39 protein-coding genes and 1 tRNA gene (1 of these 40 running past the window's edge) are annotated in these 42,961 nt (G+C 62.2%); 10 read left to right on the forward strand and 30 right to left on the reverse strand.

The genetic code is table 11. The annotated features are described in order from the left end of the window. The 4 genes in view from trbF to ACK4FH_RS14350 are tightly spaced (each overlapping or abutting the next) and all read left to right on the forward strand, a layout consistent with a single transcriptional unit that may run on beyond the window. Positions 1 to 579, forward strand: the 3' portion of a protein-coding gene (trbF, locus tag ACK4FH_RS14335; protein ID WP_409814951.1) for a conjugal transfer protein TrbF. Its footprint begins 111 nt before the window's first position; the window shows 579 of its 690 coding nt (coding positions 112-690); the start codon falls outside the window, past its left edge; its stop codon occupies positions 577 to 579. After that, positions 576 to 1,556 carry a P-type conjugative transfer protein TrbG gene (trbG, locus tag ACK4FH_RS14340; protein ID WP_409814954.1) on the forward strand — a complete coding sequence of 327 codons (981 nt, stop codon included), beginning with the start codon at positions 576 to 578 and terminating at the stop codon, positions 1,554 to 1,556. Before trbF ends, trbG begins: the two co-directional genes overlap by 4 nt. Further along, positions 1,553 to 2,752, forward strand: a complete 1,200-nt coding sequence (locus ACK4FH_RS14345; RefSeq protein ID WP_409814956.1) for a TrbI/VirB10 family protein — start codon at positions 1,553 to 1,555, stop codon at positions 2,750 to 2,752. The genes trbG and ACK4FH_RS14345 overlap by 4 nt, the downstream gene beginning before the upstream one ends. Next, positions 2,752 to 3,006 (forward strand): DUF2274 domain-containing protein, encoded by a 255-nt coding sequence (locus tag ACK4FH_RS14350; protein WP_409814959.1) that lies wholly within the window; start codon positions 2,752 to 2,754, stop codon positions 3,004 to 3,006. The genes ACK4FH_RS14345 and ACK4FH_RS14350 overlap by 1 nt, the downstream gene beginning before the upstream one ends. Here the strand turns inward: ACK4FH_RS14350 and ACK4FH_RS14355 are convergent. Next, positions 2,924 to 3,922, reverse strand: coding sequence for a LysR substrate-binding domain-containing protein (locus ACK4FH_RS14355; protein ID WP_409814961.1), 999 nt, complete (start codon positions 3,920 to 3,922; stop codon positions 2,924 to 2,926). The two genes, ACK4FH_RS14350 and ACK4FH_RS14355, sit on opposite strands and share 83 nt — an antisense overlap. A gap of 412 nt (positions 3,923 to 4,334) precedes the next feature. Here ACK4FH_RS14355 and ACK4FH_RS14360 point away from each other — a divergent pair, with 412 nt between their 5' ends. Beyond that, entirely contained in the window at positions 4,335 to 4,610 is a 276-nt protein-coding gene (locus tag ACK4FH_RS14360) for a helix-turn-helix transcriptional regulator (RefSeq protein ID WP_409814964.1), read from the forward strand. Here ACK4FH_RS14360 and ACK4FH_RS14365 read toward each other — a convergent pair. From ACK4FH_RS14365 to ACK4FH_RS14395, 7 genes are all read right to left on the reverse strand, one after another. Next, positions 4,585 to 5,841, reverse strand: a complete 1,257-nt coding sequence (locus ACK4FH_RS14365) for a tyrosine-type recombinase/integrase (protein WP_409814966.1) — start codon at positions 5,839 to 5,841, stop codon at positions 4,585 to 4,587. The genes ACK4FH_RS14360 and ACK4FH_RS14365 overlap by 26 nt on opposite strands. Positions 5,842 to 6,135: 294 nt before the next feature. Continuing rightward, positions 6,136 to 7,686, reverse strand: coding sequence for a glutamine-hydrolyzing GMP synthase (gene guaA, locus ACK4FH_RS14370; RefSeq protein ID WP_409814968.1), 1,551 nt, complete (start codon positions 7,684 to 7,686; stop codon positions 6,136 to 6,138). A 7-nt stretch (positions 7,687 to 7,693) separates the two neighbouring features. Beyond that, a complete protein-coding gene (locus ACK4FH_RS14375; RefSeq protein WP_409814971.1) occupies positions 7,694 to 8,194 on the reverse strand; it encodes a tetratricopeptide repeat protein in 501 nt (166 codons plus the stop codon). Between the two features lie 77 nt (positions 8,195 to 8,271). Further along, the gene (locus ACK4FH_RS14380) at positions 8,272 to 9,573 is read right to left on the reverse strand and encodes an RsmB/NOP family class I SAM-dependent RNA methyltransferase (protein WP_409814974.1); all 1,302 of its coding nucleotides are present in this window, start codon (positions 9,571 to 9,573) and stop codon (positions 8,272 to 8,274) included. A 28-nt stretch (positions 9,574 to 9,601) separates the two neighbouring features. Further along, positions 9,602 to 11,065 (reverse strand): IMP dehydrogenase, encoded by a 1,464-nt coding sequence (gene guaB, locus ACK4FH_RS14385; RefSeq protein ID WP_409814975.1) that lies wholly within the window; start codon positions 11,063 to 11,065, stop codon positions 9,602 to 9,604. 112 nt (positions 11,066 to 11,177) lie between these two features. Then, positions 11,178 to 11,936: an RlmE family RNA methyltransferase gene (locus ACK4FH_RS14390; RefSeq protein WP_409814977.1), complete on the reverse strand. Its 759-nt coding sequence runs from the start codon at positions 11,934 to 11,936 to the stop codon at positions 11,178 to 11,180. Next, positions 11,936 to 13,264, reverse strand: coding sequence for a Ppx/GppA phosphatase family protein (locus tag ACK4FH_RS14395; protein ID WP_409814979.1), 1,329 nt, complete (start codon positions 13,262 to 13,264; stop codon positions 11,936 to 11,938). Before ACK4FH_RS14395 ends, ACK4FH_RS14390 begins: the two co-directional genes overlap by 1 nt. Positions 13,265 to 13,509: 245 nt before the next feature. Between ACK4FH_RS14395 and ACK4FH_RS14400 the strand changes: the two genes are divergently transcribed. After that, positions 13,510 to 13,583, forward strand: a tRNA-Gln gene (locus ACK4FH_RS14400). 99 nt (positions 13,584 to 13,682) lie between these two features. Here ACK4FH_RS14400 and ACK4FH_RS14405 read toward each other — a convergent pair. From ACK4FH_RS14405 to ACK4FH_RS14425, 5 genes are all read right to left on the reverse strand, one after another. Then, a complete protein-coding gene (locus tag ACK4FH_RS14405) occupies positions 13,683 to 15,500 on the reverse strand; it encodes a flavin-containing monooxygenase (protein WP_409814981.1) in 1,818 nt (605 codons plus the stop codon). Positions 15,501 to 15,718: 218 nt separating this feature from the next. After that, entirely contained in the window at positions 15,719 to 16,786 is a 1,068-nt protein-coding gene (locus ACK4FH_RS14410; RefSeq protein ID WP_409814983.1) for a TRAP transporter substrate-binding protein, read from the reverse strand. Between the two features lie 113 nt (positions 16,787 to 16,899). Next, positions 16,900 to 18,225, reverse strand: a complete 1,326-nt coding sequence (locus ACK4FH_RS14415) for a TRAP transporter large permease subunit (protein ID WP_409814985.1) — start codon at positions 18,223 to 18,225, stop codon at positions 16,900 to 16,902. Further along, positions 18,222 to 18,734, reverse strand: coding sequence for a TRAP transporter small permease subunit (locus ACK4FH_RS14420; protein ID WP_409814987.1), 513 nt, complete (start codon positions 18,732 to 18,734; stop codon positions 18,222 to 18,224). The genes ACK4FH_RS14415 and ACK4FH_RS14420 overlap by 4 nt, the downstream gene beginning before the upstream one ends. 243 nt (positions 18,735 to 18,977) lie before the next feature. Continuing rightward, positions 18,978 to 19,418, reverse strand: a complete 441-nt coding sequence (locus tag ACK4FH_RS14425; RefSeq protein WP_409814990.1) for a hypothetical protein — start codon at positions 19,416 to 19,418, stop codon at positions 18,978 to 18,980. Positions 19,419 to 19,500: 82 nt separating this feature from the next. Here ACK4FH_RS14425 and ACK4FH_RS14430 point away from each other — a divergent pair, with 82 nt between their 5' ends. Next, the gene (locus tag ACK4FH_RS14430; protein WP_409814993.1) at positions 19,501 to 20,634 is read left to right on the forward strand and encodes a PQQ-dependent sugar dehydrogenase; all 1,134 of its coding nucleotides are present in this window, start codon (positions 19,501 to 19,503) and stop codon (positions 20,632 to 20,634) included. 6 nt (positions 20,635 to 20,640) lie between these two features. Here the strand turns inward: ACK4FH_RS14430 and ACK4FH_RS14435 are convergent, their stop codons facing one another. The 5 genes from ACK4FH_RS14435 to ACK4FH_RS14455 all read right to left on the reverse strand — a co-directional run bounded on the left by ACK4FH_RS14435 (position 20,641) and on the right by ACK4FH_RS14455 (position 25,016). Next, positions 20,641 to 21,795: a DUF1329 domain-containing protein gene (locus tag ACK4FH_RS14435; protein WP_409814996.1), complete on the reverse strand. Its 1,155-nt coding sequence runs from the start codon at positions 21,793 to 21,795 to the stop codon at positions 20,641 to 20,643. A 362-nt stretch (positions 21,796 to 22,157) separates the two neighbouring features. Then, on the reverse strand, positions 22,158 to 23,030 hold the full coding sequence (locus ACK4FH_RS14440) for a hypothetical protein (RefSeq protein WP_409814999.1): 873 nt from the start codon (positions 23,028 to 23,030) through the stop codon (positions 22,158 to 22,160). A gap of 33 nt (positions 23,031 to 23,063) precedes the next feature. After that, positions 23,064 to 23,774, reverse strand: coding sequence for a zinc-binding dehydrogenase (locus ACK4FH_RS14445; RefSeq protein ID WP_409815002.1), 711 nt, complete (start codon positions 23,772 to 23,774; stop codon positions 23,064 to 23,066). Continuing rightward, complete coding sequence (locus ACK4FH_RS14450) at positions 23,734 to 24,084, reverse strand: hypothetical protein (protein ID WP_409815005.1); 351 nt, start codon at positions 24,082 to 24,084, stop codon at positions 23,734 to 23,736. Before ACK4FH_RS14450 ends, ACK4FH_RS14445 begins: the two co-directional genes overlap by 41 nt. A gap of 182 nt (positions 24,085 to 24,266) precedes the next feature. Further along, on the reverse strand, positions 24,267 to 25,016 hold the full coding sequence (locus tag ACK4FH_RS14455; RefSeq protein ID WP_409815008.1) for an energy transducer TonB: 750 nt from the start codon (positions 25,014 to 25,016) through the stop codon (positions 24,267 to 24,269). 191 nt (positions 25,017 to 25,207) lie between these two features. Here ACK4FH_RS14455 and aguB point away from each other — a divergent pair, with 191 nt between their 5' ends. Next, a complete protein-coding gene (gene aguB / locus ACK4FH_RS14460) occupies positions 25,208 to 26,083 on the forward strand; it encodes an N-carbamoylputrescine amidase (RefSeq protein WP_409815010.1) in 876 nt (291 codons plus the stop codon). Between the two features lie 9 nt (positions 26,084 to 26,092). On the opposite strand, the gene ACK4FH_RS14465 is transcribed toward aguB, so the two are convergent. The 5 genes from ACK4FH_RS14465 to ACK4FH_RS14485 form a co-directional block, all read right to left on the reverse strand. Beyond that, positions 26,093 to 27,064, reverse strand: a complete 972-nt coding sequence (locus ACK4FH_RS14465; RefSeq protein WP_409815012.1) for a formylglycine-generating enzyme family protein — start codon at positions 27,062 to 27,064, stop codon at positions 26,093 to 26,095. A 15-nt stretch (positions 27,065 to 27,079) separates the two neighbouring features. Beyond that, on the reverse strand, positions 27,080 to 28,732 hold the full coding sequence (locus tag ACK4FH_RS14470) for a sulfatase-like hydrolase/transferase (RefSeq protein ID WP_409815014.1): 1,653 nt from the start codon (positions 28,730 to 28,732) through the stop codon (positions 27,080 to 27,082). Positions 28,733 to 28,837: 105 nt separating this feature from the next. Further along, entirely contained in the window at positions 28,838 to 29,731 is an 894-nt protein-coding gene (phaZ, locus tag ACK4FH_RS14475) for a poly(3-hydroxyalkanoate) depolymerase (protein ID WP_409815017.1), read from the reverse strand. A gap of 35 nt (positions 29,732 to 29,766) precedes the next feature. Beyond that, complete coding sequence (locus ACK4FH_RS14480) at positions 29,767 to 31,461, reverse strand: alpha/beta fold hydrolase (protein ID WP_409815019.1); 1,695 nt, start codon at positions 31,459 to 31,461, stop codon at positions 29,767 to 29,769. Between the two features lie 139 nt (positions 31,462 to 31,600). Further along, complete coding sequence (locus ACK4FH_RS14485) at positions 31,601 to 32,026, reverse strand: DUF1330 domain-containing protein (RefSeq protein ID WP_409815022.1); 426 nt, start codon at positions 32,024 to 32,026, stop codon at positions 31,601 to 31,603. A gap of 227 nt (positions 32,027 to 32,253) precedes the next feature. Here ACK4FH_RS14485 and ACK4FH_RS14490 point away from each other — a divergent pair, with 227 nt between their 5' ends. Further along, positions 32,254 to 33,327 (forward strand): DUF2855 family protein, encoded by a 1,074-nt coding sequence (locus tag ACK4FH_RS14490; protein WP_409815024.1) that lies wholly within the window; start codon positions 32,254 to 32,256, stop codon positions 33,325 to 33,327. 27 nt (positions 33,328 to 33,354) lie between these two features. Further along, positions 33,355 to 34,386 (forward strand): glutathione S-transferase N-terminal domain-containing protein, encoded by a 1,032-nt coding sequence (locus ACK4FH_RS14495; protein ID WP_409815025.1) that lies wholly within the window; start codon positions 33,355 to 33,357, stop codon positions 34,384 to 34,386. A gap of 6 nt (positions 34,387 to 34,392) precedes the next feature. Here ACK4FH_RS14495 and ACK4FH_RS14500 read toward each other — a convergent pair whose 3' ends face one another. The 7 genes from ACK4FH_RS14500 to ACK4FH_RS14530 form a co-directional block, all read right to left on the reverse strand. After that, on the reverse strand, positions 34,393 to 34,992 hold the full coding sequence (locus ACK4FH_RS14500) for a TetR/AcrR family transcriptional regulator (RefSeq protein WP_409815027.1): 600 nt from the start codon (positions 34,990 to 34,992) through the stop codon (positions 34,393 to 34,395). 91 nt (positions 34,993 to 35,083) lie between these two features. After that, positions 35,084 to 36,685, reverse strand: a complete 1,602-nt coding sequence (locus ACK4FH_RS14505; protein WP_409815029.1) for an MBL fold metallo-hydrolase RNA specificity domain-containing protein — start codon at positions 36,683 to 36,685, stop codon at positions 35,084 to 35,086. Between the two features lie 7 nt (positions 36,686 to 36,692). After that, a complete protein-coding gene (locus ACK4FH_RS14510) occupies positions 36,693 to 37,586 on the reverse strand; it encodes a ribose-phosphate diphosphokinase (protein WP_409815031.1) in 894 nt (297 codons plus the stop codon). Beyond that, positions 37,583 to 39,100 carry a thymidine phosphorylase family protein gene (locus ACK4FH_RS14515; RefSeq protein WP_409815033.1) on the reverse strand — a complete coding sequence of 506 codons (1,518 nt, stop codon included), beginning with the start codon at positions 39,098 to 39,100 and terminating at the stop codon, positions 37,583 to 37,585. The genes ACK4FH_RS14510 and ACK4FH_RS14515 overlap by 4 nt, the downstream gene beginning before the upstream one ends. Positions 39,101 to 39,115: 15 nt before the next feature. Beyond that, positions 39,116 to 40,996, reverse strand: a complete 1,881-nt coding sequence (locus ACK4FH_RS14520) for an amidohydrolase (protein WP_409815036.1) — start codon at positions 40,994 to 40,996, stop codon at positions 39,116 to 39,118. Between the two features lie 14 nt (positions 40,997 to 41,010). Next, entirely contained in the window at positions 41,011 to 41,817 is an 807-nt protein-coding gene (locus ACK4FH_RS14525; protein ID WP_409815038.1) for an enoyl-CoA hydratase/isomerase family protein, read from the reverse strand. A gap of 150 nt (positions 41,818 to 41,967) precedes the next feature. Then, a partial coding sequence (locus ACK4FH_RS14530; protein WP_409815041.1) for a hypothetical protein occupies positions 41,968 to 42,961 on the reverse strand: 994 nt, incomplete at its 5' end.

A 42,961-nucleotide genomic window follows, 5' to 3' on the forward strand; every position in this document is an offset into this window, starting at 1 on the left:
CAGGCCCGAAACTGGCGTCTCATGGCCTTTGGCTGCCTGATCCTCTCCGCTGGCTTCGCTGCCGCGCTGGTCTGGCAGTCGGCGCGCGGGACCATCGTCCCGTGGGTGGTGCAGGTCGACAGTCTCGGCCAGGCGCAGGCGGTCGCGCCAGCGCAAGCCGACTACCGCCCCACCGACCCGCAGGTGGCATGGCATCTGGCGCGGTTCATCGAGCAGGTCCGCTCGATCCCGGCCGACGCCATCGTCGTGCGGCAGAATTGGCTGCGCGCCTACGAGTTCACGACCGATCGCGGCGCGGCGGCCCTCAATGACTTCGCCCGCGCCAACGATCCGTTCACCCGCGTCGGGAAGCAGCAGGTGTCGGTCGAAGTGTCGAGTGTGATCCGCGCGTCGCCTGACAGCTTCCGCGTTGCCTGGACCGAACGCCAGTACGAGAACAGCCAGCTCTCCACGACACAGCGCTGGACAGCCATCCTGACCATCGTGATCCAACCCCCGCGCGACGCAGAGCGGCTGCGGGCCAATCCGCTTGGGATCTACGTCAACGCCATCAACTGGTCGCGGGAGATGGGGCAATGAGAGATCATCTCCGCCGATCCGCGAGCCGCGGCTTCCGCCTATCCGGCTCTGCGCTTTTGCTGATCTCCGGATTGGCGCTGGCCGGCTGCGCGACCAACCGGCCGCCACAGGTCAGCTACGACGCCGATGTGCCGCCGCTCCCCCCTGTGCCGGCTGCCATCACGGAGGCGCCACCAAGGCCGCTTCACACGCCGCCCGCCTGGACACCCGCGCGCGGTGGCGCTGCCGCAGGGACGCCGGCGGGCCGCGTGGAGAATGCCAACGCCGCCGCGCGCGTCGAACCACGCCGCGAGGGGTATTACAACTCGATCCAGATCTATCCCTGGAGCGAGGGCGCGCTCTATCAGGTCTATGCCGCTCCCGGGCAGATCACCAACATCGCGCTGGAACCAGGCGAGAGCCTGACCGGCGCCGGCCCAATCGCTGCGGGCGACACGGCGCGCTGGATCATCGGCGACACCGAGAGCGGCTCGGGCATCACCCGGCGCGTCCATGTCCTCGTGAAGCCGACACGTCCAGACATCACGACCAATCTGGTCATCACCACCGACCGTCGCATCTACATGATCGAGCTGCGCTCGGGCGAACGCCCCTATATGCCGGCCGTCGCCTGGGCCTATCCGCAGCCGCCCGCCTCGCAGAGACAGGCAGTGCCCGCTACGCCAGTGATCCCGGCCGTTGCGGCACGGAACTATCGCTACGGCCTCACGGGCGACACGCCGCCGTGGCGGCTAATCTCGGTCTACGACGACGGGCGCCGCGTCTATGTCGAGTTCCCGCGTGGGATCGTTCAGGGCGAGATGCCGCCGCTCTTCGTCATCGGCGCAGATGGCGAACCGCAGATCGCCAACAGCCGGATCCACCAAAACATCCTGATCATCGACCGCTTGTTCGGCGCCGCCGAGCTCCGTCTCGGCAGTGGCGAGCGCCAGCAGACGGTCCGGATCGTTCGCACCGATGGGAGGCCCGCGTCATGAGCGAGCGCGACACGCCCAACGAAGCCGACGCACCGCTGGTCGGCACACAGCCCGGCGACGCCGCTGCGCCCATGCGGCTGCGCGCCGAACCGCCCCGGATCACCCGACTGTCGCGAAAGGTGCTGGGCGGTATCAGTCTCGTCGTCGCCCTTGGGGTCGGTGGCGCGCTCATCTATGCGCTTCAGACGCGCAATATCGGCCCTGGCAGTGAGGAGCTTTACTCCACGCAGAACCGGCGAACCGCGGACGGGCTCGCCGGCCTGCCACGCGACTATACCGGTCCGGTGCTTGGGCCTCCGCTGCCCGGGGATCTGGGACGCCCCATCCTCGATGCGCAGAATCGTGGCCAGCTCGTCACGCCGTCGATGGCGGCAGCGCCCACCGTCGATCCGGTTGAGCAGCGCAGGCGCGCGGAAGAAGAAGCTGCCCGAACGAGCCGCGTCTTCTTTCAGACGGAGGCGCGCGTCGCAGCTCCGATTGCGACAGCTGGCGGACCAGGCAGCCCGAGCCTCTCTGGGCTAGGTCTTCCGGGCCAGCCGGGGGCAGCGACGGCGCAGGATCGCCAGCTCGCGTTCCTGAATGCGGGCGTGGACCGCCGCACGGTCTCGCCAGATCGCGTGATGGGTCCGGCGTCGCCCTATGTGCTTCAGACCGGCGCCGTCATCGCCGCGGCCCTCATCACCGGCATCCGATCCGACCTGCCGGGCCAGATCACTGCGCAGGTCACGGAGCATGTCTACGACAGCCCGACCGGGCGCATCCTGCTCGTCCCACAAGGCACGCGGCTGATCGGCGAGTACAGCAACGATGTCGGCTTCGGTCAGCGCCGGGTGCTGCTCGTCTGGAAGCGGCTCATCCTCCCGAATGGCCGTTCGATCGTCCTGGAACGTCAACCCGGAGCCGACGCGCAAGGCTATGCGGGTCTCCAGGATGGCGTCGACTATCACTGGTGGGATCTCGCCAAGGCTGCCGGCCTGTCGACACTGCTGTCGGTCGGCGCCGAACTCGCCGTTGACGATCAGGATCGGCTGCTCCGGGCGATCCGCAACGGCGGGCAGGACACCATCAACGACGCAGGGCAGCAGATCATCCGTCGGCAACTCAATGTCGCGCCGACCCTGACGATCAGACCGGGGTTCCCCGTGCGCGTCATCGTCACCCGCGACCTCGTGCTCGAACCTTATGGAGGGTTGTGATGACCAAGCTGAAGTTCGGCCCGATCATCGACGACAAGCCGGTCAAGGTGACGATTGAACTCCCTGCGCCGCTGCATCGGGACCTCGTCGCCTACGCCGCAGCACTCGGCCGCGAACAAGGCCAGACCATCGGCGACCCGACGAAGCTGATTGTGCCCATGCTCGAGCGCTTCATTGCAACCGATCGGGGGTTCGCCCGCGCGCGCCGCGATGGCAGTCAACGTGCGGCACGCGCCGATGCTCAGGACGGATAAGACGCTGACTAGCGAACCATGCCTGGTCTCTCTCTGACAGGGATTTCGCCAGCGCCAGCAAGCGCTCGAGATCCTTCTGCAGGAAGCCACTCGAATGAACCGCGCCATAGCGGAGCATGGCGTCCTCGATCAGGCGGAAGGTGATGCCGGAATGGCCGCATCGGACATGAGCGCTGCCCGCCAGCGTGACGCCACCGCCTTGAGCAACGATCTGCATCAGCGATTCCCGCGTCACGGATAACTGCTCGATACGCAGAGCGTCACTCGGGGCGCCGAGATGACGCCGAAGGTAATCTCTTGCGAAATGGCCCGTCGGCAAGTCAGTCACCACGAAGTGCCGATGCCCCAAGTCACGCCATCGAACCGTCTTCTGATCCGCTAGCGGGTCTCCCTCCGGCATCGCCAGATAGACATGTTCGTTCCACAGATCCGTCACTTCATAGCCCCTTCCGGGCGATGCTTCGACGACGACACCGACATCAAGTTGCCCGCGCCGCACGGCCGCCACGAGCTCAGGCGAACTTGCCTCGCTGAACCGCAGCCGGGTGCCCGGCCGCGCGCGACGGAAAGTACCGAAGAGCTCCGACAAGAAGCCCATGGTCAGTGGCCCGAAGACGCCGACCCTGAGGTGTCGCCCATTGGCCGCGGTCGTCCTTGCTCTTTCGAGCGCCGAATTGATCTGGTGGGCGCCGGGGCTGGCGTGGTGCAGGAACTGCTTGCCTATCTCCGTAAGGTCGACGCCGGCGCTGTGACGGCGAAACAGTTGGGCGCCGATCTCATCCTCGACATCCCGGATGCGCCGACTGATCGCCGACTGCTCGACGCCCAGGTCCTGTGCCGCGCGCCGGAAACTCCCGCTCTGTGCGGCGGCGATGATGTAACGCACATGGCGCAGCTCGATCTTCGATCTCGGCACGATGGTTCCCCATGATGCAAAGGTCTTTGCAAACGTAGCCCCGTCAGCCCCCGAGAACTGTTCCGATCAAATTATGGGTCTTCTCCGTCTCCTCGCTACCGTCGCCCACGAAATCCTTAAGTGTCACACATTCGACTGTTGCTACGTCGCTTGTGGACTTCCGGATCGCATCTCGCCGGTGCAAGCAGTAAATGGTGCGTGATCTGAACAGCGCAATTGCGGCGCGGAACGCGTGCGGCGAGTCGTGCAGATTCTGTGGGCTGACGGATGTCCGGCCGCGCTGTCAGGACTGAAAATGACCCGCCGATTTCTACGCCAGAGCCCGAAATTGCCGCACGCCTCTCGGGAGGGACTTCCGGCATCGGCACCTATCGTTCTCAATCGCTAGCGACAGCCGCGAAGGAGATTGGGTATGGTCCAAAACGAGCCTTTGGAAATCAGGAAGACCATCCGGCGGCACCAGCTGCGCGAGATGGTGCCTCTGGCCGACAGCACGATTTACGAAATGGAGCAGCGCGGCGAATTTCCACGCCGCTTCGCGCTGTCACCGCGCTGCATCGTCTGGGATCTCGCCGAGGTCCACGCCTGGTTGCTGGCGCGGCGCGCGAAGCCGATCCAGCGCGCACAGCATCCCGACGTCACCAAGCGCAAGTCCCGCCCAGTCAAAGGGCAGGATCGAGCGCGATAGACGGCATGACTGTCGGCAGCAGCGTGGGAACATACTTCCGGCCCTCGACCCAAGCATCGACGGTGTCAGCCCATTCCTGCATCATGTGCCGCCGCTGAACCTCGTATTCGGCCTTGTTGTAGACGCCGCGTGATGAACGCCCGTCCTCGTGCGCCAGGCACTTTTCGATCCAGTCGCGGTTGAAGCCCAGCTCATTGAGCAGCGTCGAGCCCGTGCGGCGTAGGTCATGCACGGTGAACGGCTCCAGCGGCAGCCCCTCCTTCTTGGCCTGTTCGACGACCGCGTAGGTGACCCGGTTGAAGGTCGCCCGCGACATCGGCGCATCCGCATCGTAGCGGGACGGCAGCAGATACCGGGAATTACCGGCGCAGGTCTTGAGCGCGATCATGATGTCGAGGGTCTGCCGGCACAGGTAGACATTGTGCGGCTTCGATCGCTTCATGCGCTCCTTCGGGATCGTCCAGACGGCGTTTTCGAAATCGACCTCATCCCAGACCGCGTCCTGCAGTTCGCTTTTCCGGACCATGGTGAGGAGGTAGAGCTTCATGCCGAGGCGGATCGTCGGCAGCGTCGCGACATGCTCGAGTTGCTTGAGCATGATGCGGATCTCAGTCGGCGAAAGCGCCCGGTCCTTGGGCGTGAATGTGGCGATCGACGCCGGGCCGACGTCATCGGCCGGGTTTGCGACCTTCTCGCCGTGGAGAATGGCGAAGCCGTAGATCTGCTTCAGGATGTCCCGCACACGGATGGCCGTCGCGGGCGCGCCCCGTTCCACGATCTTGGCGCAGTGGGCGCGCAGGTCATCAGGCGTGATCTCGGTCAGCAAACGGTTCCGCCAGACGGGCATGAGTTCGCGCTCGAAGATAGCGCGACGCATGGCGCGCGTGCTGTCCGCCATGGGCGCGCCCGTCAGCCACTTCTCGCCGAACTCGCCGAAGCTCTTGGCCTCCTTGATCCGGCGCTTCTCCCGCTGCTTCTCGATCGCGGGGGACCGCCCCTCGGCAATCATGCGTTTCGCGTCCAGGCAAAGTTCGCGAGCCCGGGCGAGCGAGATACCGTCTCGGGCGTACTTGCCGAGATGGACGGTCTCCCGCCTGCCGTTCAGCCGATAGTCGAGCCTGAACGAGATGCCGCCTGTCGGCGCGACACGCACATACATGCCGTCACGATCGGTCACCTTGTACATTTTGACTTTTGGTTTCAGGCACTTGAGTGCCGCATCCGTCAACATTCTGGGCCTCCTCGCGGAAAAGTACCGTCACGCGGTTTTTGGAGGCTTTTGACGGAAATATCTGTTTATGTTCAGCGTGTTAGGCTGAAAAAAGTACCGTCATTAGCCTCAGTCGCTATGACGGTACTTTCGATTTTCCGGATGATCAACGGGGGCAGGGTCCGTCAGCGGGCACGACAGACGCGTCTGATGCCCACCGATAGCTATCGATAGGTCTCGGCTAAAATATTTTTGTTTTTCAGGTGGTTACGTCGTATTCTGGCGTAGTTTCGGATACCTTCGGATGGGCAAAAATTATTCCCACTCGATGGTTCCCGGCGGTTTCGACGTCACGTCGTAGACGACGCGGTTGATGCCGCGGACTTCGTTGATGATGCGGGTGGAGACGTGGCCCAGGAATTCGTGGGTGAAAGGGTAATAGTCCGCCGTCATGCCGTCGAGCGAGGTGACGGCGCGGAGGGCGCAGACATAATCATATGTACGCTCGTCGCCCATGACGCCGACGGTGCGGACGGGAAGCAGCACCGCGAAGGCCTGCCAGATTTCATCGTAGAGACCGGCGGCGCGGATTTCCTCAAGATAGATCGTGTCTGCCTTGCGGAGAATTTCGAGGCGGTCACGCGTGATCTCGCCCGGCACGCGGATGGCGAGGCCCGGTCCCGGAAAGGGATGACGGCCGACGAATTGCTCCGGCAGGCCAAGCTCGCGGCCAAGGGCGCGGACTTCATCCTTGAAGAGTTCGCGAAGCGGCTCCACGAGCTTCATGTTCATGCGCTCAGGCAGGCCGCCGACATTGTGATGGCTCTTGATGGTGACGGAAGGGCCGCCTGCGAAGGAGACGCTTTCGATGACATCGGGATAGAGTGTGCCCTGGGCGAGGAAGTCGGCGCCGCCGACCTTTTTCGCTTCGGCCTCGAAGACGTCGATGAAGGTCGCGCCGATGATCTTGCGCTTCTGCTCGGGGTCGGTCACGCCATCGAGCTTGCCGAGGAAGAGGTCGCTTGCATCGACCGCCACGAGCGGGATGTTGTAGTGATCGCGGAATAGCGATACGACCTGATCGGCCTCGCCCGCCCGCATCATGCCCGTATCGACGAAGACGCATTGAAGCTGGTCGCCGATCGCCTCATGCAGCAGCACGGCGACGACGGATGAATCGACGCCGCCCGAGAGGCCGCAGATCACCCTGCCCTTGCCCACCTGCGCGCGCACTTTCGCGATTTCGGTTTCGCGGAAGGCGGCCATCGTCCAGTCGCCCTTGCAGCCGCAAATGCGATGCGTGAAGTTCCACAGCATGTCGCGGCCGCGCGGCGTGTGCACCACTTCAGGATGGAACTGGACGCCATAGAAGCGTCGCTCTTCATCGGCGATGACGGCGAAAGGTGCGCCGCGGCTCTGGGCCACGACCTTGAAGCCCGGCGCGATGGCGACGACGCGATCGCCGTGGCTCATCCAGACAGGTTCCGTGCCGCCCTTGCCGACGATACCGTCGAGCAACGGCGTTTCCTCGATCACTTCGATGGAAGCGCGGCCAAATTCGCGCTCGTCGCCGCCTTCCACCTTGCCGCCAAGCTGCAGCGTCATGGTCTGCTGGCCATAGCAGATGCCGAGGACGGGCAGGCCCGCCTCGAAGACATATTGCGGCGCGCGGGGGCTTTTCTCGCGGCTGACGCTTGAGGGGCTGCCGGAAAGGATGACACCCTTTGCGCCGAAGCTCTCCCAGATTTCGTCCACCTTGTTGAAGGGAACGATCTCGCAATAGACGCCGCTTTCGCGGACGCGGCGGGCAATGAGCTGCGTTACCTGGCTGCCGAAATCGATAATGAGGATGCGGTCTTCGGTCATGTTCCGTCTACGGATCGGTTGGAGCTGGAATGGGGTCTTGAAGGCCGAGGCCAAGGGCGCGGGAAAGCTCCTGCGTCTCGCCGCAGGCCGGGCAATGGGCGCGGAGCTTGCGCAAGCCTTCGGTCGCGGCGGCGCGGTTGCCGTCTTTCAGGTCGAGCTGCGCCAGGCGACTCAAGGCGCCAGTGTCCGAAGGCTCTATGGAGAGTGCGCTCTCGTAATATTTGCGGGCGAGCTTCGTCTGACCGCGCGCCTCATGGGCGGTGCCAAGGCCGGTGAAGGCGGCGGCATTGGCGGGGTTTGCCACGACTGCGGTTTCATAGAGGCGCTGTGCGGCGAGGAAATCGCCCCGTTCCATCGCCGCCGCACCCCTGGCCGCGAGCGAGAGAGAGGCGCGCGCCGAGGCGGCATCGACATTCTTGGCGGCGGCGGGCACGGCGAAACCTGCAGCCAGGAGGCCGAAGGCGAGGCACGCAAAAAGACAGATTTTCCGGGAAAGTTCGGCCGCCATCCATCCAGGCCCGTCGGGAGAGGAATGTCCGGTAGACCATCCTTCCCCGGACCCGTCAAGCCTGTTGCCGCAGCGCGTCATGCCTCGCCCTCGCGGCGCAGAATGGCAATGAAAAAGCCGTCGGTTCCGGCAGTTGCAGGGCTCAATCGGAGGCTGCCGCCCGCCGGTGAAGGGAGCGCCGGGAGGCCGTCCGGCCAATGGTCCAGCCAATCCTCCTGCACGAATCCGGGATTCGCGGCGGTGAAGGCGGCGACGCGATCCTCATTTTCGGAGGGGAGCAGCGAACAGGTGACATAGACGAGGCGGCCGCCGGGACGCATGAGGCGCGCACCACGGGCGAGCACTTCGTCCTGCGCGGCGCGGTAGCCGGCGAGCATCTCCGGCGTCATGCGCCAGCGGGCATCGGGGCTGCGGCGCCAGGCGCCGGTGCCGCTGCAGGGCGCATCGACCAGCACGCAATCGGCGCGCGCGTCGAGGTCTGCGAAACTTGCGTCCGCCTCGCCGGGCCTGAAGGGCTCAAGCACACGGGTCTGCAGATTGCGGATGCCGGCGCGTTCGGCGCGGGGGACGAGGCCGCCAAGGCGGCGGCCATCGATGTCGTAGGCATAGATCTGACCGCGATTGCCCATCATGGCGGCAAGCGCGAGCGACTTGCCGCCGCCACCTGCACAAAGATCCACGACCTGTTCGCCCGGCTTAACACCGGAGAGGAGGCAGGCAAGCTGCGAACCCTCATCCTGAATTTCGATGGCGCCATCGCGGAAAAGCGCGAGGCCCGGCAGGTTGGCGCGGGCGAGAAGGCGGATGCCCCAGGGTGAAAGAGCACAGGGCTCCGCCGCGATGCCCGCCTCGGCAAGCGCGGCGAGCGCCTTGTCGCGCGTGGATTTCAGCGTATTGACGCGTAGGTCCGTCGGGGCGCGGTCGAGCATCGCGGCCATTTCCGCCTCGATGCGGGGGCCGAAGGCGCGCTCGAACTCGGCTTGCAGAAATTCGGGATAGTTGAAGCGGATATGCAGCGGCGCATCGGCACCGGGCAGAGAAGCGGCTTCGAGAGCCGCCCTCTCCTCGTCCGTCAGTGGCGCCGGTGCATGACGGGTGCCCTCGGCAAGCGCCTCGACATCGGCGAGCGGCCTTCCTTCGATGAGGTGGAGTGCGGCGAAGGCGAGAAGGCGCGGCGCCTCATCGCCGCAGGCGGCGGCGAGTTCGGCGCGGCGGCGAAGCACGGTGAAAACGATCTCGCTGACGGCCGTGCGGTCCTTGGAGCCCGCATAGCGGCTCGAGCGCGACCATGTGTCGAAGATACGGTCCGCCGGGCGGCCGCTCGCGAAGATATCGCCGAGAATTTCGATGGCGGATTGCAGACGTGCGCCGGGTGTCATGTCACATCACCCGGAACGACAACCGCGATCAGCTTGCACCGCCGGGATAGTTCGGCGCTTCGCGCGTGATCGTCACATCGTGAACATGGCTCTCGCGAAGGCTCGCGGACGAGATGCGGACGAATTCCGCCTTCTCCTGAAATTCCTTCACAGTGGCATTGCCCGTATAGCCCATCGCGGCACGCAGGCCGCCGACAAGCTGGTGGATCACGGTGCCGACCGGGCCCTTGTAAGGCACTTGCCCTTCAATGCCTTCGGGGACGAGCTTCAGCGAATCCTTCACATCCTGCTGGAAGTAGCGATCTGCCGAGCCGACGGCCATCGCGCCGACGGAGCCCATGCCGCGATAGGCCTTGTAGGAGCGGCCCTGGAAGAGGAATACCTCCCCGGGGCTTTCTTCCGTGCCCGCAAAGAGCGAGCCGAGCATGGCGCAATCGGCGCCGGCTGCGATCGCCTTGGCCAGATCGCCCGAGAACTTGATGCCGCCATCGGCGATGACGGGGATGTCGTTCTTCCGCGCGGCTTCGACCACATCCATGATGGCCGTGAGCTGCGGCACGCCGACGCCCGCGACGATGCGCGTGGTGCAGATGGAGCCGGGGCCGATGCCGACCTTGATTGCATCCGCGCCTGCATCGATCAGCGCGCGGGCCGCATCCGCCGTCGCGACATTGCCGGCGACGACCTGCGTTTTGTTGGAGAGCTTCTTGATGCGCTGGACGGCTTCGGAGACGCGCGCCGAATGGCCATGCGCGGTGTCGACCACGACCACGTCTGCACCTGCGGCCATCAACGCCTCGGAGCGGGCGAAGCCTTCATCGCCGACCGTGGTGGCGGCGGCGACGCGGAGGCGCCCCTGCTCGTCTTTCGCGGCATTGGGATGAAGCTGCGCCTTCTCTATATCTTTCACCGTGATAAGACCGATGCAGCGATAGGCGTCGTCAACAACAAGCAGTTTTTCGATGCGGTGGCGGTGAAGCAGGCGCTTCGCCTCGTCCTGACTGACGCCATCGGCGACCGTGATCAGGTTTTCCTTCGTCATCAGATTGCGGACGGGCTCGGACGGATTGATCGCAAAGCGGACGTCGCGGTTCGTCAGGATGCCGGCGAGCTTGTTGGTGCCGGGCTCGACCACGGGGATGCCGGAAATGCCGTGGCGCTGCATTTCGGCGAGCGCGTCGGCAAGCGTTGCATCGGGGCCGATGGTGACGGGGTTCACTACCATGCCGCTTTCGAACTTCTTGACCTGGCGAACCTGCTCGGCCTGCGCCTCGGGCGACATGTTGCGATGGAGGACGCCAATGCCGCCGGCCTGTGCCATTGCAATGGCAAGGCGCGCCTCGGTGACCGTGTCCATGGCTGCAGAAATGATGGGGATGCCGAGGCTGATCGATTTCGTCAGGCGGGTTCTTGTATCTGCCTGACTGGGCAGGACCGTGGAAGCGGCGGGCAACAAAAGGACGTCATCAAACGTCAGCGCTTCGCGGATCATACTGCCAACCTCCTGGGCCGAATGCTTGCGGCCACCCTATCGTGTGTTGGCGCTGGCTTTTAACACCTATATGCGGGAATGCAAAGGGCACGATGACGCGGCCGCAAAATATTCATGCGGACTCTTCGGCATCACTTTCAGGACGCCCTTTAAAGCCTTGAGCCAGCACATACATCTCGGCCGAATCGGCCCGGCTCGCCTCGGGCTTCACATGGCGGACGATGCTGAAGTGCTGCTTGAGGAGCGTGAGCAGCTCATTCTCCGTTCCCCCCCGCAAGACCTTGGCAAGAAAGGAACCGCCCGGCGCCAGCACCTCGATCGCGAACTGCGCCGCAACCTCGCAGAGATGCATGATCCTGAGATGGTCGGTCTGCTTGTGGCCTGTTGTCGGCGCGGCCATGTCTGACAGGACGACATCGGCCTCGCCCGCCAGCGCCTCCTTCACGCGCTCCTCCGCCCCCTCGTCCAGAAAGTCCATCTGCAGGATGGTTGCGCCCGGAACGGATTCCGTTTCCAGGTAGTCGATACCGATGACGACGCCCGCGCGCGGTGAGACCCCATCCGACTTCACGCGCTTGGCCGCCACCTGGCACCAGCCGCCCGGCGCGCAGCCAAGATCGACCACGCGGGCGCCGGGCTTCAGGAGATGGTAGCGGTCGTCGATCTCCATGAGTTTGAAGGCGGCGCGGGACCGGAAGCCCTCGCGCTTTGCGGCATGGACGTAAGGGTCGTTCAATTGCCGCTGGAGCCAGCGGGCAGACGAGTTGCTCCGCTTGCGGGCGGTCTTCACGCGCACCTTCATGGCGCGGGCGCTGCCGGAGATCGAACTTTTGCTCGTACTGCCGCCGGTCTTTTTCGGGCCCTTGGCCATTATGCGTTTGCCTCCGTGCGGGCCGCACCGCGTTTCGATTTATGACGCCGCCGCCGCTTGCGGCGGTTTGCATCCGTATCCATGAGCGACATGAGGATGCCTTCGCGCAGGCCGCGATCCGCAACGCGCAGCCGCTCTGCCGGCCAGGCATCGGCAATCGCCTCGAATATGGCGCAGCCCGCGAGCACGAGATCGGCCCTCTCCTGCCCGACGCATGGGTGGGCGGCGCGCTGCCTGTAGTCCATGTCGAGGAGCGAGCGCGTGACGCGATGCACTTCGGTGGGGGAAATCCAGATGCCGTCGACGCGCGAACGGTCATACCGCTCAAGGCCCAGATGAACGCCCGCTATCGTCGTCACCGTGCCCGATGTGCCGAGAAGATGGAACGGGCGGCGGCTGTCGCGCTCCTCGCGCAAGCGGCCGAGGAACGGGGCGAGATGATCCGCCACTTCCTGCACCATGTTGCCATAGACATTTACCGGCACATCGACGCCGCCATGACGCTCGGCCAGCGTGACGACGCCGCAGGGCAATGAAATCCAGTCGCCGATCACAGGACGGCATTTCCCATTGCCGCTGTTTTCAAGGCGGACCCAGATGAGTTCGGTCGAACCGCCGCCAATATCAAACACCAGGGCGGAGGCGCAATCCGCATCGAGAAGCGGCGCGCAGCCTGCAACGGCGAGACGGGCTTCATCCTCGGTCGAAACGATTTCGAGCGAGAGGCCGGTTTCGCGCTTCACGCGGGCGATGAAGTCGGGGCCATTCGATGCCGTGCGGCAGGCCGCGGTGGCGATGGTGCGGGCGCGGTTCACGCCGCGCCGCTTCATCTTTTCGGCGCAGATATTGAGCGCGTCGATGGCGCGGGCCATGGCGGCTTCTCCGAGCGCGCCAGTGGTGGCAAGCCCCTCGCCGAGGCGGACGATGCGCGAATAGGCATCGACAACCTTGAAGCCCTCCGGTGCGCGGCGCGCGACCAGCAGGCGGCAATTATTGGTGCCGAGATCAAGCGCGGCATAGAGCTTGTCTTCACGCGCGTTTGGGCGCGAGCTTGAGCGGGTGGACGGGCCTGACGCCGGCGGCGGGGCGGTTTCGGCCTTCTCGGCCCTGGCGGCTGCCGGCGCAGCCTTTCCGCGGCCCTTGCCACGACGTCCGCGACGGCGGCGGGATTTGCCGGATTTCTTCTGACCGGTGCCGTCGCCACGCGGCTCCGCGCCTTCCGCCTCGCCGGAAGGGCCGGATTCGGCCTGCGGGCGCAATGATGGCCCCTGATTGGCGGCGGGGGCCCTTTCCGGGCCACCGATGCCGCCGTCACCTTCCTGGTGCACGTAAATCCCATCCGGGAAGCGCAGGGCCCAAATCGGGCCGCGCTCCGCACCGGATTCCCTCGATTTTTCAGTTGTGTGAAGTGTAGCAGGCTGAGCCGCGGGGTAAAGGACGGGGAGCGGTTCGCCGCGGCCCCAAAGAGTTGACGAAGGCGAGCCCTGCGACTAGTTTCGCGCGCAACCAAGGCCCTGAGCACCCGCGAGTCGAGCCGGAATCGGCGGACTATCACGGATTTGCCTCACGCCAATGGGGGATCGTCTAACGGTAGGACAGCGGACTCTGACTCCGCCAGTCTAGGTTCGAATCCTAGTCCCCCAGCCAATTTCCCTTCACGCCATTTCGTTTACCGCAGCGTTGGCGGTACGCCAAAAGCCAGTGGCCGGGACTTGCCCGGCCATGATGCTTGTCACTCCGTTTGCCTCAGTGGAGTTCGAGGCCCGTCAGGTCGCCTTTGGCGCGCCAGTTTTCCAGCACCTTGATGAAGGCGATGGAGCCTGCGCCATAGGCGCCATTGCGGATGGCGCGGGCGGAGGGCTGGCCTTCATTGTTGTAGTAGCCGGGCGTGCATTCCTCGAGATAACGGCGGTTGAAGACGGCGACCTTCATCACCTCTTCGACCCAGGCGTCTTCGGCTTCCTGCGTCGTCTCGACCACGCGGGCCTGACGGCCGATGCATTCCTTGACGATATAGGCGAGGTGTTTCGACTGCTCGTTCAGCATATGCGGGTAGTTGGCGGTGAAGCCGGACTGCGCGTTGGAGACGATGAAGCAATTGGGGAAGCCGCGTGTGTGCATGCCGTGGAGCGAGGAGACGCCCTCCTCCCACTTCTCGGTGAGGGAGAGGCCATCGCGACCATAAATCTCGAAGCCTGCGCGGCGCGTGTAGCCGGTGCCGACCTCGAAGCCCGTCGCATAGATGAGGCAGTCGATCTCGTACTCCTTGCCATTGGCGATGATCGCATTTTCGGTGATGCGCTCGACGCCCTTCCCCGCCGTGTCGATGAGATGCACGTTGGGGCGATTGAAGGTGGCGAGATATTCGTCGTGGAAGCAGGGACGCTTGCAGAACTGGTTGTACCAGGGCTTGAGCGCCTCGGCGGTCGAGGGGTCTTTCACAACGGTTTCGACGCGCTTGCGGATCGATTCCATTTTCTTGAAGTCGGCGAGCTGGACGGTCTCCGCCATTTTTTCAGGCGCGAGCTTGTTCGGGTTCTTCCGCGCCATGACGAGCAGGTTGCCGATGATGTCGGTCCAGCCGTCATTGACGAGGTCTTCTTCCTGATAGCCGCCGGAGACGAGCGTGTTGAAATTGTCCATGCGGAACTGCTGCCAGCCGGGCTTCAGCGTCTTCACCCATTCGCGGTCGGTCGGCCGGTTGTTGCGGACGTCGATCGAGGATGGCGTGCGCTGGAAGACATAAAGCTCTTTCGCCCATTCGCCGAGATGCGGCACACATTGCACGGCGGTGGCGCCCGTGCCGATGATGCTGACGCGCTTGTCCTTCAGTTTTTCAAGGCCGCCATTGCAGTCGCCCCCCGTGTAGCCATAGTCCCAGCGGCTGGTGTGGAAGGAGTGGCCCTTGAAACCTTCGACGCCGGGAATGCCCGGCAGTTTGGGGCGGTGGAGCGGGCCACTCGCCGTGACGATGAAACGGGCGCGAATGGCGTCGCCGCGATTGGTGTGAACGATCCAGCGGGCGGCCTCGTCTTCCCAGCGCATTTCTGTGACTTCGGTCTGGAAGAGCGCGTCGTCATAAAGCTTGAAATGGCGGCCGATGGCGCGGCTGTGTTCGAGAATTTCCGCGGCCTTGGAATATTTCTCGACCGGCATGTAGCCGACTTCCTCGAGCAGCGGCAGATAGATGTAGGATTCAATGTCGCAAGCGGCGCCCGGATAGCGGTTCCAGTACCAGGTGCCACCGAAGTCGCCGCCCTTCTCGATCATGCGGACGCGGCCGACACCGGCCTCGCGCAGACGCGCACCGGCAAGCAGGCCGCCAAAGCCGCCGCCGACCACCACGACATCGACTTCATCCGACAGGGCCGCGCGCGTGAAGCCCGGCTCGACATAGGGGTCTTCAAGGTAATGTGCGAACTGGCCCTTGATCTCCACATATTGCTCATTGCCTTCCTTGCGGAGGCGCTTGTCGCGCTCGGCGCGGTATTTCGCCTTGAGCGCCGCCGGGTCGAAATCCAGATCGTCGATGGCCTGTGCAGTGCCGTTTGCTTCGTTCGCCACGTCTCTTCCTCCAATGCCTGTATGGCCCGCAATCTACCATGCGGGCCGGCGGGTCTCTGCCCGCTGTTTCGTCAAATGATAATGTCGATTTACTAACTGTCAAAGCAAAGCGAAAAAGCCCGGATTTCCTGGCGTCAGATGCCGGGCGGCGCAAACCCCAAACAAGACGGGCCCCGCCTTTCGGCGGAGCCCGGTGATTGCGTCGTGACGATATACGATCAGCCGTAGCGGTAAGGCGCACCGGCCTTGCGCATCGTGTCCGCATATTTCTTCAGGATGTCGACTATCTTCGCATTGCGCGGGCTCTGCTTTGCAACCTCGTCCCAGAACTTGAGCGCCTCGTCCTCCACCGTCTTCCATTCCGTTTCCGGGATGGTGGTGAGTTCGAGCTTTCCGCCCGTGGTGCGGTAATGGGCTTCACCCCACCAGTACCAGTGCTGACGATAGTAGTGCGAGCTGTCCATGCTGAGTTTGAAGAGCGTCTTCAGATGCTCGGGAAGCGCATTCCACTTCTCGGTGTTGGCAATGTAGGAACCGGCCCATGCGCCCGAGATGTTGTTCGTCAGATAGTACTTGGTGATGTCCGCCCAGCCGACGGTGTAGGTCTCGGTCGCGCCGCACCAGGCGACGCCGTCGAGTTCGTTCGTCTGTATGGCGACTTCGATATCTTCCCAGGGCAGCGTGACCGGCACGACTCCGAAACGCTCGAGGAACTTGCCGCCAGTCGGAAAAGTGAAGACGCGCAGGCCTTTCAGGTCATCGAGTTTTCGGATCGGCTTCGTTGTGACGAAGTTGCAAGGATCCCAGGCGCCGGCGCTGAGCCAAGTGACACCGGGCACTTCGGCATAGGCTTCTTCCCAGATTTCGCGCAGGCCATACCATTCCCACAGCACCGGGACGTCGAGGCCGTAGCGCGAGGCGAAGGGGAAGTATGCACCGAAGACCGACACATCGACCGGCGCGGCCATCGAGTCATCGTCGCTCTGCGCGGCGTCGATCGTTCCGTTCTGGACGGCGCGGAACAATTCACCCTGCGGGACAAGCTGGTCGGCGGTGAAAAGCTCGATTACCATTTCGCCGTTGGCGGCCTTGTTGAACTCGTCGATGGACGGCTTGATGACGTGTTCGGCAAGCGATGCACCGGCATAGGTCTGCATGCGCCATTTGATCGGCGCTTGCGCGCGCACGATGTTCGGTGCGGCGATCGTCGATGCGCCGACGGCGGCGGCGCCAAGGCCGGCCTTTTTCAGAAAGTCGCGTTTGTTGATTACGGGACGGTCACTCATCAGGTGGCTCCTTCTTCTCTGGATGGTTTCGGGTCGATCCAGCCCCAATGCCAGACCCGGCCCTCGCACGAAGAAAACAGGTACTGCCTCTCAATTGTCTGCCGCCGCACCCCCTATCGCCCGAAATACCAGTTGGGCAACCAGAGGGTCAGTTGCGGGAAAGCCATCACGATGATGATGGTCAAAATCATGATCCCCACGAACGGTACGATTGAGCGGTAGATATCGACAAGCGTTATCTCGGGTGGCGCCATGGCCCGCATCAGAAACAGATTGTAGCCAAAGGGCGGCGTTATATAGGCGATCTGGCAGGTAATCACATAAAGGATGCCGAACCAGATCGGGTTGAAGCCCAGGCCGATGATCAGAGGGATGTAGAGCGGTGCCACAATGACAAGCATGGCCGTATCGTCGAGGAACATGCCGAGAATGACGAAGGACACCATCATCATGATGAGGATTTCCCAGGGCGTCAGATCCCATGTCTCGAGCAGGAGGATACGAATGGCATTCTTTGCGCCGAGCCCGTCATAGACCGCGCTGAAACAGAGTGCGGCCAGGATGATGAAGAGGAACATGCAGGAGATGGCGAGCGTCTGCCGCACCGTGTTGTCGAGCACCGTGAAGGTGAGGCGCCGCTTCAGTGCAGCCGCGATAATGGCGCCAAGCGCACCGACGGCCGAGCTTTCGACAAGGGTGGTGATGCCTTTCAGGAAGAGCCCCATCATGGTGCCGAAGATCAAGAACGGGATGATGCCCGCGCGCAGGAGGCGGAATTTTTCGGCCCATGTGATTTGCGCCAGTTCTTCCTCGGGAAGTGCGGGGCCGAGTTCCGGGTGGCGGCGGCAGCGGATGTAAATGTAGATCGCAAAGAGAGTCGCCATGATGAGGCCGGGCACCACACCCGCAAGCCAGAGCTGCAGAACGGGCTGGCGCGCAATCATCGCATAAAGCACGAGCACGACGCTTGGCGGAATGAGGATGCCGAGCGAGCTGCCGGCCTGAATGACGCCCGTTACCATGATCTTGTCGTAGCCGCGGCGGAGAAGTTCAGGCAGCGCAACGCTCGCACCTATCGCCATGCCGGCAACGGAGAGGCCGTTCATCGCGGAAATGATGACCATGAGGCCGATTGTGCCAAGCGCAAGACCGCCGCGCACACGGCCCATCCAGACGTGAAACATGCGGTAGAGATCGTTTGCGATCCCCGACTCCGACATCATGTAGCCCATGAAGACGAAGAGCGGCAGAGTGAGCAGCGGAAACCAGTTCAGAACCTGAAAGGTTGCATTGAACGGCATCTCTATGTTTCGGTCGCCCCAGAGCAGCAGCGCCGCGACTGCGGCCACGAAGCCGACGGCACCGAAGACTCGCTGCCCGGTGAGCAACATCACCATCAGGGACGAGAACATGAGCAGCGTGATGAGTTCGTAGCTCATGCGACTTCCTCACCGCGAAAGCGAGCGAGATCCTTGAAGAAGATTGCGATGGCCTGCAGCAGCATGAGAAAGATGCCGAAGGTCATGATCGACTTGATTGGCCAGAGGAGCGGCGCCCAGGAGGTGTAGTTCACCTGCTTGTAGGTGATCGCGTACTCGGTGCTGGAAATGCCGCCGAGCAAAAGCGTCGACAAATAGAAGATCAGGCAGAAGGCCGTGAGCGTATCGGTGAAGGCCATCTTGCGCGGGCTCAAGCGGCTATAAAGCAGATCCATGCGCACATGGGCATTGATCTGCAGGGAGTAGCCGCCGCCGAGCAGATAATAGGCGGCCAGCAGAAACTGGCCCATTTCCATGGCCCAGTTGACCGGCATGCCGATGACCGTGCGGGAGAAGGATGCGTAGAGCAGCACCCCCATCATCACGAAAATCAGGTACATGACGATGCGGCCGACGACTTTGTTCACCGCCTCGACGTACCGGACATAGACTCGCGCTGCTTTCGGCAATTTCCCTCAATCCACCGGTGGATAGACCGCTCCGGGGCGCAGGGCCGGATTGCCGCATTCCGGCAAGCGCACCCCCCAAGCACAACCGGGCAAAAGGCTGCACGGATTGCGGTGTCATAGCAACCGGGAAGCGACAGCATTCAGCCGAAAAATGGCGTAAAGCCGGAGCGGCGGGCCGGACGGCAGCCGGTCGCATCCTGGAAAGGCAAACTGCCCGAAAAGCAGCCTGCCCCTGCCCTGTTTTCAGGCCGTTCGCACACGCGAGATGAGCGCGAAGACATAGCCCCCAAGCGCGCCCGCGGCCATTTGCGCAATGAAGCCTGCCCATGAACGGGCACCCGCAATTGGCGTGATGTTGTAGACCATGCCCATCGCGGAAAGCGCCACGCCAATGGCGACGGCGCCCGCGACGGCATAGACAAGATTGCGCTGCGTGCCCGCGAAGCGATAGACCAGCGCACCTGCGAGGAAAGCAATGAGAAAGCCCCCCGCGATGACCAGGCCGAAAAGCGGAGCCATGCCCCCAATGTCATGCAAGGTGGTCGCAAGGCGGTCGGAGAAGGAAACGGCGATGCCCATATCCGTCAGGCGCCCGATCACGAACTGGGTGTGAAAGACGGCGCCGAGAATCGTCGTCACGATGACCGCCGCGACAAAGGCCAGTACGAGCTTCAAAATCCGCATTTCCGTTCCCCACGATTTCTTTCGGCCGCTTTATACCTATATGATCGCATAAAATATCACCGGAAGGGACGGGAAACAGCGAATGGCGAAACTGGTGCGGAAATTCAGCGCGCTCGCGGGCGCGGCAATCGCGCTTTCACTGCTCGGGGCGGCACATGCCGTTGCCCAGAATGAGGGAGTGGCGGCTTACGAGATCGTTCCGGTGGCAGAAGGGCTTGACCATCCCTGGAGCCTGACCTTCATGCCGGACGGCTCGCTGCTGATTGTGGAATTGTCCGGCCAGATTCGCGTGATGCGGGACGGCTCGCTGGCGGACGAGCCGGTGGCCGGTGTACCGGCGGTCTATTTCGCGGGCCAGGGCGGCTTGTTCGACGTGGTACTCGACCCGGACTTCGCGGAAAACAGCCTCGTCTATCTATCCTATGCGCATGGCACGCCCAAGAGCAATGGAACACGGGTGGCGCGGGCACGTTTCGACGGCGAGGCGCTGACCGATCTCGCGGTAATTTTCGACGCAACGCCCGCGAAGGACACGCCGGTCCACTACGGCGGGCGGATTGCCTTCCTGCCGGACGAGACAATGCTCGTCACCATTGGCGATGGCTTCGACTATCGCGAGGAGGCGCAGAATCTCGGCAGCCATCTCGGCAAGATCCTCCGCATCGGCCGGGACGGAAGGGCGCTCAGCGACAATCCGTTTGTCGGGCGCGAAGGGGCGCTGCCGGAAATCTGGTCCTATGGGCACCGCAACCAGCAGGGGCTCGTCTACGATGCAGCAAGCGGGCGGGTCTATGAACACGAGCATGGCGCACAAGGCGGCGACGAAATCAACGTGATCGAGCCGGGGAAGAATTACGGCTGGCCGGTCATCACGCGCGGCATCGACTATTCTGGTGCACGGATTTCACCGTTCACCGAATATGAGAGCATGGAACAGCCCATCGTGGACTGGACGCCTTCGATCGCGCCGTCGGGCATGACCATCTATCGCGGCGACGCCTTCCCTGAATGGCAGGGCGATATTTTTGTCGGCGCGCTGGCGGCACAGCATGTCCGCCGGGTGAAGATGGAGAATGGCGAGCCGGCGGGCGAGGAAGTGCTGTTTGCGGAACTCGACAAGCGCATCCGCGATGTGCGGTCGGGGCCGGATGGCTATCTCTATCTCGTGACGGATGGCGAAGGCGGCAGCGTGCTGCGCGTCACGCCCGCGCGCTGAGACAGACTAAATCCCAAGACGGCGAAGCGCGTTCATTGTCAGATAGCGGTCATAAGCAGACTGGTCATTGACCATCATGGTATGACCGCCGGTAATGCGCTGCACCTGTTCCAGCCTGGTGATCCTGTTGGTCTGGATATTGTGGGCATGGACATGTGTCCAAGACCAATACGGGTGAGCGCCGTCCATCACCACTTCCCTGCCTTGCTTGTATTGCGAGAATGCGCCGTCGAACGAGCGAAACACCTTGCCGCTGCGGTCGAAAGAAACCATCACTAAGGGCAAGAGGGTTCGGGCGTCGAACCAGACCCACTTCTTGCCGACAGGTGCACGAGGAAAACGGACCGGCTCCGCCTCCACGACCAATGCTTCGGGGACGAGCTGAACCTTGGTATCCCAGAAAGTGACGCCGTTCGGTCCGCCATGTGTGCGGTGCTGCCAGTTCGGGTGACCGGCCTCCCAACCGTCCGACAGCGCGGCGAGCGCCGGGCCCTGATGCACCAGCTTGTAGTTTCCCCATGTATGCAATGGATCGCCCGCCGCCCAGGCATCGGACAGATACATGGTGGAGCCGGCGATCAGCGGCTCGAAACGCTGATTGGTGGGAAAGCGGCGGATGCGCTTGAAGGCCGGAAGGTAGCCATAGAGTTCGGGAAACTCGTTCTGGTCATAGGGCCAGATATTGAGGAAAGAGGTTCCCTTTTCCGAGTTCGGTGATGTGAAAGCCACCGACTGGAAGCGAAACTTGTCGATGAATTGGGGCCAATAGGGTTTCGGATCGACGGCGACGCGGCCGACCGGCGCAAGCTCCGCCCAGACCGATTCATATCTGTAGTCGACAGTGCCGTCGGGTGAGAGGTCTTCCTCGCGCGTCGCATAGACCGAGATGTCGTGGCGGCCCCAGCTCAGTGTCAGGCCTGCGAAAATCTCGAGAGCGCTTTTGGGGTCGGGAAAGGGATTCCCGCCGATCCATGGTTCACCGTCCGCAGTGACGACATTGCCGCTCCTGTCGAAGCGCGCCTTGCCCTTGTTACGAAACGTGGCCTCGAGATATTCCCAGGGGCTCAACGCCATGATGTCTGTCGTCGGCGCGACAACTTCGAGGACACGTCCCATCTCCCTGATCTGGCGATAACGGATCGGATCCAGCAGATCCTTCACGAGATCGACATTGCCGGCGTCGATACGCCCGCCGGTGGAGATCGCACCCCTTGTGTGGGTTCAATTGAGAGAAGTTCGTCAGGATAGGCCCGCGATGCGTCGCCATGCGCGGCAACCGTCTTCCACAAGGGAGCTGTGACACCAAGTGCAACAATCCCTCTGCCGATGCGGCTGAGAAATGTTCGGCGCGAGTAGTCATGTGCGAAACGACGGATATGCACTTTTATCTCCGCCGGTTGTCAAACCCTGTTTGTGAAGGTACCCGCCCGGAGCGCCGGTGCCTGCCTTGGGGTACACGGGCGCCTGCATAAACAAGCTCTATGTCAAGGCACCGGCTCTCCGGGCGGGAACGACGACGGAGATCAGAACTGGTAGGTAATGCGGAATGCCAGTTCGTCGGCCCAGTCAATCGTGTCGATGATGTCGTCATTGCCGCCATCGGAGAGCGTGATGTTGGCAAAGACTTCCGCCGTCCAGGCCGCGCTTGGCTTCCAGCGCAGACTCGGCTGGATCAATGCGCCGCCCTTCAGGTCGTAGAATACTGCCATGTCCGCCCGCCAGATCAGGTTCGGGAAAGGCTGCTGCATGGCGAAAGCATCGGCATTGAAGGAGCTGTTACCTGTGGGCAGACCGCTGTCTCGCTCACCCGTCGCGCCCATGCCGCTCAGGTGACGGCCGAACATGTCGCTTTCGGATTTGTGCAGATATTGCAGCACCATGAAGGTCGCAGGGAATTCCTGCGAGAATCGATGATACTTCTCGAAGACCAGCGAGCCTACATATTCGTCCTTCACAATATGTGTGCGGCTGAGATCGGGGCTCGTGAAGTGCTTGTCCGGTGTCCATGTGAACTCGCTGCGGATCACGAGCTGGTCGAAGAACGAACCTGGGTCGGCATTGACGATATAGTTCGCGCCGAGACCGAAGATATTTTCACGTGGATAGACCCGCGCGATATGATCACGAAGCGGACCGAGAGCCTGGAAGAAGAGATCCAGCTCCGAGGCGACAAGAGGCTGGGTTGGCAATTCCACCGCGCCGAGTGCGCCTGTGGCGGGCTGGAACTCACGAACTGCCGTATTAAACCCCGTGAAGCCGTTGAGCCGTGCCATACCGGCATAGGTGAACCACACGGCCGCAGAATAGACGCCTGTATTGCTTATGGAGAATGGCGTGCCTGCGAGAACCGGATCGTTCGACGCTGTCCAATGGAAGACGCCGTCTGGATTGCGCAAGCCCGCTTGCTACGGGACTTTTTCCCGGATGCCTCAGGCGGCTTCCCGCGCGATGCGTACCATCAGCTTGCCGTTATTGCCGCCAGTGTAGAGCATGCGCAGCGCATCCACGGCGTTCTCCAGACCGTCTTCGATGTGGATGCGATACTTGAGCTTTCCCGTACGCATCCATTCGATGAGTTCCGCGTGGTACTCGGGAAAATGCGCCGCATAGTCGAGAATGACGAAGCCCTGAATGGTCAGGCGCTTCATGATGACATTGCGAAACATGTAAGGCCCCGGCACCGGGTCCGACGAATTATAGGTCGAGATGAGACCGCAGACTACGACGCGGCCGCCCTCATTCATCAAGGTGAGGCCCGCATCGAGCTGGTCTCCGCCGACATTCTCGAATTGCACGTCGATGCCGTTCGGCGCCTCGCGCTTCAGCGCGTCAAGCAGGTTTTCCTTGCGATAGTTGATGGCGGCATCGAAGCCGAGATCGTCTTTCAGCCATTTGCATTTGTCATCGGAGCCCGCAACGCCGACGACGCGGCAGCCATGCAGTTTCGCGATCTGGCCGACAAGCGCGCCGACAGCGCCTGCTGCCGCCGTGACGACGACTGTATCGCCGGGTTTCGGCTTGCCGATTTCAAGCAACCCCACATAGGCCGTGGGGCCGGCGACGGCGAGAATGCCGAAGGCGTCGGATAGCGGAATACCCTCAGGCCGGGGAAAGGGCGCCCAGCCCTCGGCGTCGGTCACGATCCAGTCCGACCAGGTTCCAATGCCGGTCACCAGCGAACCCTTCGGGAAAGCGGGATTTTGCGATTCCGCCACTTCGCCAAAAAATAAATCCGAGCATCCGGGCGCCGAGGGGCAGCGGGTCCATATAGGTGTCCCAGTCGCTCGGCCAGACGCGGTTGGTCACATCGAGCGACATATAGAGGCTGCGAATGAGGATCTGGCCGGGCTCAAGGGCGGGTACGGGGTCTTCGCGCAGAACCAGCGTATCGGCCTCGATGACGTCTTTCGGGCGCTTGTTGAAATACCAGTGACGCGCAATCCTGCCCACTGCCGCTCCTCCCCCTGCTACGGGATCCGAGGATTTTTCCCTTCGAATCCAGTTACTTAACCGTTTCAGCACGCTTTCCTCCCCAGGCAGCGTTACAAGCGTCGCATGCTGAAACAGTTTCTCCCACCCATACCCACCCTAAAGGGTGGGTATGGGCTTTGATACCTGGCCGGGCAAGAAAATCACTGAAAATCGAGAGTAAGCGGAAGGGTCACGACATTGTCAGGGATATGGGCCGGGATCGGTGGCACGGGGAAGGACCGCCTGATTGCATCCAGCATGGCCTGATCGAGTGCAGGCGATCCCGACGGGCGGACGAGCACCAGATTGACGAGCCTGCCGGACCTGTCGAAGGAGACATTAGCATGGGGGGCAACAATGCGCGCGATATCGAGATTGGGCGGCAAGACAAGATTTGCGTTGAGGCGCTGCCTGAGCATCCGGCCATAGGCATCGCCCCGGCCTACCTGCCTGCCGCTATCCGGCGAAGCGGCGCTGTAACTCCGCTCAATGGTCTGAGCCCATTCCGGCAGAGGCGGCGCCTCGGCCCTCTCGCGGGGCGCTGCCCTTTCCGGCGTTTCCTCAAGCGGGCGCGGCACTTCCCGCTCTGCCCGTTCGGTGTCGGCCGGCTCTTCCGGCGCGTCGTCGGAGCCGAATTGGAATGGCGATCTGATTTCCTGTTGCTGCTGCGGTTGAGGTTCTGGCTCTGGCTCCGCCTGAGGTTCTGGCACCGGCTGCGGCCGAGGTTCCTGAACGATCTCGACCTCAATGGCTGCCGGACCTTCCGCCGGTGGTGTCTGCTTCGGGCCGACAAAGAGGAGCGGCAGCAGAACCAGCAGGTTGATCAGGACGGCAAGGCCAAACGCGATCGCCAGTTCGCGCGTCCATGTGTGCGGCCGGGGCGGTGGCGGCGGCGAGACGTGGAACGTCATGCGCGGCGCCTCTGCCTCTCCCCCTGTCTCACTCGCATCTACTGAAACCATTTCCGCCGAAATTCCTGCCGTTCGCGGCGCCAATCCTGTCGGCGCCCACCATATCAGGCGGTCATGCCCATTGGCAGGGTTGGCGAAGCCCGTTCGGCATGGCATTGCTAGCGGATGAGCCAAAAAACGGGAGTCCGGCCATGACAAGCCTTACCGTCGCCGCCACGCAAATGGCCTGCGGCACCGACCGCGAAACGAATATCGCAAAGGCGGAGAAGCTTGTCCGCGAAGCGGCTTCGCGCGGGGCGCGGCTGATCCTGCTGCAGGAGCTTTTCGAGACGCCTTATTTCTGCAAGGACATGAAGCCGGAATATATGGAGCTTGCGCTCCCGGTATCGGAAAATCCGGCGATCCGCGCGATGAGCGCGCTCGCGAAGGAACTCAAGGTCGTTCTGCCCGTGTCGTTCTTCGAGCGGGAGAACAATGCGCTCTACAATTCACTGGTGATGATCGACGCAGACGGGGCCAATCTCGGCCTCTATCGCAAATCGCATATCCCGGACGGGCCGGGCTATAGCGAGAAATATTACTTCAATCCCGGCGATACAGGCTTTCGCGTGTTCGACACGGCGGTCGGCCGTGTGGGCGCGGCGATCTGCTGGGACCAGTGGTTTCCGGAGCCCGCGCGCGCGATGGCGCTGAAAGGCGCAGAAGTGCTGCTCTACCCCACTGCCATCGGCTCGGAGCCGCATGATCCGGAGATCAATTCGCGCGACCACTGGCAGCGCGCGATGCAGGGGCATTCGGCGTCGAACCTCGTGCCCGTCATCGCTTCCAATCGCATCGGGCGCGAGGAAGGCGAAAGTTGCGGCATTACTTTCTACGGCTCGTCCTTCATCACCGATGGCATGGGCGCGAAGATTGCCGAGGCGGACGAGACTAGCGAAACGGTGCTGACCGCGACATTCGATCTAGAGGTGCTGCGGCGGCAGCGACTCAACTGGGGCGTGTTCCGCGACAGGCGGCCGGAACTCTATACCGACCTCTTGACGCTGGACGGCACACCGCGGCGCTGAAGGGCGCGATCAGGACGGCGGCGGCGCCACGAGAATGGTTCGGAAGCCGAGATGGGTCGTCGCTAGGTCTTCTTCCTGCGGCTGGCGCGCACCCGGCCTGTAGCGCAGGCAATAGGACGGCGCGCAGAGCCATGAACCGCCCTTGATGACGCGGCTGCCCGGTGCGCCGGCATAGGGGTCCGCCGTCCATTCCCAGAGATTGCCGATCATGTCGTAAAGACCGAGAGCATTGGGTTTGAAGCACCCCACGGGAGCGATACCGGCGAAGCCGTCTTCGGCGAGGTTGATGACAGGGAAAAGCCCCTGCCAGGTATTCGCTTCCTTTGGCTGGTCGCGGTTGTTTTGCGCGTGTGGATTTGCCTCGCGCGAGGCCCATTCCCATTGCGCTTCGGTGGGAAGCGCCCTGCCCTTCCATTCGGCATAGGCAAGCGCATCCGCATAGGCGATGGCGGTGACGGGGAATTGCTCGCGTCCCTCGATTGAAGTGCCGGGGCCGCCGGGCTGGTGCCAGTTCGCGCCGGGCACATATTGCCACCATTGCGCGATGTTGCCGCTGCCATCGACATTGTTCGGCATGATGAAGACAACGGCACCGGGTTTATGCATGTCCGGCGGCAAGCCCGGATTGCGCATAGTATCGACCGGGCGTTCGGCCACGGTGACATAGCCCGTCGCCGCGACGAAGGAGGCAAACTCGGCATTCGTCACTTCCGTCCGGTCCATCCAGAAGCCATCGACCGCGACTTCGCGCAACGGGCGTTCTTCCGGGTAATAGGTGTCGCCCATGACAAAGCGGCCACCCGGAACCCAGACCATGCCTTCATGGGGCGTGACCGGCGCTTCGGCGAAGTCGCAGCTCAAGGGGCCGGCATCGGCGAGGCGCGCGGCTTGCTGCCCGCCACGAATCCACGCGCCAGCAGCAAGCGCGGACAGCACCAACAATCCGATGACAAGACCGACAACGAGAATTCTCCGGTTCATCCGGCAATCCGGCTCCTAGTTCGCCCACATCACAAATTCGTCGTCCGTTCCACGCGGTGCGCCACCGAGCGGCCGGTCGATCATTACAGGCATTTCGACGAGCGAAGGCCAGATCGGTTCAGCCTGTTCTGCATCTATCATTTCAAGCGCCGCCATCATCTCGGCAAGCTTCTCGGGGTTTTCTTCCGCAAGATTGTACTGCTCGACCGGGTCGTCGGCGAGGTTGAAGAGCCAGGCCTTCGCCGGCCGCGCCAAAACCTGAAGCTTCCAGTCGCCCTTGAAGAGCGTCCTGTAATTGCCAGACCGGAAATAGAGCGGGCGTTCGCTGACGGCCTCGCCGCGCACGTGACGCATCAGGTCGATACCATCATAGACGCGATCTTCGGCCAGCTGCGCACCGGCGGCGGCGGCCGCGGTCGCAAAGATATCGACATGGGCGGCGCGATTTTCGAGCCTTGTGCCAGCGGGAATTTGTGCCGGCCACTTCATGAAGAAAGGCACATGAATGCCACCTTCAAAGAAGCTCGCTTTCCAGCCGCGATAGGGCGTGTTGAGATCCGCGATGCCGACATAGTTCGCACCGCCATTGTCGCTCGAGAAGATCACGATGGTGTTTTCCTCAAGGCCCTGCGCCTCAAGCTCGTCGAGTACCTTTCCGATGCCCCGGTCCAGCGCGACGATCATCGCGGCATATGTGCGTAACGTGTGATCCTCGATGTGGGAGAGTGCATCGTAGTCGGACTTGAGCGCCTGAAGCGGCGTATGCGGCGCATTATAGGCGAGATACATGAAGAATGGCCGGTTGCGATTTGCACGGATCGCTTTCACCGCCTCGTTCGAGAGATAGTCCGTCATATATTCCGACGGCGCGAAATGCTTGCTGCCGTTGTACTGGACAGCGAATGGCAGGTTCGCCCAGAGAAACCTGTCGATCGGATCGAAGTCCTGCATGGAGTTGACGACATCAGGGTGGTTCTTCGGCAGGAAAAGAGCGGCGCCCGGCATGAAACCAAGCGCTTCGTCGAACCCGCGCATTTCGGGACGCGAGGTATCTGTCGCACCAAGATGCCATTTGCCAAGCATCAGAGTGCGGTAGCCCTGCTCCTTCAGCATCTGCGAAATGTAGATCTCGCTGACCGGCACACTCATTTCCTCAACCGGCGGCGTGTCTTTCTCTCGGTCTCCATGATAGATGGCACCAGTATTGGCAAAGGCAGCAATGTTTTTGGCGAAGGCGGGCGGCACCGGCGTGAATTCGAAGCCGAAGCGCGTCGCAAAGCGGCCCGTCATAATTGCCGCGCGGGAGGGCGCGCAGGTCGCATTGCCGGCATACCCATTGGTGAAGATCGCGCCGCCGCTTGCGATGGAATCCATGTTCGGTGTCGGCACTGTTCCGTCAGCAAGCCCACCGCCGCCATAGGTCAGTTCATTGAACCCCATATCGTCCACCAGAATGAAGACGATATTCGGCGCACGTTCCGAGGGCGGCAGCGAGACCTCCGAAGGCCCCTCCTCCCACACGATTTCGCGATTTGGCTTAACAGGGTCGGTGATCGACTGGATGACGCCAGGCAGATAGTACCAGTAGCGGTCGAACAGGATCGCGCCCACGGCAACGATGAGGGCGAATCCGGCACCGACTGCAAGCGCGCGCTTTCCGATCTTCATGGCATCCTGCCCCCGTCGATTTAATGTCTGTCATTAGCGTAGTCGGGAGCAATCTTGGTGGACAAGGTGAATCAACGGGCATTCCGTATTGCGAAACGGACCTGCTCAAACGGCAGGGCGAGGCTTCCCGGCAGCGGTGCGGCGAGTTCCACGGAACCGGCGCTCGCCCGCGAAATCGCTACGTGCGAAAGGGCGGCGGGCGGGTGCCTCGTCCAGAAAATCCCGGATCAGGGGAATGACTTCCTTCGCGCGCGAGACGAGAAAGAGATGCCCGCCGGGCACAACTTCGAGGCGTGCGCCTGGAATGAGCGAGGCGAGGAAGCGGCCGTTGACCTGCGGCACGATCTGGTCGTTTTCGCCCGCGAGTACCAGCGTGTCGGCTTTCAGGAACGGAAGGAAAGGAACGCTGGTCCAGCCCATACCGGCAAGAAGCTGGTAGAAATAACCGCGGAAGCTTGGTGCACGAAGGCGCCGCGCATGCCCATCCGCACCATCCTGCTCGTCGCCATAGAGCATTTCGAAATGCTGCATCATGTAGTCGGGATTCATGTAGCGCTTGGGATGAGCAAGCTTCGCAAGCGCAGCCGGCTTGCCCGGCACCATGAAGAAGCCGGCAGACGTCGCCGCCAGGATAAGGCGATGAACGCGCGAGGCGAACTGGAAGGCGAATTGCTGCGCCATGGCGCCGCCCCATGAGACGCCCATGACATCGACTTCGCTGTAGCCCAGCTCATCGAGAATGCCGGCGGCCATTCGTGCGAATTGCCAGGGTCTGTATGGCAGGGCCGCGGCAGGCGAGCCGCCGACGCCCGGCGCATCGAAGGCGATGATGTCGCGATCGGGCATCGCTTCGGCGAGCGGCGCGATCAGCTCGATATTGGCACCGATGCCGTTGAAGAACAGCAGTGGACGGCCGTGCCCCTTGCCTTCCCACACGGCGGTGCGAAGCACATTCGACCCCACCCTGATGTCGCGATAACGCGGTGTCCGATCATTCATTCCGGGGCCGGCCTTTCGACTCACACAGTGACCACTCAGCCTAATACATAAGTACCCGGAGCGGGATCCATAGGCTGAAATTTGCGTGAGCCAAGCTTTTTCGGAGCCGGAACCATTTCGCCGGACCTCTCGCCGAGCCAGATTCCCCAGCGTTCCCACCAGGAACCCTGCACTTCCGAGGCGCCGGCAGCCCATTCGTCCGCCGCGGCTGGAAGATTCTGGTTAACGAAATATTTTGCCTTCGGATTGCCGGGCGGGTTCAGGATCGCCTGAATATGTCCACTATTTGACAAAACGAATTCGCGCTTGCCAGTCAGCATCTGCGTGGTGCGGTAGCAGGCCTTCCAGGGCGTGATGTGGTCCGTGACGCCGCCGACGATGAAGGCGTCGATATCGACCTGGCCGAGATCGATCGTCTCTCCAAGGATCATTTCCTTGCCGGGATTGGCGAAAGGCTGCGTCTCGTATAGCGAAAGATAATCCGAATGAAGCGCCGCCGTGAGATTGGTGGAGTCGTTGTTCCAGAAGAGAACGTCGAATGCAGGCGGCTTCTGGCCGTGAAGATAATTGTTCACGACATAGTTCCAGATGAGATCGTTCGGTCTCAGCCAGGCAAAGACGCGTGAGAGATCGGAGCCCGCGAGCACGCCTTTCTTGGCTGATCGCTTTCGCGCCATTTCAATGCCGCGTTTGGTGACAAGCACGCCGACATCGCTGTCTTCCATGCGCGGATCGAGAACGCAGACCCAGAAAGTGACGGAATTGACGCGCTTGTCGCCTTTCGCGGCCATGTAGCTGAGGAGCGTTGCCGTGGTTATGCCGCCGGAGCAGCCGCCGGAAATATTGACCTTCTCAGACCCCGTGATCGAGGTCACGACGCCGATGACATCGACCAGCGCCGACACATAGTCGGCCAGACCCCAGTCGCGATGCTCGGGCCCCGGATTGCGCCAGCTGACGACGAAGACCTGGAAGCCTTGATCGACGAGATAGCGCGACATGCTCTTTTCGGGGGTGAGATCGAGCACATAATATTTGTTGATCTGCGGCGGCACGAAGAGCAGCGGCATGGCTCGCACTTCGCCCGTCTTCGGCGTGTATTGCAGGAGTTCCAGCATCTCGTTGCGATAGACGACGGCGCCTTCCGTGGTGGCGAGATTCTCGCCGACCTTGAAGGGCGTCTTGTCGACCTGCGAGGGCATGCCGTGATTGTGGCGCAGATCGTCCAGCGCATGGCGCAGGCCCTGCACCAGCGAGAGGCCGCCGGTATCGACGGCAAGTTTCACCGCCGATGGATTGCCTACAAAACTGTTCGTCGGCGCAACGGCGTCGATCATGATGTCGGCGACGAGCATGGCCCGGCCATGCTCCACCGGATCGAGCTCAAGCGACTTGATGAATTCGTGCATCTCGCTGCGGAAGGCGAGCCAGCCCTGCATCATGCGGCTATAGACCGGACTCAACTGCCAGGCACGGTCCACGAACCGGCGATCCTTGGGCTCGGGCGCGAATTTCTGCTGGCCGCCGATAATGTCCACAACATTTCGGCCGAAGGAGCCGATATGCTGCATGAAGGTGAACGGGTTGCGCGCAGCGCCGCCGACGATCGCCCCGATGGCCGACATGACGTCCTCGCGGCTGATGCCGACGATAGGGCTCAGGACATTCGGCGTTTCAGCCGCTTCCTCACCGATGCCCGCCCCAACGTCTTCCTTGTGCCGCCTCGCCATATTGCCCTCCCCGGCCTCTATCGTTGCGACCTGCCTTCCCTCCCCGGATGGCAGATTCCGGAAGCCATGATGCGCCGGGCCGTTGCCTCTCACAAGAGGCAGGGCAGCCGAAAGGACAATCGGGCGGTATGCGTGGTCTCTATAGCGACAGCAGCGTCTTCGCACCGATATTCAATTGCCCGGCAAGACCGGCATCCCGATGCAGCTCGATCGCGTGATATTCGGGCGAATTGACCATTTCGAGCAGGGCGGCGCGGGAGGGATATTCAACCAGCGCGACCTGGTCCCAGAGCTCTTCGCACTCCCCGATCATCAATCCGTCGACGATGCCGACATAGATCATCCGGCCACCGAGACGTTCGATGATTGCCTTCACGGCCATGCCATAGCGCGTATAGGCCTCGAAGCCGCTGATATGGGCGTCGCTTCCGTCCGGGTAGGCAGCCTTCGCCCGGAATTTCAGCAGATTGACCATGACGACGGGCCCGTCCCGGTCCACGCCTGCAGGTCCAAAGAAGGCTTCCATCTGATCGTCGCCCGGCCGCAATGCATTTTCGACTTTCATCTGCCTTCTCCTGGCCCTCTCTAACGCGATTGACGCGGGAGAGGATGGCACATTATATTGACACTATCCGTGTCATTTTATCGGCATTTTCGCTGCGCCGGTCAAGCGGCAAGAGGCCACGGCACGATGTGCAAATTTCGACGGCCGGGTGAACAGGGATTTCATGCGCAACAGCACCGTAACGTGAGAGGATGGTATGTCGCGGCCGCATCAGGGGAGGAAACCACATGAGCACACAGATCCGGGAGTTCATCGTCAACCGGCAGGATTTTTCCAAGGCCCAATGGGTCGACCGGGCGGCGGAACTGGAAGACGGCCAAGTGGTTGCCGAAATCGAGAAGTTTGCGCTGACCGCGAATAACATCACCTATGCCGTCGCTGGCGACATGCTGAATTATTGGGCGTTCTTTCCGGCGCAGGAAGGTTGGGGAAAAATCCCTGTCTGGGGCTTTGCGCGGATAGTCGCCTCGAAATGTCCGCAGGTTGCGGTGGGCGAGCGCATATTCGGTTATCTGCCGATGGCGAACTATCTCGTCATGCAGCCCGAAAGGATCAGCGCCGGAAGTTTCCTCGATCTTTACAAGCAACGCCGCGACCTGCATCCCGTCTACAACAACTACATGCGCATCACGGGGCCGCGCGCCCATGAAGACCTCGAGCCCATCCTGCGGCCGCTTTTCACGACCTCATTCCTGATCGACGACTGGCTGGCCGATAACAGTTTCTTCGGGGCGAAGCAGGTGATCTCGATCAGCGCTTCATCCAAGACAGGGCTCGGACTGGGCTTCGGATTGAACCGCCGGCGCCCATCGGGGCCTGCCGCTATCGGCCTTACCTCAAAGGGCAACAAGGCTTTCGTCGAAAGTTCGGGCTATTTCGACAAGACCGTCACCTATGAAGATGTTTCAATCCTCGATGCGTCGATCCCGACGGCGGTAGTCGACTTCGCAGGCAATGGGGACGTTCTGTCGGCGGTGCATCATCATTTCCGGGACAATCTGGTGGAAAGCACGACGGTCGGGCTTTCGCACAAGGACGCGCCACGCGCGCCCGCAAATCTGCCCGGTGCCAAGCCGCATCTCTTTTTCGCGCCCGACCAGATGAAAAAGCGGAACGAGGAATGGGGCCATGAGGCCTATGACCGGAAAGTGGGCGAAAGCTGGGACGCCTTTGCCACCTCTGCCGGGAAATGGATGAAGCTCGAGCGGGGCCACGGAGAGGCCGCAATCGCCAGAGTCTATTCGGACATGCTGGCGGGCCGCATCAACCCGGCGGAAGGGCATCTTCTGTCGTTCGGCTGAAAGAAAAAAGAAACAGGGAGAAAATCCATGTCGCTCGAAACACCCTTGCTGCTCAGCGGCGCGCCGGGCTCCCCCTACACGCGCAAGATGCTGGCGCTGCTGCGCTACCGTCACATTCCCTATCGCTTTTTCCTGTCTGGCCACGATACGCCGAAGAAATTGCCCACGCCGAAAGTGCCACTGCTGCCGACCTTCTATCTGAAGGAAAATGGCGGCGACTATCAGGCTGCTGTCGACTCCTCGCCGCTAATCCGGCGATTTGAAAAAGAGTTCAGTGGACGGAGTGCCCTGCCCTCGGACCCGGTCGCCGATTTCATCGACTACCTGATCGAGGATTATGCCGATGAATGGCTGACCAAGGCGATGTTTCACTATCGCTGGTACTACAAGCCCGACATCGCGCGCGCGGCAGCCATCCTGCCGCGCTGGCGGGCCGTTACCGCCTCGGAGGACGACCATCTGAAGATGGGCAAGTTCTTTGCCGAAAGGCAGATTTCGCGGCTCTATGTCGTCGGCTCGAACGACACGACGGCGCCGGTGATCGAGGCGAGCTATCTGCGCTTTCTCGATTGCATGAAGGCCATTCTGGAGAAGCAGCCATTCGTAATGGGAAAACGCCCGGGCAGCAGCGATTTCGGCATTTTCGGGCAGTTGACGCAGCTCACGCATTTCGATCCGACCCCCATGGAAGAAACGCTCAAGCGCGCGCCACGCGTCTTTGCCTGGACCGACATCATGGAAGACTTGTCCGGTCTCGAACCTGTGGAGAGCGACTGGATATCGCGCGATGCCATTGCCGGTGTACTGGGCGGACTGCTCAAGGAAATCGGCCGCGTCTACGCCCCGGCACTCATCGCCAATGCGAAGGCGCTGATGACAGATGCCGAGCGGGTCGAAACCGAGATCGACGGCAAGCCCTGGGTGCAGCAGCCCTTTCCCTATCAGGGAAAATGCCTGCAATGGTTACGCGAGAAGCGCGCGGCGCTTTCGCCGGCAGACCGGGCGGCGGTAGACAAGCTGCTTGCAGGGAGCGGTTGCGAGGCGTTTTTCGAAGGCTAGACCGGTTCAGCGCTTGTTGCGTCCGGGAGCGACAAGAGCGAGGCCCATCGCCTCGATGACACGTTTCGCCTGCGGGATCGAAAGCCGCTGATCGACACGCAGGCGGCGCCACATATCGAAACTGAGCAAGGCGTCCATCGCATCGAGGGTAGTTCGATCCTTGCGAATATTGGATGGCAGGGCATTGCGCAACAGCTCGCGCAGGCCCGCATTCATCCTGTTCTTGTCCTCAATCAGATAGGGCGAGCGATGGGTATTTGCGTCGGCCGCCAGACGGAACGGCATGATGCGCTCGAAAAGGCGCGAGCGGCGCTCAAGCATCTGCTGCAAGCGTTCCTCTACCGTGCCGGTCGGCTCCGACAGATCGAGCAAGGGCTCGGCTTCCATCATCGCAAGGGCGCCGATCTCGCGGTAGAGGCTCTCCATATCGTCAAAATGCCGAAACACGGTGCGCAGACCGACATTGGCGCGTGTCGCAACCTCTTCGGCGCGCGGCGCCACATTGCCCTCCCGTATCAGATCGCGCATGGCCTCGACGATACGAAGGCGGCTTGCCGCGCTGCGGAGGCGGCGTCCGTCCTGTTTCTTGATGGAGCTGTCGGTCATTCGGGGAAACTCATCGATATTGCCGTTTGCATCTTCCCAAACCGCGCCTGCAATTGCTACAGGCGCCTTCCCCCTCTGGAAAACTATAGACCTATTCACTGCCACTTTCGAGTGCGCGCCGGACGCGGCGTAGAATGACGCGGCGGGCCTTGTCATCCGCAGCTCTTTCGAGCTCAGCGCCAATATCGAGCCAGAGCTCGGAAAGATCATTGTGCCAATCGGTCCGTCCGACGCTTTCGGGCTGAAGGCGTCGTGCGGCGGGGCGCTCGCGCGTAGCGGGTGTTTCAGCCAGCAGGTCCAGTTCGTCGTCGAGCGCAGGGGCAAATATCCGGTCGCCGTCGAGACCGAGCGCGGCGAGCCTCTCATGGAGCCCGGCAATGCCTTCATCCTCGCCATGCACAAGGATGATGCCTCGTTTCACCGGCCCGCGATCCGCCACCCAGCGGGCGAGCCCCGGGCCATCCGCGTGGCCGGAAAAAATATCGAGGGTGCGGATGCGGGCGCGGACTTTCACCTCTTCGCCCTGGATGCGCACGGCTTCCGCCCCGTTCTGCAATATGCGGCCAAGGGTGCCTTCCGCCTGATAGCCGACCAGCAGCACGGTCGTATTCTGGCGCCAGAGGCGGTTTTTCAGATGGTGGCGGATACGGCCTGCATCGCACATACCGCTGGCGGCGACGACGATATGGCCGCCATCCATGCGCTCGATCATCATGCTTTCCTGAACGGACTCGGTGGTCCGCAGGAGCGGAGAGCGCATGAGGTGCTTGAAGGTCTCCCCGTCCTCCAGCTCATCTGCATGGTCCATGAAGATTTCCGTCGCGCGGATGGCAAGTGGCGAGTCAAGAAAGATCGGCACCTGGGGGATACGGCGCTTGTGCGCCAAAGCCAGCAGGTCGGACAGGAGCTCCTGCGTGCGCTCGACGGCGAATGAGGGAATGATGAGCGCGCCATTGTCCTTGAGCGCTTCGTTCACCTCCCTCGCCACGAGATCGCGCCGCTGCTCGAGCGACATGAGGCCGCGCTCCCGCGCGCCATAGGTCGCCTCGCAGATGATGTAGTCGAGGTCTTCCGGCGAATCCGGCGATGGGTGAAAGCTCGTCACATCGGGGCCGATATCGCCGGAGAAAAGCAGGCGAAGCGTATGCGGCTTGTCTCCATCGGCGCGCAGTTCAATCTCGACCGATGACGAGCCAAGAATATGTCCCGCATTCCAGAAACGCGCACGAACGCCCGGTGCAGGCTCCACCCATGCGCCATAGACGACCGGGCTGAACATGCGCAACGTCGTCTCCACATCCGTCATGCCGTAAATGGGCGTGACCTCATCGCGGCCGCGCCGCGCATTTCGCCGGTTGAGCTGCTGGACTTCGGATTCCTGAATATGCGCAGAGTCCGGCAGCATGCAGGTAAGCAGATCGAAGGTGCCATGCGTGGCATAGATGGGGCCGGTGAAGCCATTTTTCACAAGCTTCGGCAGCAGCCCCGAATGGTCGATATGCGCGTGGCTCAGGAGAACGAAGTCGATCTCTTCGGGTCTGAAGGGGAAGTTCGCATAGTTCAGCGCCTTTAGCGTTTTCGAGCCCTGGAACATGCCGCAATCGACAAGGAATTTCGTCTTGCCCGCGCGCAGGAGGAAGCAGGAACCCGTGACCGTTCGGGCGGCACCATGAATATTCAGCGAAATCGTCATTGATCTCTCACTTCACCTTTTCGACGCGAAGGGCATTCGCCAGCAGAGGCGCGAGGGAAATTTCATTGGTCGGGTGCGGCACCGATGTCGTTGACCAGATGGACACCGCGCCCTCCTTGCGCAGGCGATGCTCCATTACATCGTCGAACAGTGCATGAGTGACGGCGAGGTGGATCGAGGCGGCGCCCTTCTCTTTCAATTTCGATATGGCCATCAAAACCGTGCCACCGCTCGACACAATGTCATCCAGCAACAGGACAGTCCGGCCCTTTACATCGCCGTGGGGGAATTCTATCTCGACCTTGCGATCGCCATGCCGCGTCTTGCGGCCGGCAATCGCCTCGGCGCCAAGTGCATCGCCGACACGGCGGGCCCACTGGATCGACTCATCGTCGGGCCCCACCACCAGCACATCGGCGCCGAGCCCCCGCCCCTTTGCGAAATCTGCAATGGCATCGGCGGCGGTCAGGTTCTGCGCCTCGATATCCGGGAAAACTTCGTCTATGCGCGAAACACGATGAAGATGCGTGTCGACGGTGACGATGCGGTCGAAGCAGGACGAAAGGAATCGCGACATCGCCCGCTGGCTTACGGCTTCGCCTTCATGGAACGCCTTGTCCTGCCGCATGTAGCAGAGATAGGGCGCAACGAGGACGAGCCGGCCTGCACCGCCGCGGCGCAGCGCGTCCGACACGAACATCAGTTCGACGAGCTTCTCATTGGGCCGATCCAGCGGGCAGTAGACAATCGACGTTGCGGTGGCACCCGGCGCCGTCACACGGGACTCGCCATCGGGAAAACGATGAACGCCGATTTCAGAAAGTGAAATGGAAAGCACCGCTGCGAGGCAGGCGGCGTGTTCTTTGCCATGCGCAAAGGTGAAAAGCGAAACGGCGCTCACTTTGCACCACCGCTTTTTGCCCCGGGGCTCGCAAGCGCAAAGCCATTGATTTCCTTCGCGGCGTCGACCGCAAAGTGGAAATGGGATTCACCGGCTGAATAGATGCGGTAGAGAGGTTCGCCTGCCTCTACCCGGTCGCCGATCCGCTTCAGCATGAGGAGACCTGCGCCACGATCGAGCGGTGCACCTGCCAGACGCGCAAGCTGGGCGATGCGGAAGCAATCGATGGAGGCGACCACACCATCGGCATTCGCGCAAATGTCGGCCGTAAGGGGGCCGGGCTTCGGCGCCACAGGCGCCCTTCCCTGTGCATCGATTATCTTGTTCATCGATTCAAGCGCGACACCGCTTTCCAGCAATTGTCTTGCGCGCTCATAGCCACCGCCTCCACGGACCGCCGGGTCCGCCTCTATCACGCGGCCTGCCAGATGAAGCGACTTTTCCCGCAAATCCTTCGGCGCTGCCGGATCATTGGCAAGCACTGCCATCACGTCCTGGGCTTCGAGAACCGGACCGACACCGCGGCCAATCGGCTGGGCACCGTCGGTAACGAGAATATCGACATGGATTTTCATGGCGTCGGCCACGAACTCGAACAGCTTGCGCAGGCGCATCGCCTCCATCGCATCGCGCACCTTCGCAGACGGACCAACCGGCAGATCGATCACCAGATGGGTCGAGCCTGCCGCTTTCTTCTTCGACATGATGGAGGCAACCATCTGCTCGCGCGTATCGAGGTTGAGCGGGCGCTCGACGCCGATGAGAATATCGTCGGCAGGAGAAAGATTCACATGACCGCCCCAGACGAGGCAGCCATTGCACTCCTCAACCACGGATTTCATCTCATCCATCGACAGATCGACGCGAGCGAGCACCTCCATCGTGTCCGCCGTGCCTGCCGGCGAGGTGATCGCACGAGAAGATGTCTTTGGCATGGTGAGACCATGCGCCGCGACGATAGGCACAACGACCATCGTCGTCCGGTTACCGGGAATGCCGCCGATGCAATGCTTGTCGACCACGACCGGCGCGTTCCACGTCATGTGATTGCCGACATCGGCCATCGCAAAGGTCATGTGGAGCAGTTCATCTGTCGTGAGAAAGCCCGCGCAGGCAACGAGGAAGGCGGCGATCTCCATGTCGGAATAGCGATAGCCGACAATGTCATGGATAATGGATTCGATCTGATAGCGGTCGAGCGTCTCGCCGACGATCTTGGCGCGCACATGATCGAGGCTCTGCGGGCTGCGCGCGGGCGCTATCGTCACTGTCCCGCCCTCCTTCACATCGAGGCGGCGAAAGGCAGGTTCCGTCAGTCCGATTTCATCCGGGCCGACCATCGACGGATCGCTGCAGATGTCGAGGCTGGCGATGATGGAATGGCCGTTATTGTGAATCTCCAGCCGCTTGAAGGCCTGAAAAGCCTCCGGGCGGAGCGCAATGCAATTCGAGGCGAGTACGGCCACATTTTCCCGCAGCGTATCGAGCGGGATGCGGCGTATCCTGAGCATCATCGGCTTTCGACTTCCTTATGCACGATAGATTGTCTCGCCGCGTTTGATCGTTTCGGCGATTGTGAGATTGCGCAGTTCGTCGGCATCAATGTTGACCGGATCTTGCTCGGTAATGACGAGATCGGCGAGCTTTCCTGCTTCGATGGAGCCCTTGATGTCATCCTCGAAGTGCTGATAGGCGGCATCGATGGTGATCCCGCGCAAGGCCTCTTCGGCGGATATACGCTGTTCCTCACCCAGCACCCTGCCGCTTCGCGTCCTACGATTGACGGCGGACCAGAGCAACATTCGGCAATCGGAGGGAACGACCGGCGAGTCATTGTGGAGCGAGTAGCGCATGCCCCGGTCGATGGTGGTGCGGACGGGGCTGATGCGCGACGCGCGCTCAGCGCCCAGAACCGAGTCCCGGTGCCAGTCGCCCCAGTAAAAGGTATGCGTGACGAAATAGGACGGCATGACGCCGAGCCGCGCCATGTCGTCAAGCTGATCTTCCCGCAACGTCTGTGCGTGGATGACTGTGGCGCGACGGTCACCTGCACCATGTTTTTTCGTTGCCTTGTCGATGGCAGCGATGAACTGGTCTGCTGCCGCATCGCCATTGCAATGGGCATAGACCTGCCAGCCACGGGCAAAGGCGTCATCGACCATGTTGGCCGCCGCTTCGTCATCGACAATGCGGTAGCCGCTATAATTCTTGTCGAAACCGGGCGGCACGACTTCATAGGGCTTCGTGAGCCATGCGGTCTTCGCCTGAGGCGAGCCGTCCAGCATCATCTTGATGCCGCCCACCTTGACGCCGTTATAGTCGCGCTGCATTTCGATATCGCCACGCGCCAGATCCTCGATATGGGTGAAGAAGGGATAGGCGACGACGTCGATCCTTAGCCTGTCGCGTTCGGCGGCAAGCGAGAGAAGCTCGAAATCCGGGCGCCGCGTTGCGCCATCCTGCGCCGTGGTAATACCCCAGGCGGCGTAACGGTTCTGAACCTCGTCGAGCAGATCGAGAAGTTCTTCGCGCGAGGCTTGCGGCAGGCGCGGCATGGCAAGCGTGATCGCGCCTTCTTCCAATATGCCATTCGGCTCGCGCGTGCCCGGCCAGCGGCGGATGACGCCGCCCTTCGGATCGGGTGTATCGGCATTGATGCCGAGCAGCGACAGGGCGGCGGAGTTCACCACGACGACGTGAAGCGAGGCGTGATAGGCAAGCACAGGCTGATCCGTGGATACTTCGTCGAGATCGGCTCGGGTCAAGGCCCGTTTTTCAGCGAGAAGTGAATCGTCATACATCGCGCCGAGAATCCAGCCGCCTCGCCCGCCCCCCGTCCGCTCGCGGAACTTGCGAAGCTCGGACTTGATATCTTCGATGCTGCGAATGGGACCGGCCGGTTCCGGCGCGAGGTTCTGAAAGCCCATCAGCAGTGCCGTCATCGAGATATGGCCGTGGCAATCGATGAAACCCGGCAGCATGGTGCGGCCCTCAAGGTCGACGAGCTTTGCATCGCGCCCGGCGCGTGCCGCCACGTCCGCCTCGCTGCCGACCGCGACGATGCGCCCACCTGAAACGGCGACGGCTTCAGCCAGAGGCGCCGAAGCGCCTATGGTGCGGATCGTGCCGCCGCGATAGACGGTGACGCCCGCTGCCGCGTCGAGGCGTGCGCGCCGTGTATCGACATTGGCGATCGCGGGCGCGGAAAAGGCGAGCGCCGTGGCAAGGCCACCTGCCGCCGCATCCTTCCTGCCGCCGAGCAGCGCGAGGCCGGCTGCCGTCAACGCCGCCCCTGCGCCGAAAAATCCACGCCGGCTCAAGCCTGGATGGCGAAGCTGATAGGCCTCCCAGATATAGGGAGAGCAGCAGGGGCAACCGCTTTCATGCGTTTCCGGCCTGTTATGCGGCATGTCTCGCCTCCCCCTCAGCGTCCTGTGAAATTCGGCTTGCGCTTTTCGAGGAAAGCGGCGACTGCCTCCCGGTGATCCTCGCTGGTGGATGCGAGCGCGAACTGGTCGGCATCCATGAAGGTGGAGACTGCATTCAGCGCCGTCGCCGCATTGGTGATGCCGCGCTTTGCCATGCGGATCGCGACGGGCGGCAGGGCGGCCACCTTCTCCGCCCAGCGGCGCGCCGTTTCAAGCGCCTTGCCATCGTCGCAAATCTCGTCGGCAAGACCCCATTGCTCGGCCTTCGCGGCATCGACCTTTTCGCCAAATATTGTGAGCTGTTTTGCGCGCGACGGCCCGATCAGGTTCACCATGCGCGGCTGGGTGTGCCAGCTCATGTTCATGCCGAGCGGAATTTCCGGCAGGCGGAAATGCGCACCGCGGCCCATGATACGGAAGTCGCAGGCCACGGCAAGCGCCACGCCGCCGCCGATACAGAAGCCTTCAATGGCGGCAATCGTCACCTGATCGAGCGCCTCCCAAGCGTCGCACATGTCGGGGCCGGCGCGCAGCATCTCCCGGCGCTCAAGCAGCGACGCTTCGGCGCGCTGACGCATGGCGGGATCGGCAAGATCGGCGCCGCCGGTGAACGCATTGCCGCCCGTGAGCACGATGGCGCTCGAACTCACATCGTCGCGCAGCGCCCGGGCAGCCGTTGTGAGGTCTCGCAAAAGCTGCACGGAAAGCGCATTTACACGGTCACCGCGGTCGAAGCGCAATGTCGCAACGCGACCCTCGCGTTCAATGGTGATGAAATCACCGATCTTTTCGCTGACGGACATGCCCCCTCCTTGCGGCTGACGCGGCTTCTGCAGGCCGCTTTGCTAAGGGAATGATGGCGTCCCGGCGGCGGAAAGCCCAGTGTTTTCCTGTCGCAGGCAAAGGAAAGGCGGCGCAATCGCTGCGCCGCCTTCAAGGCCAGGAAAGTCCGGTCAGCTATTGGCCACTTGCCATGAGCCATCCGGCTGGCGGCAGGCATAGCCATAGGCCTGTTCGGCGCGGCCGCCGATCGTCACGACCGTCTGATATTCGCGGCAATACTGGCCGGGATGGGGCTCCCAAGTGCGTAGCGGCGTAACTTCGTAGCCATAACCACTATGCGGGTCCTGCCAATAGACGGGCTGATTCGACGGCACATATTCGAGCACGTCGCCGACGCAGGCCTGATTGGTGGAGTCGACCAAACTGCCGATGACACCGCCGAGCACGGCGCCGATGAGGGCGCCGCCAATGACGGGGCCGGCGCCGCGGCCCTTGTCAGCACCGATGACACCACCGAGAACAGCACCAATTGCGGCGCCGACAGCATCGCTGTTGCAGGCCGAATAGCGGTGGCCATAACCGTAGCTGTCATAGCGATAGACCGAATCGTAACCGGCATAGGGGCCGCTGTAATAGTAGTCGCTGTAGCTGTAGCCCGACACGTGATGCACATAGACCGGCTGCGGAATCGTGACGTAGTAGTTGACGTTCCTGTAAACGATGATGGGGCCGTGCGAATGCGGCTTGCGGCTGCCATGCCAGCCATACCACGGGCGATCCGCATAGACGGGCTTGTAGGGCCGCGTGTATTGCGTCTGGTTCTGGATGTGGCGCCGTTCATTTGAGCCACGCCACGCCGTATTGCGATTGATCTGCGCGACCTGCTGGTGACTGTCATGGCGTTGCCGGTCGCGCGGCTGATCGCTGTAGCGTTGAACCGGCTGCTGATGGCGCTGCTGATTCTGCTGCTGGGCTTGCCGCAGCTGCCAGTCCTGCTGCTGGTCGCTCTGACGCTGCACCTGCTGCTGATAGCGCTTGCGATCCTGCTGCTGGGCTTGCCGCAACTGCCAGTCCTGCTGCTGGTCGCTCTGACGCTGCACCTGCTGCTGATAGCGCTTGCGATCCTGCTGTGCCGCCTGCTGCTGGTGCCGTTGCCGCTCGTTC

The sequence above is a fragment of the Parvibaculum sp. genome, assembly GCF_046297875.1.
In the GTDB taxonomy this organism is placed as follows: domain Bacteria; phylum Pseudomonadota; class Alphaproteobacteria; order Parvibaculales; family Parvibaculaceae; genus Parvibaculum.

Coding starts and splice junctions, on each gene's coding strand:
- trbG (WP_409814954.1), top strand. CDS start 576: ATGAGAGATCATCTCCGCCGATCCGCGAGCCGCGGCTTCCGCCTATCC.
- ACK4FH_RS14345 (WP_409814956.1), top strand. CDS start 1,553: ATGAGCGAGCGCGACACGCCCAACGAAGCCGACGCACCGCTGGTCGGC.
- ACK4FH_RS14350 (WP_409814959.1), top strand. CDS start 2,752: ATGACCAAGCTGAAGTTCGGCCCGATCATCGACGACAAGCCGGTCAAG.
- ACK4FH_RS14360 (WP_409814964.1), top strand. CDS start 4,335: ATGGTCCAAAACGAGCCTTTGGAAATCAGGAAGACCATCCGGCGGCAC.
- ACK4FH_RS14365 (WP_409814966.1), bottom strand. CDS start 5,841: ATGTTGACGGATGCGGCACTCAAGTGCCTGAAACCAAAAGTCAAAATG.
- guaA (WP_409814968.1), bottom strand. CDS start 7,686: ATGACCGAAGACCGCATCCTCATTATCGATTTCGGCAGCCAGGTAACG.
- ACK4FH_RS14375 (WP_409814971.1), bottom strand. CDS start 8,194: ATGGCGGCCGAACTTTCCCGGAAAATCTGTCTTTTTGCGTGCCTCGCC.
- ACK4FH_RS14380 (WP_409814974.1), bottom strand. CDS start 9,573: ATGACACCCGGCGCACGTCTGCAATCCGCCATCGAAATTCTCGGCGAT.
- guaB (WP_409814975.1), bottom strand. CDS start 11,065: ATGATCCGCGAAGCGCTGACGTTTGATGACGTCCTTTTGTTGCCCGCC.
- ACK4FH_RS14390 (WP_409814977.1), bottom strand. CDS start 11,936: ATGGCCAAGGGCCCGAAAAAGACCGGCGGCAGTACGAGCAAAAGTTCG.
- ACK4FH_RS14410 (WP_409814983.1), bottom strand. CDS start 16,786: ATGAGTGACCGTCCCGTAATCAACAAACGCGACTTTCTGAAAAAGGCC.
- ACK4FH_RS14415 (WP_409814985.1), bottom strand. CDS start 18,225: ATGAGCTACGAACTCATCACGCTGCTCATGTTCTCGTCCCTGATGGTG.
- ACK4FH_RS14425 (WP_409814990.1), bottom strand. CDS start 19,418: ATGCGGATTTTGAAGCTCGTACTGGCCTTTGTCGCGGCGGTCATCGTG.
- ACK4FH_RS14430 (WP_409814993.1), top strand. CDS start 19,501: ATGGCGAAACTGGTGCGGAAATTCAGCGCGCTCGCGGGCGCGGCAATC.
- ACK4FH_RS14455 (WP_409815008.1), bottom strand. CDS start 25,016: ATGACGTTCCACGTCTCGCCGCCGCCACCGCCCCGGCCGCACACATGG.
- aguB (WP_409815010.1), top strand. CDS start 25,208: ATGACAAGCCTTACCGTCGCCGCCACGCAAATGGCCTGCGGCACCGAC.
- ACK4FH_RS14465 (WP_409815012.1), bottom strand. CDS start 27,064: ATGAACCGGAGAATTCTCGTTGTCGGTCTTGTCATCGGATTGTTGGTG.
- ACK4FH_RS14470 (WP_409815014.1), bottom strand. CDS start 28,732: ATGAAGATCGGAAAGCGCGCGCTTGCAGTCGGTGCCGGATTCGCCCTC.
- phaZ (WP_409815017.1), bottom strand. CDS start 29,731: ATGAATGATCGGACACCGCGTTATCGCGACATCAGGGTGGGGTCGAAT.
- ACK4FH_RS14480 (WP_409815019.1), bottom strand. CDS start 31,461: ATGGCGAGGCGGCACAAGGAAGACGTTGGGGCGGGCATCGGTGAGGAA.
- ACK4FH_RS14485 (WP_409815022.1), bottom strand. CDS start 32,026: ATGAAAGTCGAAAATGCATTGCGGCCGGGCGACGATCAGATGGAAGCC.
- ACK4FH_RS14490 (WP_409815024.1), top strand. CDS start 32,254: ATGAGCACACAGATCCGGGAGTTCATCGTCAACCGGCAGGATTTTTCC.
- ACK4FH_RS14495 (WP_409815025.1), top strand. CDS start 33,355: ATGTCGCTCGAAACACCCTTGCTGCTCAGCGGCGCGCCGGGCTCCCCC.
- ACK4FH_RS14500 (WP_409815027.1), bottom strand. CDS start 34,992: ATGACCGACAGCTCCATCAAGAAACAGGACGGACGCCGCCTCCGCAGC.
- ACK4FH_RS14505 (WP_409815029.1), bottom strand. CDS start 36,685: ATGACGATTTCGCTGAATATTCATGGTGCCGCCCGAACGGTCACGGGT.
- ACK4FH_RS14515 (WP_409815033.1), bottom strand. CDS start 39,100: ATGATGCTCAGGATACGCCGCATCCCGCTCGATACGCTGCGGGAAAAT.
- ACK4FH_RS14520 (WP_409815036.1), bottom strand. CDS start 40,996: ATGCCGCATAACAGGCCGGAAACGCATGAAAGCGGTTGCCCCTGCTGC.
- ACK4FH_RS14525 (WP_409815038.1), bottom strand. CDS start 41,817: ATGTCCGTCAGCGAAAAGATCGGTGATTTCATCACCATTGAACGCGAG.